Origin of the sequence: Saccharicrinis fermentans DSM 9555 = JCM 21142 (genome assembly GCF_000517085.1) — a bacterium.
Classification (GTDB): Bacteria; Bacteroidota; Bacteroidia; order Bacteroidales; family Marinilabiliaceae; genus Saccharicrinis; species Saccharicrinis fermentans.
The window spans coordinates 988,839-1,046,509 of the sequence record NZ_KI912107.1 but is presented as its reverse complement, the minus strand read 5'-3'; the positions used below and the strand labels follow the sequence as shown (position 1 = coordinate 1,046,509).

Genomic DNA, 57,671 nt, shown 5'->3' with positions numbered 1-57,671 from the left:
CATTCAGTATTAGAGGAACACCTCCATACAAATAAACCAATGTTCTATAGGCCAAGCTCCTAAAAAACAAGGCCTTTGTTTTGTAGACAACCTGATCCTCTTCCGCTAATTCCGAATCAGGAATACGATCTATGACTGTATTCGATTCTGTTATAATTTTATATAATAAGCCCCAATGATCCTTTGCAATTCGTCCGCTTGGATCATATGCGGTTCGCATGGGTGAGTGACGATTTGCACTTTGTTGAGGTTCACCATCAAAAACCAAATCAGTTCCATACAAATAATCAAAAGGATGACTCTCATCACGGTCGAAAAATTCCCTACGTGTTAATCGGTATAAATTATTAATAGAGGCATCAAAATCGGCACTCGTTACAAAAGAGTTTTCAGCACTAAAAAAATCCAAGGGAGTCTCTTCCAGGAAATCCTCCTCACAAGAACTCAAATGCACAAAAAAAAGTAATGCTATAATATATATATAGTTTTTCATATGTTTAAATTTTTTAATGATCAGATGGAGCGCACCACAAAGATATTTTCCAGTATAAAAAATACTATATCCAGGCTCGCCACATCTTTGATTCTGTTTAGAATGTTAAATTAAAGCCCATAGAATATCCTTTCATCACGGGTCTTCCTCCTGTTGCTAAACCAGATCCTGTTTCCGGATCCCATCCCTTCCATGATGTCCAGGTAGCTAAATTTTTACCACTTACATATATACTCAAATCCATCACATTCAACTTACGTAGAAATTTACTGGGGACATTATAAGATAGTATAACATCTTGCAGTCTAACAAAACTACGATCATAATAAACACTGGGAGAAATAGTTGGAGTTGAAAGAGATCTTGGATATTCTCCAACCGGGTTACCTGGTGACCAATAATCAATATCACTTACATAGTTCCATATTAAAGTATTTGTACCCCTTGATATAGAGCGTGTATTATTGCCCCTATATCCATCTTTACCTCCCTGAATAGTATTTAAGAAAATACTCAATGAAAATCTCTTGTATTCAAATTTATTCATTAAGCTGGCACGATACGCCGGCTCCGATCGCCCCAATATTACTTTATCATCTGTTGTAATTTCGTAATCACCTCCATCCTGATCAACAATTCGATAGGTTCCTGGATAATAACCTGGGGGTATTTCATCATCAAGCTGATAAATTCCATCTACTTCATAATTATAAATGCTACCTAAAGATTCTCCAATAAACAGGTTACTAGCAACCAAGTCATCTTCTTTTCCATCACCATCATTATCTGCACCAATCAGCTTACTCACTCTATTTTTGTTGGTTGAAAATGTAAAAGTTGTAGTCCACTTAAAATCTTTCTTACGAAAGTTTCTCGTGTTTATCATACATTCAAAGCCAGTATTCTTCAGTTGTCCTACATTTGTACTAATCTTATCAAAACCAGACATTTTTGGCAATGCAACATTAAATAGTAGGTCATTTGTTTTATTGTTATAATATTCAACATTACCGCTAACACTATTATTATACAAGGTAAAATCTAAACCAAGATTAATTCCTTTGGTTCTTTCCCATCGTAAATTGGAATTGCCCAACGATGAGACTTCCTGACCAATTAATGTTGAAGCCCCATCACCCAAGACATAAGCATCGAAAGTTGATATTTTGGCCAACGAATTATATCTATTTGTAAGATTTCCACTGACACCATAACCCATGCGCAATTTTAAATATTCAACCCATTGGGGGGTATTGAAATCTTCAGTTAAAACCCAACCTAAGGCAACAGAAGGAAAGATAGCATACTTTTCATCCTCCGCAAAACCAGAAAAACCATCTCGACGGACAGTTGATGTCAATAAGTATTTATTTTTGAACTTATAGTTGACACGTGCCATTTGGTAATTAAAGGCCTCATCCCAAGCATCTGAATATACAAATTGATTCGTACCTAATTCAAGACTATTATAACCCAAATTTAACCTACTAAACTCTTCTGATTTCGCATTTGTATACGATGATTCTCTTTTAACAGCGCCATACAGCAACGTTGCCGTAATATTATGGGTATTAAAATTTCGGTTAAAGGTTAAAATATTATCGAAGGTATAGTCATAATATTCATTTATATTTTTATAGGCCTCACCAGTCAAACTAGCACCGTACTCACTTGCCAAATTATGCTTGTCTATTCTGTAATTATTACCATAATTAAAGCGATACGAAAGTCCTTTCACATAAGGAATATCAATCTCACCATATATATTTGCAAAAAAGTAATTATGGCGTTCATAATCATCCACCTCACTACCCATAAAAGGATTTGTATCTTGGGTATTAAATGGGTACGGAATCAATTTACCTTCTTCATCATAGGGAACTAGGAGAGGCGATTGAGTCATCAAGCGCCAAAGATTAGGTTCTGCCCCATCATTATTAACAAACGAACCAAAACTCTGAATGCCTAGCTTAAGCCATGACGTAGCTTGTGTTTCCAGGTTAACTCTAATACTTTTTCTTTTAAAATCATCATTAATTACATAACCACTTTGATCGGTTAAGCCACCTGAAATAAGATAACTAACATATTCTCCGCCCCCAGTAACACTTAGCTGGTATTCTTTTATAAAACCAGGGTTTGTACCCTTATCCCACCAGTCATAATCATTTTCCAAAAGGTTATCATTTTCATCCAGAAAAACAGCTTGAAAATCATCAGTGACATCATATTGAGGGTCTAAAGAGCCATCTTCAAGGTATGCCTTATCCCAATATAGATCTCTAACATGTTCAATATATTCTTCTCGGTTCATAGGGCGTAGACCAACCGTTGGACGCTGAGTGGTATAAGAAGTTGATAAGTTAATTTTAGGTTTTCCTTTCACACCCCCCTTCTTAGTGGTTATAAGTACAACTCCATTACCGGCTTGCGCCCCATAAATAGCTGTTGAGCTAGCATCTTTTAACACATCAACAGATTCTATATCATCAGGATTAATAGAAGACAAAGAACTATTATAAGGTACTCCATCTAAAATAATCAGCACATTTGAATTACCCGATATTGTACTTGCTCCCCTTATGGATATGCTTGGAGTAGCTCCTGCACTTGTAACTTGCCCAATATTTAATCCGGGTACAGAACCTTGCAATGACTGCCCCAAATTTGTATTAGGAGATTTTTTAAAATCTTCCATATTGGCACTCACAACAGCCCCAGTAAGATCTGATTTTTTCATAAAACCATATCCAACGGCAACAACCTCGTCCAGACTAACTAACGAAGACAGCATCCTTACATGAATAACACTATCGTCAACGATTATCTCTTGAGATTCCATACCTATAAAAGAAAATAACAGACTACTACCTTTTTCTGCATTCAGATTAAAGTTACCATTGATATCCGTAATGGTACCAACATTAGTCCCCTTTATTAAAATAGTAACGCCTGGCACAGCTTCCCCTTGCTCATCAACCACTTTACCAGATACAGACATTTTTTGCTGTTGGACTCTTGCTGTTGACGCAGTGTCAAAATTCTCAGTATCAACAATAATTATACAATCGTCCAGCAATTTAAACTCAACATTTTTATCCGAGAGAAGCGATCTCAACAAATTTGCCACCCTTTCATTTTCTACATTTACACTTACAACAGCCTGGTCATTAATGGTATTTTTATTATAGAATAGGCTATACTCTGTTTGAGATTCGATATGATCAAAAACATCCGACAATGTAACATTTGATAAATTCATCGATACTCTCTTTACTTGAGAAAGAGATGATTCGCCATGCATAACGAAGGTTGTTATGAAGAACAATAGAGCAGCAATTTTCATAACCCGAATAGGTTTTTTGTACCATGAAACAATACTATGGTTCCGTGGTAAACATTCATTTTTTTTCATAAATTTGTAACGTTTACTGTGATTAAATGCGCCTGCCATTATAAAGCAAGCTGTTTATTTACATTCGGGAGTCAGTTGCAGCTGACTCCTTTTTTTATTACTTCTGTATTAATAAAATGTGCTTATCATCTATTTCATATTCGATATTTGTTGATAATTGTAATATATCAAGGGTTTTAATAAGTGGATTTTCTATGTCAATGGTCCCCCTATATCTATAATTTTTTATAGAATCAGAGGCAAAATTTATCGTCACATCGTATATTCTTTCAAGTTGATGTGCAATATTAAGTAATGATTCATCTTTAAATTTGATTTCACCAAGATGCCAAGCGGTAAACAATTCAGTATCAACCTCTATCATCTCCATTTTATCATTAGACACAATAACCTGAGTTCCCGGAGTCTGAATCTTCTCATCTGAACCACACACTGTTTTAACACTACCCTCTTCGAGTGTCACAACAACTTTATTGTTCCTGTCATATGATTCAACATTAAAGCTAGTACCTAAGGCAGTTACATCTACCTGATTTGCGCTTACCACAAAAGGATGATCTTTATCTTTTTGAACGCTAAAAAAACCTTCCCCTTCAAGACTAACAGCCCGTGTATGCAAGCCATAATCAGACGGATAGATTAAAGTACTACCTGCATTAAGCCAAACCCTAGAGCTATCCGGCAAAACCACAGAAGTAACATCCCCCCTGCCTGCAAAAACACTGGTAAGTAATATTTCTTTGTTGTGCCCCCTACCAAAATACAACACAGCACCCGCAAGAATCAACAACAAGATAACAGCAGCATATTTATATAATCTTTTCATTTTATTTGTATGCTCCAATAGGTCATTCAATATAAAAAATTTAAAACTCAGTAATCCTTCATTCAAATCACGACCTAACTCTTCTTTTTTTACATTCGCCATCCACGTTTCTTTTATTTTACAAAATTCTGCATAATGAATATCATCCCTCAACCATCCCAGCAATTCTTTACGCTCAGCATCGGAGGCTGTATTTTCTAAATATTTTATTATTAAATCGGTCATTAAAATTGGCTTTTATAATGAGTACAACTAAATAGATAAAACCCTACCCCGGATGATAACTTTTTTTTACATTATTTTATTTTTTTTGCTATAAATTAAAATTAGCATTACTTTGCAATTGATTATTAAACCATCTATTTCTTATAATTTATATGCACAGTATTCAATTCAGAAATAAATTAAAGAATGGTGATTCTAAGACTTTTGCATCTTTTTATATAAAAACTTATCCTAGACTCATTGGTTACTGTAGTCTTTTCATCAAGAACTCAAAACAAGTTGAGGATATTGTTCAAGATTGCTACGAAGACATATGGAGACAAAGAAAAAAAATTGACACATCTAAATCGGTTGAAAGCTTACTATTTGTCATGCTTCGCAATAAATGCTTGAATTTTATAAAAAGTGAAAAAACACATCACGATATATATTTATCAGATGAATTTACTATTCATGAACTTCAATATCTCTATCAGTTAGATTTTACGACAAACGAAGGCTCCAGCATTGAAGAGGAATTAGTTGAATCTCTACAAGAAGCCATATCCATTCTTCCTGAAAAAAGAAAGAATATTTTTATTCAATGTAAAATTAATGGTCGCAAACAAAAAGATGTAGCTGAGGAGCTAGGCATAACAGTAAAAGCCGTGGAGAAACATATCAGGCAAGCTAAATTACAACTTCAAAAACAATTAAAACTACAAAGCACACAAATTGCCATTGTACTTTACATGTTATTAAACTAAGCAAAAGCATCAATTATAGTTATAATTGCCCCTAATAACAACGGTTCTTATAAATTCATTGGGCGGCAAATCAGCAAGCAAGCCCCCTTAACTCTCTTACAAAACGTAGATTTACACATGCCCAACCAAGAACAAATACGATTTCCAGATAGACGCAGATCATCCATATAATTTATAAAAAAAGGCTGTTTCCATTATGGAAAACAACCTTTTATAAAAATTAAATCAGCAATAAAATATTCAACTTAGTAGATTTTAAATTCATGATCTACCGGTTTAATAACAAACTCAAATTCATAATCCTGATACGGTATTCTATATTCTGGTCTTGGTAATGCTCCCCAACTGGTTATACACCCTAATCCCATTTGTTTTTGATCAATACAAATAGTTACAAAATCACTCTTTACAACTTGAGGCATATGCCTTTGATCCTTTTCCTTTCCATCGTCTAAGTCATCAATCGTATAATTTAGCGCAGACATTGAGAAAGTACTATTAGAATTTACACAGATACCAAAGCCTGAAACATCTACCTGTTTCCACCACCTAATATCAGATTTAGTACCAGTTTCCTGTGGTCGAATATAGGAATAAGCTTGCTCATGAACCTGTTGTTGATACAAGCCTACAAATTCAGAATCTTTTCTATCCACATAATTTTCACCAGGACCTCTTCCATAATAGCTAATAAAATCATAACTACCAGGCATTTCCAACTTCATCCCAAAGCGAAACATATCTGAAACACTAGCATTATCATCAGCCAGCAACTGTTGTTTAACCATCAGTTCACCATCATTATTAATGAGGTAGTTCAATACTAACTGAGCCGAAACTTCGGGCATGTCATACATAGCCGTTATTTCAGCCAAACCATCTTTATTCAGTTTGCCATCAAGTGATTTTAAATCCATTTTAGGATTTTTCCACACCGCATATTTATATTGCAGTCTAGCTCCAAAATCATTATCAGTAGGTGCCCTCCAGAAGTTTGGCTTTAAGGTGGCCCCTTCTTTTAACACTTCTTTTCCATCAACAATGTAACGAGATAAAAAACCAGAATGCCGGTTGAAATCCATCTGAAAGCTTTCTCCCAACACCAACAAATAATTAACATCATTTTCCACCAGTTCAGGAGAAGTAAGCTTTTGATTAACATATTTATTATTGGCTATTTGCAAAGCCTCAAACTGATACTCCTTAACAACTAACTGTTGACGAGCTAAGGTTGCGCCTGCATCAAGTCCCTGCTCTTCTGATTTTAGTTTATAAGCTACATTTATAAAAACTTCTTTTGCATTTATTTTATCCGTAAGCCCAAGATCTAAACGGATACTATTTTTTTGTTGGGGCGCCACATTCAATTCATTTACAATACCTGTTTTAAGCACTTTTCCATCACCAACAAGTTCCCATTGCAAATAAAAATCAGACAAATCTCTAAAGAAATATTCATTAAATATTTCTATCATACCATTTTCTACATCGATTATTTTTGTCCATATTGATTGATAATAATAACCTACCTCATAAAAATGTGGATTTGGTTTACGATCAGGACTAATCAATCCGTTATCCAAAAAGTTATTATCAGATGCGTCGTAGGGATTAAAATCACCTCCATAGCCATAAATCAGGTTTCCTGATTTATCTTTCCAATGGATAGATTGATCCACAAAATCCCAGATAAAACCACCTTGATACATAGGATACTTACGAACCAGTTCCCAATATTCTTTAAAACCACCTTCAGAGTTACCCATTGCATGAGCGTACTCACATTGTATTAAAGGTTTTGTTTTATCTGTTGCCTGACCGTACTCTTCACTACGCTTATAATCATAGTACATGGGACAAAAGATATCCGTATAGTCGTTTTGACCTGCTTGTTCATATTGCACTAAGCGAGATGAATCATAATTCTTAATCCATTTATAACACGCTTCAAAGTTTCCACCAAAACCTGCTTCATTACCCATGGACCATATAATGACTGCTGGGTGGTTAAAATTACGGTACACATTACGTTGATTACGCTCCATATGCGCCTTAGCAAACTGTGAGTTTTTTGCCAAGGTAGCATCTCCATAACCCATTCCATGCGATTCTATATTTGCTTCCGCAACGACATAAATCCCATACTCATCGCACAAGTCGTACCACAAATTATTGTTTGGATAATGACAAGTTCTAACTGCATTTACATTAAATTTTTTCATCATCAGGATATCCTGAACCATTCTTTCACGAGAGACTACGTAACCTCCATCTGGATCCAATTCATGTCGATTAACTCCTTTAATCAAGATAGGTTGACCATTCACGCACAGCTGATTATTAATTTTTTCCACCTTACGAAATCCAACTTTTAATGGAATAACCTCCAGTATCTTACTACCTTGCTTAACAACTGCAGTTAATTTATACAAATTAGGCGTCTCTGCAGTCCATTTTAGAGGATTAGCAACCTCCATATCTGTGGTTATCATACCCGAACCGGTCACATTTTTTTCGACCACAGTCTTACCTTGCGCATCCGACAAAATAAGATTTACATTAGCCTTACCTTTCACATCAAGCTTTACCTTTAATAAACCGTTTTTATAATCACGATCTAAATCAGCTATCACTTTAATATCTTCAAGGTGGGTTTTATTACGCGCATATAAATAACAATCTCTTCCGACCCCGCTAAATCTCCAAAAGTCCTGGTCTTCTAAATAAGACCCATCACACCAGCGAAACACTTGAAAAGCAATCAGGTTTTTTCCAGGCTTTAAATACTTGGTCAAATTAAACTCAGCTTCCAACTTACTATCTTCACTATATCCCACATATTTTCCATTCACATACAAAGAGATATTAGATGTAACAGAACCAAAGTGAGCAACAATATCTTTCCCCTTCCAACTAGCAGGAAGTATGATTTCTTGACGGTAGGTACCTACATGATTATTCTCTTCAGGAACAATTGGCGGATTATTTTTATACTGACTTCTCCAAGCATAACCAATGTTTACATATTGAGGATCACCATATCCATTTAGTTCCCAGATTCCCGGAACAGGCATTTTTCCCCAATCCATATCATTATATCCCACTTTATAAAAATCGGTTGGACGTTGCCATGCATTTTCCACCCAATTAAATTTCCATGTTCCATTTAAACTCAAATAATTAGATGATGATTGCTGACTGCTATTATTGGCAGCTTCTAACGATTCATAAGCAAAAAATGAACTGTGCATAGCAGCCCTATTAAATGCATTCACATTTGGATCTTGCCACTTCTGGGCAAAAAGACCAGGACTCAAAATAATTAGAGCCCCCATAAATATCTTCTTTATCATATCAGCTTTATTTAAAAATTTGATTTCTCTTCAAAACAACATTTACAAATATTCTCTTATAAACCACGAACTCAATATATATAAAAGTACCCGATTATAAGGTGAAAAAATCAACTTGTTTCTTTAACAAAACAGCATGCTCCTTTAATTCTTCAGAGCTAGCAGAAAGCTCTTCAGATTGAGTGGCATTAACTTGTGCCAGGTTATTAAGATTTTTCAAGGCTTCAATCATTTGTTCTGACTTATAACGCTGTTCGTTGCTAGCCATTGCAACCCCATCTATTTTCACATCAATTTGACGAAGGTTTGGCAATACTTCATTCACAATCTGTCCACCCTCTTGCGAATACTCAACCCCTTCTTTAGAAAGTAATAAAATACGGTCTGCTGCTTGTTTACTTGTGGATGCCAACTCTTTCACCTGATTGGCAACCACACCAAAAGCTCTCCCTGCCGAACCAGCGACGGCCGCCTCCACAGAAGCATTCAGTGCCAATATATTCGTTTGAATAGCAATACCAGTCACTTTTGTTGACTCACCTTCAATCTCCATCGATTTTTCAATAATTAATTGATTACGGTCAGCCATTTTTTCAATAAACTGCATGGAATGGTTGGATAGTTGTTTTGTTTCATTTGCATTTTTTGCATTGTTATTTATATCACGGGCCATTTCATCAAGCGTTGCGCCAATTTCCTCCACAGATGCAGCCTGTCCATTGGCATTGTTCGACATTTGCTGTGCACTATTATACAATACATTACCTGTATCTTCTAAAATGCTCGACATTTGAAGCAAACTATTTACATTTTTACGTAAAGAATGCAACATGCGTACAAACTCTTCTTTCAACTGACCAAACTCATCTTTGCGCAGACTATTACCCAATAATTTATTCAATGCTAAATCTCCCTTTGCTATTCTTCCTGCAATGGCAATTGTTTCTTTGAGTCCTCCATGAATTGAACGAATAATAAGAAAAGCGATCACAACTGCAAAAACAAGAGAAAGAATAATTGTGCCAACTATCATAAAAATATTTTGACGCAATTCATGACTTAGGTACTCCTTAAATCGTCCGGAGATTATATCCATGCTTGTTACCGCATCAAAAGTTACTCTTTCTATTTTCCAATTGGCCCATCCTGTATGTTCATGAACCGTTTTAAATGTTTGCATTGTTTGTCCAAAATCCTTTACCAACAGCTGCATTCGCGCAGGAAAAACAGAGGATTTCACTAACTTAACAATTTGATTATAGGCATCATCAATGAGTGACATATCCTTTTTAATCCCCTGATGCAAAAGTTGATGATATAACTCCAAATGAATTTGATCAAGTGCCTCATCAAAAAGCATCCTTTGCGAAAACGATAAGGATGCTTTTTTATACAAGATGGTCATTTCGTTCTCCAAATTCAATCCTCTATTAACCAAACTATCATACAGCATCGATGATTCAAAATAATCTTCTGTATATTCAGATAAGCTAGCTATATCTACATAGGCAGAATCAAATCGGGCCATCAAACTGTCAGTCACAAACGGCCTTAAAGCTTCTAAACTTTGTATAGCCAACAACGACTTTTCCCGGATAATATCCGGTCTATAATCATTCCGGTCGAACCGATATGCAATATTATGTTCATTTACTACACGAACATCAGAGATCACATTTTCTATATACCCTTGTATTACAGATCCTTCCTGCGTACTTCTTATGGCTAATAATCCAAAAACACCTACAATTAGCATCAACACAATTAATATGGAATAACTAATGATTAAACGCTTACTTACTTTAATATTATTCAAGCTAAACTTAATGTTTGGCATTTGTAGTCTCATATATGCTATTAATTGAGTAAAAAATTAAAACCGGTGGCAAATAAACATCATCATTGTATGTGGCAATTATTTGCTCCGGCCGTATTGATCTCACATGACTAAATATTCTTTTTAAAGGTCATCTAAGCTGAGCTATTCATAAATTATCATAGCTTATTTCAGATGATGTTATACAAAAATTAAGGGCTTGGCACAACCGGAATAATATTTCCTCCTTCATCAAATTGTAGTCTATCCACACATACTTCCCTATGAAAACCTGCGGCATCACCCATTTTTATTCCGTCCGGACGTTGAAAACGATGGTAAACAATATACCATTCATCCTTACCAGGAACTTGTATTACAGAATTATGGCCTGTACCATATATTCCTTTCAAATCATCTCTTTTTAAAATCAAATTTTGATCAGGGATAGAGATAGGACCCGTTGGAGACTTTGCTATCCCATAGCGAACCCGGTAATTGGGACTACGCGTATCATCTTCAGACCATAGGAAATAATATAGTCCATTACGATAAAATACAGATGTTCCCTCTCTAAATGTATTATCAGGAGTTATTACTTTAGTTGTTTGAGCTTTAATAGATACCATATCTTCATTTAATTCAGCAACGGCCATATACCCATTTCCCCAGTATAAATATGTTTTTTTAGATATAGGATCTTCAAATACATCCGGATCTATTTCTTGTCCTCCGCTGACACCATCCGGATGCTCATACACCAATGGTTTTCCGGTATCCTTAAATGGCCCATCCGGATTCGAAGACACTGCAACTCCTATTTTTTGTGCTGCAGTGTAATAGAAATAGTACCTATATTTTTTGCCTATCTTTTTTTCAATAATACAAGGAGCCCAAGCATTTCTATCAGCCCATTTTACGTGTTTTTTTAAATCCAGAATGATTCCTTCATCTTTCCAGTCCACCATATTTGTAGATGAAAAAGTTTTAAAATAAGTACCCGACCAACCTTCAAAACCGTCCGATGTTGGGTATAAATAATATTTATTTGTTTTGTTGGAAAATATCATATCCGGATCGGCATAGAATCCTGCTAAAACAGGATTACTACCCAACTTAATTTCTGCATCAAAACCCTGCCCCCATTTATCCAATAAGGCATCCATTTCACTTGAAGTTACAGGAATCACTGATCCATGCCGAGGGTGAAAGTCCATTTTAATCTCTTTATCAACCAAAGAAAAGGTCTTTAAGTCCTTACTTTTAGCAAATTGATATTTACCTACTGTATACATATCATACATTAAAATATAGGAATCATCATTTATCAATTTAAAAATTCCTGAACCCTCAACTGGATTTGATGTTTGTTGCAGGTAGTCATCTTCCTCTATCCATTTACCAGATGTAAGAGAAGTACTGGTAGCTTTTTTGATACCATTACCATGGCCTTCTGTTTTATAAAACAGATGGTACTTCCCATCTTTATAAACAATATCACCATCAATACATGACTTTTTATTAGCAGGGAAGAACAGTTGTTGAGGTCGTCCTTCAATATCTGTAAAGTCCTCATTGGCGTAAGCATAGTAAATAACATCCGCCCCTCCTTCGTACATCATCGACCAATAGATCAAATATTTCCCTGCTTCTTTATCATAAATTGTTTGAGGAGCCCATACTCTTTTTAGTCGGTCTTGTGCGGAGTATTTCTTTTGTATATTCACCACCGCAGATGACCAATGAATTAAATCTGAAGATTTTAAAAGAACCATTGCTCTATTCGAACTCCAACCATTGGCCGATACCATATCAGTAGCCACCATATAAAAGGTTTTACCATCTTCACACCGTAGAATATGTGGATCACGAACACCACCTGTAGAACTTATTTCTCTGGAATTAATAACCGGAGCGTCATAATTCAGTGCCGTAAAATGATAACCATCGTTACTCACTGCAAAATGAATTTGCTCCTGATCCATATTATTGCCGCTAAAATATGCGAATAAGTAACCCACATACGAATTGGATTTATCACTTTGTTGTCCATTAACAATTGCCAAGCTTAGCACAAATAGACAAACAGCTATAAATAATAATCGTTTCATATACTCTAATTAATTACAAATTTTTAAGCCACTATTTCAGTGGAGCTATTAATATTTTTCTCTCTCGGGTCAAGACATATGTAATCTTGACTGTAAGGCGTTTTATTTTTTACAACGCTATAAATTGTTCTCAACATTTTATTTGACACATTATTCATAATTAAATAATGAGGTTTGCCCTCTAACTTTTTCTTTTCGTAATACAGCCTATATTCTTTATTGTGCTTGACAGCAGACTTAGCACCCATATAAAGGAGAGCCTTTAGTTTTCGATCTCCAAACGGGCTTATTTTTGCTTTGCCGACCATCTTTCCTGACGCATTGGGGAAAGGGCAAATCCCCACATATGAAGATGCCTTTCGAGCGGTGTCAATCACAAGAAAGTTCCCTGTTTTAATAATCAAATCCGTGGCTATAACAGGCCCTATTCCTTTTACGCTGACAACTAGTTCATAATTGTCGTTCAGTTCATTGTTTGCCGTTATTATAGCTTCTATTTCACTTTCTACTTCTTCTATCTCTTTGTTTAAATTGAATATAGCTTTATCTGCATATTTATGTGCACTTACGCTTTGTATGGGCACATTGGAACGACCGTGCTCTCCTGTTCTTAAAACCTTTCTTGCCTTCACTAATTGAGAACGCAGTGTATACAAACTTTTCAATTCAACTATCTCCTCTGAATCGTACTGCTTGTATTTTAACTTATCAAAGAATCGCTCTCCATATTCTCGTATTCTAGCGGCATCTATATCATCAGACTTTCCCTTTATCATACCTAGGCTATGCTTTATGGTATAACCCGGTATCAAGGCTATATCTATTCCTAACTGGTTGCATAAATAAACCAATAAGTCTCCATAGGAACCTGTATGCTCAACACACAATACGGCATCTTCTGATACGTTCTCTAAGAACTTTGATATGGCACTTAGTCTGTTCTTCACTTGTTTCTTCTTTTCTTTTCCATTCTTGTCAATAAAGTTTACATCAAACTTTTCCATTGATAAATCAATTCCATATACTTGCATAAACATTTTGTTTTATGCTCCGTATTGAGTGGCTAACATCGTGATAGTGGGTTCTGCCCTAAATACTCTCTGGCTTTTACTCAATAATCTGCTGTTCTTAATATGAAACTTAGATTCAATCTATCTGTTTAATAAAGTTAACGCAGCAGATGGAGCTTTTTAACCAATATAAGGGTATTATTTCTTATTCATTTCTAATAATATTTTACGTACCACAAACTAACGATCTGTTAATAATTTAAATTTTTAATCCATACCCCAACCATATTGTATCCACCACAAGCCAGATACATTGGTTGTACTCATTTTAAATGTAGTATGATCGAGTGTTTGAATACTATACCAATCACCTTCGCGCAAACCAGGCCAATAAACACTCTGTACCCCCCTATCTCTAAACAACTTAGTAGAAACCTGTATATAATCCACCTCATTATCAGTATTGGCTGCACCGTTATAATCTTTACCTTGTGTCATTGTGCTACCAAACTCTGTAACCACAGTCCGGCTCGCATAATCACCAATACGATTCAACCAGTCGTTTTGCCATTCCTCTGCCGATCTTTCTGCCCAAAAGGCGTAGTTATGCAGTGATAACAAACAGTTAGAAAAGCGACTATCCGCTCCCAGTGCTGTTACATTTTCAGAATACCCTTTTCCTCCCAACAGAATACGTTCGTGGGGTATATCAGAAAATTCATTTAACCACGACTCATACAAGTCTGTTAATTCCGATAGAGAGTATCCGTATGGTTCATTCATAACTTCAAAATACACCCCTGCATTTTCACCATAGTCCTTAATAACAGTAGACCACATGACCCAAAATTCAGAGATATTATCCACCTTGCCATCTCTACTGCTTTCACCTTCCCAATAAGCTAAAATTACGCGCATTCCTTTAGCTATTGCTTTATCTATAGCACCTTTATAACCATTCCACCATGTACTGCTTACCGTTGCGTAATTAATGGGTAATCGAACCGTATTGGCCCCCATATTATCCAGGAAACCCTTCATAACATATTGTGCATCCGTCTGCACCATATAATATGAATCCCCACTGGTAAGTCCACTGGGAACCAATAAATCATCCACAAAGTTATCACGTTTATCCGCCCAATTCACACCTCTAATGGCTTGCGTAAAATCGATATTAGCAGCAGGATTTTCATTTTCCGTATTGTCTTTATCATCAGGTGCAATATTATCACCATCCGAGTCACCACTACATCCATATAATAGAAATGACAATGCCAAAAGACTAATTATTAAATTCTTCATCATCCATTTATTCTTTTTAAAGCGATATGAGACCCATCTTAACCCTAAAAATGAATTAGAAAATCTATTACGGAGTTCTAATGCACCATCCGGACTTCATCCATCAATATAGCGTAGTATAAAATCTCACATCTGCATTTCACAATAATTTATTCCATTACGATACTAACAACAGAACGAGCTGGTACATTCACATTCGCACCATTCACATTCGTCTTTTCCAGATTTTTATCCTTTGAAGTAACATAGCTAGTTATGGTTACATTCTTTTTATCCTTTAAAAAATAATTAAATGATAGCGTGTTATTCTCGTTTCCATAATTAACGACAACAAAAGTATATTTGCGATCATCCGCAGATTTATATCCACTTATCATTAACTGATTCATTTGCTCCTTCAATGACAATTTATTGGATAAGTTTGTTAAAATACGAATCATTCCGGGCTGCACAAAACGCGAATAGTTACCTAATACCCAAAGGGTTTTAGAATCCCGAAAATATCCATCTTCACGTAGATTTTCATATTTCGTCTCCCCTTTTTGCTCAGCACCCAAATCAATATAAACCAAACCATCTTTATAATCCATGGGTGAAACCGCCGTCCACCAACTCCATAAGGAAGCATCAGCCAGAGCCAGATCCGCATGAATAACTCTTGCCACATACAATGCGGTTGCCATACCTAGGTCTCTTTTGTTACCTCCACCAATATCTTTGTGTTTTTCAAGAATACAAAATTCGCTTTGCCAATAAGCTAAATCCTTATGATATGTATTTAGATAGTTTTTTAACTTACGCCTCACTTCTATTAAAGTATCCAACTTACTCGTAGTAAAGTAGCTATGTCCCATTACCGCATTTTTAACATTCGGAAGGTTCATTATATAACTATCTGAAGAACTGTCAAATAGTTCTTTCAGTTGATTATCTCGGTTTTCATATCCTCTCTTTTCATATAGAAACTGGAGCTGTGCAGCCTCAGGGACTGCAATTTTAATAGCTGGAAATTGCTGTGCCAACAAAGGACTCAGCTCATTCACCAGTTGAGCAATTTCTTTATTCCTGGCAGGGGTACCTTCCTGGGTTGCGGGTGCTTTCCAATCCCATTGCGGCTCATTAAAAGGGCTAACATAATCAAAATTAACCCCAATACTCTCAAAATACTTACAAACTTCCACTAAAAAATGAGCATAATCATCATATTTATCGGCTTGTAAATTATATCTATCTCCTCCAGGAGACCATCCCTTGCCATTTTTTGTATACTGAACAGGAGGTGTATTGTTAAAAGCAAGCAATGATTCAACACCTCTTTTTTGAGCAGCATGTAAAAACCATTGTTGTCCTAATTGCCTATTCCAGTCGTAAGTGCCATCAGAATTTAAGAAACACTCAGCTCTTCTCCAAACATTAGGGATCCCACTTTGGTCTCCTTGTTCAGCTGTTCCTCCTCCGATATTAAAACGCCATTGAGAAAGACCAATACCTTTCGGGTTTCCATTTTGATCAATCTCTTTACTAAAAAGTAAGTCTGCAATGCCTTCTCTCTTTGCCTCAGGCCAATTTGCTCCTACAAACTGAATGGTCCAGCAATCTGACGCCCCAAAACCTTCCATGGTTTGATAGGTTTGATTTTCATTAACCAATACCTCTTGTGCCGCACCACCGGAATTATTATTGGTAGAACAGGAGCAGACGATAACAAAAATTAGAGCCAGTAATGTTATTGTTTGTTTTATATACATGGTAGAAAGAATTGATCCAATGGATTTACAAAAAAAGAGCACACCCAAACCTAATATGATAAACCTGAAATCTCGCTGAACACCTACCCTTAAACATAAAGAATGTTGTATAATTCTTTCTTACTCAGGTTTCTCATACGAAGAACCTGCCAAAGAAACGCAAAGTTAACAAGCTTACAGACTAAATTTAAGACACTTACTTACACTAAAATTTCCAATGGATATAATGATGAATAAGGTTGGGTCTGCATACAGACCCAACCGTTAATGCAATATGTTAATAATTTGGATTTTGAGATATCACTCCATTACTACGATCAATTTCTGACTGTGGGATAGGCCACAACTCATGCCTACCTTCTATAAAATAGCTTCCCTTGTCCTGGCTCTCTTTAGGATGAATGGTTTCATATTCATCCGTACTTTCCTCTGTATTATACTTTACAAAGTAACCTTCAGGTCCCATCGCTAAGTCAATCATAGGCTTATTCGTTACAGGATCTACTTGACGACGCAAATCGAACAAACGCTGACCTTCACATGCCATTTCCAATCTTCTTTCCTTCCAGATAGCATATAATAAATCATTCCCTGTAAGATCATCTTTATTACCCAAGCCAACACGACTACGTATAGTATTTATATCACTATGTGCCTGGTTCATCTCTCCGTTAAAATAAGCGGCTTCTGCTCTTGTTAAATACATCTCTCCCAAGCGAAGCAAGACAAATGGCAAAGGAATATGTCCATCCTTTTTAGCGAGCGACTGGCGCATAGCAATAGGTACATAGAACTTCCTCCAGGTTCTGCCCGATTTATTGATATCTATATTATACTGATAATTAGGATTTAATTCCTCATCACCATAAACAGGTTCACCGTAACGTATAATGGTACTTTTTCTTCTCACATCATCACCTTCAGAAATAAAGGCATTTTCGAGATGAGAAGAAGGAACACACCAACCCCAACCATCCATAATCTTATCTTCTTCATCACTGGACCAAATTTCGGAACGTGCATTCATCACAACAGAAAACATATTTCCAACCGAATAATCCTGATTACCACTTGTTTGCACTTCAAATATAGACTCTTGACCATTGTGATTATACACACTCCATATATCCACAAAATTTGGTTCCAAAGCATAACCTCCAAAACGGATCACAGTATCGGCATGGGCATAAGCTTTATCATACTCTTTCATATACAAAAAAGTACGCGCCAATAAAGCATGACAAGCATATTTTGTCACTCGTCCAACATCTGATCCGGCAAACCTAGATGGAAGAACATTTGCTGCCTCCTGAAGATCTAGTACAACTTGCGCATACACATCAGCCTTTGGAGAACGTGTTTTATTTAAACTCGAAGTACCCAACGGCTCTGTCATCAAAACCACATCCCCAAAATTTTGTATGAGCTCCCAGTAGGTAAAGGCCCTTAAAAACTTTACTTCAGCGATATATCTTTCTTTATCCTCATCTTCAATAGGTGAAGAGGGTATACTTTTCAGCGCTATATTACAATTGTTTATATGGTAATATTCATGCACATAATGGTCGGCTAATTTTGCAGGTGCATTAGAAGCTTCAATGGTATAGTGAGCAAAAGGATATGCATCACCAGGATCTTGACTTAGGTTTCCCATCCATGCATCATCACTAGCCATATTATTGGCTAAGAACAAATATTGTTTCCACCAGTCGCTATAAAAAGTTAAGCTTTGGTATAAGCCATTTACATAGGCCTCACATTCGTCATTTGTTTGAAAATAGTTGTCAACAGTTTGTTTTCCTCTGCTGTCTATATCTATAAAATCTTCGCAAGATGTAAACACTCCCAAAAGAACTGCTATAAGATATATATATTTATTTCTCTTCATTATTTCTCAGTTTAATCAATAATTGAATGTTCGATTAAAAGTTAATATTTAATCCTACCAAATAAGTTGGCAACACAGGGTAGGTCCATCCACCAAATCCGGTATTCAGTGCGTTACCACCCACCTCAGGCTCTACACCTTGATAATTTGTTACTGTTAACAGATTTTGTCCTGACACATACACTCTACACCTGCTTAAACCTGCTTTTTCCGATAAACTTTGAGGTATGGTGTAACCCAGCTGAAGATTTTTTAAACGTAAAAAAGAACCATCTTCCACATAAAAATCACTAAATCGGGTATAATTTTGATTATTATCCACATGCGACACGCGCGGTATACTATTACTGGTACCCTCGCCATGCCATGCAGTATTAAGTAAACCTGACTTCACATTACTTTCTGAAGCTGTAGTACTATACAAGTCATCTTTTAGTTCATTCACCAGATCATTACCAATACTGGCATATACATTGGCCAAAAAGTCAAAACCCTTGTATGACAAACTAACATTTAGTCCTGTTGTAAAGTCGGGCCATGGACTACCAATTTTAGTACGATCCTCACCGGTCAATTCTCCATCTCCATTTACATCTATAAAACGTATATCACCAGGTTGGGCATAAGGCTGTAACAAAACACCCTGATCGCTACTATGCGAATTCACCTCATACTGATTCTGAAACAAGCCATCGGTTTTATAGCCAAAATAATAACCTGGCTCATCTCCCACAACAGTTTTCGTTTTTTCATCTGTGCCATAAACTACAGGAGCTGTGTTTGACAATTTGGTCATCTCTACCTGTCCGGTCATCGCTGTTAAGGTCACATCAAAATTCAATTCACCAATATGATCCCGATACGACAGAGCCAATTCCCATCCTGAAGACTTCATTGATCCAATATTAGACATAATGGAAGAATAATTAGGATAACCACTATAGTATGGATATGGCATTTCGAATAACATATCAATGGTCTTCTTTTGAAAATACTCTACCGAGGCCGTTGCTTTACTATTAAACAAGGTAACATCAGTACCAATATTAATATCTTCTACAGTTTCCCACTTTAAATCTTCATTAGCCAACAAACTGGGAGCAGTAGTATTCACTACAGACGCATCATCACCCATCACATAATAGCCAGTGCTCAGCGTTGATAGAAATAGACCGCTTTCCAGGCCTTGGTTACCCAAACGTCCCCATCCCATACGTATTTTCATATCATCCAAAAAATTGAAACCACGCATAAAAGTTTCATCGGAAATACGCCATGCCGCAGAAAGAGAAGGGAAGGCTCCCCATTTATTATCTCCCAAAAATTTTGAGGCACCATCAATTCGGTAAGTTCCTGTTAAATAATATCTATTTAAAAAATTATAAGAAACACGCCCTAAGAATGATTCTATAGAGTTTCCCCATTCATTACCATAAATTTTATCATTACTTGTCGCAGCATCTAGCTCTCTCAACAACTCTGAATTGTTGGGTATATTTTCCTTACTACCTTCAATATTGCTATAGTTCCACTTTTCAAGGGTAGCCCCCACCATGGTAGTTAAGCTGTGGGCATCTTTCTTCAATGTATAGGTGGCTGTATTTGTCCAGTTCCAATATTTATCAAACTGATAATCTCTGGAAACAGAATTCACTGCATTCCATTCATGTGCACCATCAATCACAAAATCAGGTATAAAATCATCTGCATGATTAAATTTAAAATCACCATTAATTTGCGACTTAATTTCTAAATTTTCAATAGGTTCATATGTCACATATAAATTAGAGGCCGCTGCATAATAACCCCCATTTCCAAAATTTCGGGCATCTCGGGCAATCGGATTCCAGGTATACGTATAGTAAGAACGTTGAAAAATACTATACTCATTCAAACCAGCCTGCTCTGCTTCAGGTCGATAAATAGGTGTAATCGGATCAATAAGTAAATAATCCTGATACCAGCTTGGCGTGTTATCCCATTTTTCTCGACGAGGATTCATCATTATACCAGCCTTTACTTTATCTGAAAAAGTCCAGTCTAATGAAATTCTTCCGGTAAATCTTTCCCATTCTCCCGAATTATAAAATGATTCCTGATCAAAATAACTTAAAGAAACGGCATATCTAAATTTTTCACTACCCCCATTCGCTTGAAATGAGAAGTTTGTTTGCGGCGAAAGCTTATTAACACCTTCCCCCCACCAATCGGTTCCTTTACCCAAAGAGCTCGGATCATCAAAACGTGCATCCAGGTTCACATTTAATAAAGACTGATTCATAATTTGGGCATACTCAGTAGCATCGGCCATTTCATACGGCTTTTCAAACACTTGTACGCCATAGCTCAAATCAGCAGAAAAATTCGTTTTACCATCCTTACCTTTTTTGGTGGTAATTAAAATAACACCATTGGAACCCCTACTACCATAAATAGCAGATGCCGATGCATCTTTTAACACATCCATTCTTTCAATCTCATTCGCATTCAAAAAATTGATATTAGTACCCATGGGTACTCCATCCACCACATACAAAGGTTCCGCACCTAAAGTTACAGATGTAAAACCTCTAATCAGCACTTTAGGAGCACTACCCGGAGCACCACTACCTGAGACCACTTGTATTCCAGCAGCTTTTCCTTGCAAAGCCGACACCGGATTACCCACGCTCATTGTTTTGAGGGCATCACCATCTACAGACGAAATAGCACTGGTTAGATCCTTCTTCTGGGCTTTACCATAACCAATAGCCACCACCTCATTCAATGAAATAAATTCTTCTTCTAAAACAAAATCATAAACCGAACCAGATGCACTCACAACTACCGTTTGTGATTTATACCCAATAAAGCTGACATGCAATGTTTCACCAGCTATGGCGTTTAAAACATACTCTCCCTCTATGTTAGTAATAGTACCATTGGTCGTTCCTTGTATAACAACAGAAACCCCAGGGACTCCATAGCCTGTTTCGTCCGTAATTTTACCCTTAATGGTTTTCTCTTGAGCGAAGCCAAAAACAGGGATCAATAGAAGTAAGGTCAACAAACCTATCTTATTATATATTAATCGTTTCATTCTTATAAATTGAATATTATTTAATGTATCAAGCTAATTTCCGGTGAATTGTGCACCGGAAATTTTGTTTTTTCTCAATCTACTTTAACAGCTTTAGCTCTGTTAAGATAACTGTCAAAAGTAATGGTATATCTAATGCGCGAAGGCACTTCCATAGTCACATTATTACCGCCTTTTAATACGGTCATTTCTGGATCTACCGACCTGTCAAACCTCCAAAATGGATCAGGCCACCAGCCCCAAGGATGTTGTGGTTGGAATATCATTTCTACTGTACCTTCCATATCTAAAGTTTTTGTAAATCGATAAAGGTTATCTGGATCACGATCAAAGGTAACAGGATTACCTGTTGACCAATTTTGATCAGGATATTCTGGAAACCCTTTACCTACGATTCCAAGTTCTCCTACCCACGTACTATTAATATAATCATCATCATCAGGGAACTCCGTTTTTGATTCAAAGAACCAGTAATCTGGCACAAATTTTTCTACACTAAAAGTTAGCTCATTAACATCAATGTTAATGCGATAATATCCCACTTCAGGTAAAATGATTGGCAGCGCTTCTCTTGAATCAATAAGTTTTTCACTATTTGAAGGATCTATTCCAAAACAATGCGGATCAAAACTAGAAGTTTGAGGAATAAACTTCACTTCGGTATTGGCAGCTGCGGAATAATACTCGGCAACAAAAGTATTAGACCCAGTAGTTTCAATCAACATTGGAACACCAAACAGGTCAGACACTAGTTCTGCATCCGTCTCAACATCGGCCAAATACATTTTTTGATATACAAAAGAAGCCTCCACTGTACGCATTGTGGTAACCAACAAACCTGCACTATCGGCTACTGTGAAATTAAAGTGATAACTTTGTTTTTCTGCGGGCAACATCACTGTTTGGGCATAATCATACAAACTTACGCCCATACCTACAAAAGAAATACTATCATAGAAGTTCAAGTTTTCTTCTTCTACAATCAGGTATCCCAATTGACGATCATCACTTATCGTACATAATAGATCAAGAGGAGTTTCTTCAGTAGGTTCAATGGTCAAACCATCTACCGGACTACTTACTTGAAGCACCGGATCTACGAAGTCGCCATCCATAAAAACTTTTAAAGTTTTGGATGTTATAAGTCCTCCTAAGTTTGTAACTGCCACATCAATCTCAAACTCTTTGTCTTCTGCACTCTCTGGAATCAAAAAACTATAATTTAGATCATATGCCTTAATAATAGCATCATCCTTATTTAGTTCTATTACTTTATCAAGATACCACTCATCAATTTTCAATGATATGGATTTAATACCAACTTCATCTTCAATACGGCCTTCAATAGTAAATGTCCTTCCTGGTTTACTATGAATTTTATCTGCTGATAAAGTCAGAACAGGATCAACGGTAGCTGTCCATTTTTTATCGTCATCACTATCACAAGATGACATAAAGAATAGAGCGGCCATTAATAAAACTCCTACCTTCCCTAATTTTAGTTTTCTCTTCATAACTTAAAAAATGTATTTATTTTCATATGATTAAATTTATCTTTCAGTGGTCATTTAGAACTCACCAACATTAATCATTCCCCTGTGTGAGAAACAATTCCCATGGCTCGTTTCATCATTTCCAAATCAAAGCGCTTATATTCACAAATAAACCTTATATTTCAGTCGAATTTTTGTGATTTAGATTCATTTATTATCACTTTTAATTCAAATAGAATAAAAAGCACCTAGGTTCAAAACATACTTTAAATACTATATATCAATGCATTATCATATATTTAAGATTGTTTTTTAAGATATTCTTTCATAAATGATCTATAATTAAGAATCATGCAGATACTATTTTTAATAATTTTTGATTTTTTTATAAAAAAAGTCTTAAAAACTTAAACAATGGCAAGTATAAATAACTCATCATATAGTCATCAAATAGTTATAATGTTCCTTATTGCATGGAATATTTCAATTCCAGTTTGGTCTAACAATGAATTACCCTCAGAAACATATTCAGTTTCTATGATATCAGGCAATGAAGGGTTACCTACAGAAGAAATAAGAAAAGTATTTAAAGGATCTAATGGCTATATGTGGTTTGCCACACCAGAAGGTCTGATTCGTTATGATGGTTATGAATTAAAATTATATTCAACTTCAAAATATCTAACCCAAGGATTGATCACAAATAATTTTTCGGACATTGTTCAAACCACCGATGGAACACTATGGTTTGCGACGGATCATGGAGTGGCAAGGCTAGATGAGAACAATGAAACCTTTTCATTTTTTAACACCAATAAAAAAAACTGGAAATCACAATCCTATAATAAAATTAACACCCTAGCTACCGACGCTGAGGATAACATTTGGATAGGAACAGGTGGTGGTGGAGTTTTAAAATTAAACACAAAAAACAATCATTTTGAAGAATTCAATAAGAACGACTCCAGAATAGACATGTCCTCAGAATGGATCGTTAAAATATATTGCGATAGTCAAGGAAATACCTGGATTACAACATGGGAAGGTAACCTGATTATTATTAATGAAAAAAAAAGGATCTACAAAACAATTCAAGGCATTACTAAGGATCTGCTATTCTCCGAACACACTCCCTATTCCATACATGAAACGAGCAACAACAAATATTGGCTTGGCTTATGGGGAAAAGGACTTGTTTGTGTTTCACTTGCACAAGATTACCAGTTAAACCTAGAACACAAATTAAATAACTTAAACAACAACAATATTATATACGACATAGATATAGATAAAAAAGGTAATTTATGGTTAGGCACAACCAATGGAGTCATTCAAGTACAAAAGCCCCAAAGTGCATCTCCAGAGGTAGTATTAATCAAAAACATCGATTCAGAGCCCTCATACAACCTTCAATATGAGGTATTTTCTATATTATGTGACAACAATAACTTTATTTGGGCCGGAACCCTCACAGGCGTATATCTTACCAATCCTTTTTCTCAAAACTTTTATACATATATTATCCCTCTTGAAACCAATAAACTTTTAAGTCAAGCTGCAACAGCTATTACAATCGACCCCCAAGGCCATTTTTTAATTGGACTCAGAGGTTATGGTTTTGGAGAATATTCGTTCACTGACAATTGCTTTATTCCCTATACCTCGCATCCAACCTACAACAAACTCAATCCAGCACTAAATACTATTAATTGTTTTTTATGGGACAGTGATGGTTACCTATGGCTTGGAACCAGATACCTAGGCCTCATTAAATATGACCCCAAAACTGGTCATTCCATAGAAATCAACCAAGACAATCATGTTTTTAACTTCAATGCCGAGACTGTTGTTGATCTGCTTCAGGATCATTTGGGTAATATATGGGCAGGGACAGAAAAAGGAATTTATAAAATCATCAAACACTACCCCATTAAACTTGAAAACTTTAGCATCGTACGTTACACACACGAAGAAGATAACCCCCACTCCATTAGTAGTAACCTGATTTCAAAAATAATTGAGGATGATAACAAACAACTTTGGATCGCAACATTTGACAAAGGAATTAACAAGTTAAAAACGAGACTCGAAACCCATTATCCTGTACAATTTGAAAATTTAAATTCCAGCACTTCCAAACTATTCAAAACCTCATCTCAAATAAGCACCATGTACAAAGGCTCTGATGGGACAATATGGATAGGAACCACAGGAGGCAAGCTCTTAAGGAAAAAAATGAACAACAATAATTTCAAGCTTGTAAAAGAGGTGGATAATATTATTGGAGAAACCATATTCAGCATCATTGAAGATAATGACCATTTTCTTTGGGTAGCATCAAGTCAAGGACTTGTAAGGATTGATCTAAATAAAGAATCCATATCCTACTCCATATTCCCCAAATCAACGGAACTTTTGAATAATAATTTCATCAGAAATGCCATATACAAAGACACAAATGGCAAGCTCTACCTCGGGGGTAATAAAGGATTTAACGCATTCTTCCCCCACTCTATCGTTCCCAATCCGTCCATACCTCATGTGGCCATCACGAATATCAAACAGGGTAACCAAACTATTAAAATGCCCACTAACAACAACCCTCTCATATTAAACCACACCAACAATACACTCTCGTTTGCTTTTTCCGCATTATCCTATGCTTCTCCTGAAAACAACCGATATGCCATCATGCTGGAAGGAGTTGACGATGATTGGCGATACATTAAAGCATCCATCAGAGAGATTACATATGCTAATTTAAAACCAGGAGAGTACACACTAAAATATAACGCTTCCAATAACAATGGCCTTTGGAGAGCAGAAGCGCGTCAGTTAAGGATCCGTGTAAATCCAGCCTATTATGAGACCTGGTGGGCCATTACGCTATACTTTATCATCATACTCTCCTCCCTACTATACATTATTTTAAAAGAACGAAAAACAAATAAAATAATGAGAGCTCTGGAGATTGAACATATTGAACATGAAAAATCAGAGAACCTGCTTAGTTTTAAAAAACAGCTCTTTGCAAATATATCCAACGAATTTATTACCCCACTCAATGTACTCAATGTTTATATTGAAAATTGGAGAAATATTCATACTTCCCCCCCCCCAACAGGACTTACTATTGGCACAACGTAACATCAACAGACTCATCCGATTTAACAAACAATTTTTATATTATAGTGCCGCCGATACTGAAAAAATAGAATTGAACATTAAAATGGAAAAACTAGACCTCTTCACTTCCAATGTATGCGAAAACTTTAGTCTCTTGATGAACAAAAAAAAGATTCAATTCTCTAAAGATATTCAGCTAAATCAAAATGAAACCTGGTTCGATACTGACAAACTTGACATCATTTTATACAATTTGTTATCACTGGCATTAAAGGACACTGCTCAAAAAGGATCTATAAATATACAGGCCTATTCTACCATCAGAGACCATGAGGACTATGCTACATTCAAAATAACACACACATATCTGGCATTAAGTGATTTAACCCACGAGTTGACCCATGATAAAATAGAGCATCTATCGGGAAATATTAACATTGGTTTGGCCATTACCAAACAGATGATTGAATTACACAGAGGACAATTAGAATTTTCCACAAGCAAAAACGAAAGAAGCATCTCCTTTAAAATACCAACCTCCTATAAGGCTTACCAGGACTTAAATCCGGTTATCAGCAACAATACCCAAGAAAATATCAATTATCTAAAAAATAAACTTGAAATTGAAGAAGAAGTATTAGTAAACCTGAAAAACCTAACAAAAGAAACAGATAAAAAAAGCACTATTATCATCATTGATCCAGATCATGATTTGCGCCGAATATTAAAACAGCAACTATCCACATTTTTTAGCATCAAAGAATTTAGCAATGCACAAACAGGCTTAAAAAACATTTTTAAACTATCTCCTGATCTGATTATTTGCGACACCTTTACATCACAACCTTTTACCGGAATGGATCTTTGTAAGGAAATAAAAAAATCACTCAGTCACTCTTTAACCCCAGTGATTATATTGTCTGGCCAGCCTTCTGAAAGTGAAAGAGCCCTATGTTACAAAGCAGGAACAGATAGCTACATTGCCAAACCAATTGATATTAATACACTGCTCATTAGAGTACAAAACCTCATAAAGCAGAAAATAGCTACGCTTGAGTCCGTTCCTACACCGATCAATCGTTTTACTAAAACGATTAACAAAGGGAAAGATATTTTTTTAAATGAGATAAAAACGACTGTAGAAAAAAATATCTCTGATCCACACTTTGGAGTAAATGAACTGGCAAAGGGGCTCAATATTAGCAAATCAATGCTATACCGAAAACTAACCAACAGCATTAATCTCTCACCCAATCTCTTTATAAAAAAAATAAGACTTTTGAGAGCCATTCAGCTACTTGAAGAAACGACACTAAATATTTCAGAAATTGCAGAACAATGTGGTTTTAATGACATCAGCTATTTTGGTCACACTTTTAAAAAAGAATATGGTATTTCTCCTTCATCATACAGACAAAACTTCCATAAATATAGTAACAGAAATGGGTAAACGACTTATTTCAAATCACCATAGTATCTGCTATGCCTGATCTCCACGAGTTCTTGATTGATTGCACTTTTAATTCTCATAACGAAGTTCTAATACATCATCCGGGTGCAATAATTTCAGAAGGCAATTCAGCGGTGTTGTTGATGTAAAGTTCTTCTTGTTCAGATTAACAAAAATATTTGCACGACAACTATAAGCAACATTTATACCCAATTTTTGGCACTGAGCCAAATATCCTGCTAGCTTACCAGTCTCCCTTTCTTATGTACCAACAAATCACACGGGAGAGCCTCGCTATTTTTTTGAATTAGCTCTTCGCTTTATCGCCAACTCCCTGGTTGTCAAAGGGAATTGAGAATGTTCCGTTCTTGCATTTTTCAGAATATTGAGCATTACATTTAATTGCGCAGGTTCTTTTTGCGCCAAATTATTTGTTTCTCCCAAATCCGTTGCAAGATTATATAATTCAGGTTCACCTTCCAACCTATAAACCAATTTCCAATCATCTTTTCTAATGGCTTGAATGGGCCCTTGACGCTCATTAAACTCCCAATACAAATAATGATGTTTTTTTTGTTCAGTGCTTTGTCCAAACAGCTCAGGCACAAAAGAAATACCATTAATATCCTTACGACTTGGTTCAACACCAGCCAACTGACAAGCTGTTGGCAAAAAATCCCAAAAAGCAGATATATGCTCACTGACTGCTCCCGGCTTAATTTTTGATGGATATCGAACTATTAAAGGTACCCGAATTCCACCTTCGTACAATTCTCGTTTACCCCCACGCAACGCACCGTTACTGTTAAAAAAACGATCTTTCTTTTCAAATTCAGGACCATTATCACTGGTAAAAAACACGATTGTATGATCATCAATCCCAAACTCTTTTAATTTTTCAAAAAGAACTCCCAGATCCCTGTCCATTCTAGAAATCATACCAGCATAGGTGGTATTTCCTTCCTCATCATTTTTATAATGTCCCTTTGTATTCATCTTACGTTTGGGCCAACCAAGATTCATGTATGGCTCCTTTGATTCTTGGGGCACTGTTAATTCTAGATGAGGAATGGTTAATGCCAAATACAAATAAAAAGGATTATCTTTTTCTTTTTCGATATAATGTAAGGCTTCATTTACAAATATATCATGCGTATACTTCCCTTTTTTAGTTTTGAAGTCATTCCCCTCTAGTACATAAGGTTCATTATTTCTATACAAGGTATCCCAATAATAATGATGCGCATCACCATGAGTTTTGTAACCTAAAAAATAATCAAAACCATGTTCAGCTGGCATATTTAATTTACTATTACCTTCCGAAAGCCCCCATTTACCAATCACGGCCGTTTTATACCCTGCCCTTTTCAGTTCGCTGGCTACTGTCAATTCCCCTGGCTTTAAGTTCACGGGTTGACCACTTTCGGTCCACAGCGGATTTCCACGCACAGAAGCATGTCCTTGATCATAGCCAGTCAATAAACTAGCACGAGATGGCATACAAACAGTAGAGCCAGCATAGTGATTCGTAAAACGAATACCTTCAGCAGCCATCTTATCCAGATTGGGTGTTTTGATTTTTGTTTGACCATAACAACCTAAATCAGCATAACCCATATCGTCCGTCATTATAAAAATAATGTTGGGTTTAGCACTCATTTTAGACACCTCCTTCGATTTGCAACCTGCAAAAATTAGAAATGACATACATATTGACAACAATGATATTTTGAGCATAGTTTAAAACAATTATTATTTCAGGTAGGCTAAGTCACTAAGAAAAACAATAAGAATATTATTTTAATCTTCCACCACCATACTTCCCCACCACTCATTACCAGGGTTAAAATCTTTTGATAGAAACTTCATTCTTTGTTTTTCAAGTCGTGGCAACAACTTTTTCTTCACTTGTTCTAGTTTTTTTCTTTCTCGTTCTGCCGTCCATGTGGGATCTTTTTCTGGGAAACGAGCTCCCATTTCGTGAAGCATTTCAAAAAGCTTGGTACTCATCTCTTTTACACGAGCATTGTGTTCCTGTGCCAGGTCATTAGATTCGCCCATATCATCTTTAAGATTATAAAGTTCTTCACGGCCATCTTCATAGTAGTGAATAAGTTTCCAGTCTCCTATACGAATGATGGATGAAGGTTCACCTCCTTGGTTTCCATAGTGAGGGTAATGCCAAATAAGCGGACGTTCAGCAATCGACTCTCCTTTTAAAAGAGGAACCAAGCTCACACCATCAACATGCTCCTCTGGTTTTAAATCGGCACCGGCTAATTCAAGGAGCGTTGGATAAAAGTCAGTTCCTACAACCGGAGTACTGCATCGTTTTCCATTACCCATTCCCGGCACTTTAATAAAAAAAGGCTCTCGGATACCACCTTCATACTGATAACCTTTACCTCCACGTAAAGGTAAATTAGAAGTAGCATAAGCATCTCCAGCCACAACACCTCCATTATCGCCTGTAAAGCAAACAATGGTATTATCATCCAATCCTAAATCATCCAGCGCCTTAAGAACGACTCCAACAGCATCATCCATTGTTTCCACTAAACCACCATAAATAGGGTTATCTTGTGTTTGTCGCATGGGTAAAAAATGCCCCATTTTAAAGGCCTTAGGAGCAATACCCATAGCCTCTGCTTTATCACGATATTTAGCCCACTTTCCTTGACTCGTCTGGATAGGTCCATGCACTGCATAAAAAGACAGATAAGCAAAAAATGCAGTATCCTTATTATTTTTTATAAAGTTTGCTGTTTCTCTGGCCAGACGCATTGAAAGATTTTCTCCATCCGGACCGCTTTTTAGATTTGGATTCTTATAAGGAGCAAAATATCCTCCAGAAGGACTACCTGCATCCCATCCACCTATATTAATATCAAAACCATGATCTTCAGGCCATGAACCTTTTTCTCCAATATGCCATTTCCCAGCAAAGAAAGTCTTATAACCAGCTTCTTTCAAAGCTTCTGGTAAGGTGGTATATTCCAATGCCAAACTATGTTTGTATTCCGGGGGCAATAGTTGCGTTGCCCTTCCTCTTTTACTCCATGCCTCTCCTGTTTTAGCCCCAATCCAATCCGTAATCCCATGGCGCGCAGTAAATTTACCACTCATGATACTTGCTCGTGAAGGACTACATACCGAACAAGCGGCATATCCATCGGTAAAAAGGGTTCCTTCATTGGCAATACGGTCAACATTAGGGGTCTCATAATACTGACTACCCATAACACCACAGTCTGTATAACCATAGTCATCCACCAATATAAAAAGAATATTGGGTTTCTTCTGTTGTGAATTACTTTGCTCAGATTCTTTTTGTTGCTTATTTTGACAGGAAAATAAAATAAGAACAATGACGGGCAAAAAAAAGATTACTTTTTTCATGTTTATAATTTTTCTTTTAATAATCACATGAAACTCGCCCCGAAGACATTTCTCCCTGTGAGAAATAGCCTATCATGGCTCACTTCATGTTAATTTTTATTTTTAATGGTCATTTAAAACTTCCCACAATAAATCATCTACTCCATGAGAGAGTGCATTCTTTAGCTTATTTCATACAATTTCTAATTATTAATAGATATCAAAAATGCATGACATATTGTAAACTACACATGATTCAAAATACAATCCTAACACGTTTTCCGGTAGTTCACACAAGTTGATAAAATTACCTATAATATTTGACATCTCTTCATACAAAAAATATTATCAGCATATATAACAGCACACATCCACTAACTATTTTATATGCAAATTCTTATGAGGAGGCAGACTAAAAATAGACTTACCATTGGTATTTACAAAACCTTTGAATGCATAAGTTCTCCCTTTTTTAAACTTATCCTTAGGTATATGTACCGTAAACATTCCATCTTGCAAATCGGATGACTCATACAAATCTTCTTCAACATTCAAATATGAGATATCACTGACAGAAACACCATAACGAACATTTCCATCCCGCTTAATATTTTTAAATTGAACAGTGACACTAAAAACATCCTCTCCTTCAACAATGTCTTTTACTTCAATAAGAATTTGGTGATCACGTTTAATCACTGTAGCAATATTCGGGTAAAAGTTACACTCCCCATCCTCATTATAAGACTTCACAGTATAATAATAGTTATCCTCATGTTTGGCTGTTCTATCCAAATAATTATTCATATCTATATCTTCAGCCAACACTTCAAATTGGTGAAGTTTTTTACCTCTATACAATCGATATTTAACATGGGGGTGAATCGTATCCTGGGCTACCCATTCCAGATATACATGACCGTCTGCCGTTTCTTTGGCAGAAATATTTCTCGGAGGATAAGGCAAGTTCTTTTTACAAGACACCGTTTCCGCAAGTGAGTTCTTTCCCGATCCTAAGCCGTTATACGCAGCCACTGTAATATGATACGGGACATCATATTGAAGTCCTTCAATACGATAACCAAACACATTTTTCGCATCATATTGAACTATATTTTTTCCGTCATTGACAGCCACCGTATAGCCTGTGGCATTTTCAACACTCTTCCACATAACTGTAATCGTGGTATCTCGTTTGGCTGTTTTAAATATCATCGGTTGTTCAGGAAGTGCATACCTTAGGTGAACCAAAGGAGACAATGCACTCTCACCTTCCCTGTTAAATGCTTTCACTGCCAAATAGTACTGCTGACCTTTCACAAGGCCCGATACCTTAGCACTCACCTTGTCTGCTCCGTTTAACACAATTTCCTTATTCAGATTATTGACATCAGTTCCGTATATGATCTTATACCCTTTAGCAATATCCCTTTTCCACCACGTCAACTCAATTCCGTCATCAACTACTTTTGTTTTATATATACGTGGTGCTGATGGTGCATATTTTTCGTTGGACTTCCATTTAAACAGAGTCACGGAATAAGGTCTAATGATTAAATCGTTACCTTTCAATGTTTGTTGATATGTTGGGATGTTTTTGTTTTCGGCAAGCTCTGAAAACATATATTTGGTCATTACTTTACCTTTAAGTACTTGGTGATCCATCCATACCTCCGTGGGCAAATATTGATCTGAACGATTCGTTACAAGCAAGTAATCATAACCATTAATACCCTTAAAAGCCCTGGCATACATTCCATCCACCTTTTTTTGATTCAGACCCAACACTTGAACATTATTTTCGATGCTTGTATTCCAGGTATAAACACTGTTATTGGTGGCTTCATGAATCATTTCAATGGCCTTACCCTCATCATCTTTTTTGATTCCGGTGAGCAGTTCAGCAGTATTTATTTTTTCTCCATTTGCATAAGCGTCCTTGATGACCTTGTTAAAGTTTTTAGCGGGTCGATACTTATTACTAATCTCATGACTTCCGATGTAAAAAGCATTCGGGTGCTGTAATTGGCGTAGTGTATATTCTGCATTATAAACAGCAGAAACAATACCATTTAAAGGGGCATTCCAAACACCAAACTCTGTAATCATTAGAGGTGCTCCTTTCCATGTATAATCTTCAATCTGTTTCATTGCTTTAGGAGAAGTAGCTTCAATCACTTTGGTATTTACCCTTTTCAGTCCTTTGGAAAAAGCTTCTTTACCGCCTACATGTGGAGCATAAGAATGTTTCGAAAACACATTCCAGTAGGCACCATTCTCTTCCTGGTATTTATGGATCTCCTTCATAAAACCCCAGATACCATCCCAAGTACAGTTTAATGCTAATTTTGCATCTGGAAATACTTCCTGAATAGCCTCTGCGTAAGGCTTCATCTTAGTTGCATAATCGTATCCATCATTCCACCAATAACGGTCACGGTGAGGCACATAGAAATAAGGCTCATTACAAAACTGCCACGCTTCTACTTGTATATGATTGTTCTTGCAAAACCGAGCTAACTCTTTAACCACTTCAGGAGTCTCGGTAAATCCATTGACTGTAATAATTAACTTACCACCCACTTCTCCCAGTAGTTCATATAAATCGATTAAACGATGCGGACCTTTCACCTGAGTAAATTCATATCCCGTAAAAAATGGTTTGGGATGGTCAAACATCATAATATAATCTTTATCATACAAACCGGTAGCACTGTTAAATGCATCACCCATGGTACCTGAAAAATAACGTAACCAGCCCGGTTTTAAGCCATGCACTGCTTTTCGAAAGTCTGGATGTGAATAGCTCCATACCTTATCGGCTATTCGAACATTGAAACCACTGCATCCTTCTTGCAACGAATGGCCATTTGTAGTGTCGATGGTAATCTTTAGTTTATTACGCTGTCCATACAAACTGGAGACACCTAATAATAGTGCAAATACAATCACTCCAACAACTCTCTTGGAGGCTTCTACATTTTTATCCATATTAATATCTTTTATGATTCAAATTTAATACGGATAATACCATTCCATTATAATGCATTTCTCAAAACATAAGAGAAATACGTAAGTTATTCTTGCTTATTATTCATTCCATATGTATCATCATTCACGCAAATATAAGTCATTCATTTTCTGCAACGAAGCATTTAGCACATACACAACAATTCGTAAAAAAGTAACCAGAGGCAGTGTTCAGAGACTGCACAAAACAATATGCACAACCGCTACCCCTGGTATTTTAGTCACCTTTCAAAGAAACACTATTGGGTATATTCCATTTCAATGTCATTATTGCGTACCTCTTCCAACTTCACTTTTATATCACTCCCCTCACCTTTAAAATTCAAAATACGAAAGATTGCTACGATGTTTTTATGGTCAGTTTCCGAAAGCTCATCATAAATAATATCACATGCGGCAGCCAAATGCAAAAAGAAATTACCTTCGTGAACCATTACTCCGGTAGTCGCAGCCCCTACTGAAAGATATCCTTCCTGTTGATCCGTTCAGTTTTGTATAAAATCAATTAGTTTATCATAACATTTCCTTTCCCCAGTAAGCTTATATGCAAGTGCTAACTTAAAAGCCATTTCGCCATCACTGGCAACACCCAAATGAAAATATGCAGCTTCCGATAACAAATTGGTAACTTGCAAATGATACCATACCGTATCATTTGCTCTTCCAGGTTTAGATAGGGATTCTGCTTTCAAATAAGACTTACACAAACCTCAGAATACATCGCTCGCTTTGGTCTAAAATGTTTTTTGACACAATACTCATAATGTACTTGCACATCTAGCCCATTATATCTATTGCACTACAATAATTTTTTTATCCATAATTTGGGCAGACGACTTTCCTATCTGCACTTCGTACCGACCAGGATTAACAACATACTTTTGCTTTTCCACACTCCACCAAGCCATATCATCCATTGAGAAACTCAATTCAACTTGTTTAGATTGACCTTGAGCAAGAGATATACGCTGAAAAGCTTTCAATTGACGAACTGGTTGATAGACCTTTGAGTCGAGGTTTGTAACATAAAGCTGAACCACTTCGTCAGCATCCATCGTTCCGGTATTGGTCACCTTCAATACGGCGGTTACCTGCTTGTTCTGTCGTTTGACACTCAAGTCTGAATAATCAAAAGAAGAATAACTTAGTCCAAATCCGAAAGGATAAGTTACATTATCCTTCATATACATATACGTTCTACCTTTACTGATCTCATAATCTTCAAAATCAGGCAATTTCTCAGGGTCGGTATAAAATGTAAGCGGAAGGCGTCCGGAGGGACTTACCTTTCCGGTAATCAGTTCTGCCAAAGCATAGCCACCCTCTTGACCAGGGAACCATTGAAGAAGAATACCAGGCACCACCTCATTGAGTTCCGCTAGCTGCATTACGGTTCCTCCGTTCAAAACCACCACCATATTGGGATAAATAGCTGCCAAAGACTTGATTTCCTTCATCTGCTCCTCTGGTAAAATAGAATTCATCCGGTCATGCGATTCTTTTGACATTCTCCATGTAAGTCCACCCACATAAATAAGCAAGTGATCTTCCGGATTCTTCATATTTTGTTTTTGTTGAGGCTGAATCCATTTTAACTGCGCTTTTGCAGGTTCTGCTTCCCTATTATAGTATTCGACCTTTAGATCTACCGCCTTTCCTGCCTCCAAGAAAACGCCCTTTGACTCCAGTGAGTTGGGGGCTTTGGCGCTCCATACATCAATGATTTTCTCCCCGTTCACCCAGACTCTTGCACCACTAATTGCATCCAATGAAAAATAATGAGTGCCTGTTCGATTAGGCGTCAACTGTGCAGTCCAACGTGCCGAAAAAGTAGGTTGGGGGATTTCTGGATCAATATGTGCCAAAGGTTTGGGCAAATCCAAGTCAATAGTACGATCGATGCGCACAGAAACAGGTTTATCTTCCAATTTTATACCAGAAAAATATTCCCCCAACACACCTTTAGCGTTGGATTTTCCTGGCACATTCAAGTTCCCTTCGGGAATAAACAGCCAGTTTTCGCCCAATTGACCTTTTATTTCGTATGTATCCCCTGCAATGGCTTTCATACCCAACAACGGAGTCGCAGCTACACCTGCGGCATTACCACTATAAGCACCGAAAGGCGCATCATTTACATAAGGTCCTGCAAAAAGAATGGTTTTATATTTTTCGGGAGTAGCCGGAAGAACACCATCCTTGTTTTGTAATAAAACAGCGCCCTCACGGGCAATTTGTCTTGCAATAGCTAAATGAGCATGAGAACCCACCACATCTGTTGATATTTTCGTATATGGGTTATCATCATCGCTACGCAACAGCCCCAGCTTGATACGTGTTGCCAGATTACGGATAATAGCCTGATCCAAGACCGACTCTTTAAGTATGCCTTGCTCAACAGCTTGGCGTGCCCATTCCCGCTCATTCACATGGCTACCTCTATCAGACCCGGAGTACATATCTACTCCTGCGGTGATCATCATCATTGCAGCTTCCGGACCATTTTTGGCGTAGTGATGTTTTTCGACCAAATGTCCTGGCACCCCCACATCTGTTACTACAGTTCCAATAAATCCCCACTCTTTACGTAATACATCACTTAACAACCATTTATTAGAAGAACAAGGAACCCCATTTAATCCATTATAGGATGACATAATGGATTCCACATCTTCACGCGCTATCACATCCCGATAAGCAGGAAAGTAATATTCACGCAATGCCCTTTCCGAAATATCAGGTCGCACATATAAACGATTATGCTCTGTATTATTGGCCACAAAATGCTTTATAGTGGCCACAGTCTTTAAAAAATCCGGATGATCCCCTTGCAAGCCACGCACAAAAGAACAGGCCAATTCGGTAGTTAAATAGGGGTCTTCTCCATAGGTTTCTTCCGTACGTCCCCAACGTGGATCTCTAGCCATATTAATCACTGGACTCCAAAGTGTTAATCCATGATAACGTTTCACCTGATCCGTTGGAGAATCAGCATGATGCAAAGCCCGTGCTTCATCACTAATGGCATTCGCCATATCTTTTATTAACTGTGGATGCCAGGTGGATGCCATAGAAAGGGGTACTGGAAATTGGGTGGCCTCACCACGACGGGCAACTCCATGTAGGGCTTCATTCCACCAATGATGCCCAGGAATATGTAAACGTTCAATAGGCAGATTGGTCATTTCTATTAAGCGGACTTTTTCTTCTAAAGTCATTTGCTTAACTAATTTACTAGCTTGCTTGGTTGCTTTTTTATGCAAAGCTGTCCTGTCCTGTGATTTTAAATGCGTTCCCAATAAAATGGTCACACTGTAAATCACTAAAGTAAATAATTTCCTCATGGTATATTAATAGATCAAAAATTGTTTTTAAGCATCCTAAAAGTCGTTCCATTCATTATATCCCGATAAAACAACTATCTTTTAATTGACTAAAAATCATAAAGATTCCATCACTAACTTCACCACACTTGCCATTTTATTGGGGGCTTGCAGTGGAAGCTCTATGGAAATACCGGAATTTATTTTTCTTATTTTTAATTTTTTATGGGGATTATTTAATAGACTTGCTCTTTTAACATTCACCGCCTCATTTAGCAGAAGTTTTCCATCCGAAGGCCAATCAAATACAGCGAGATAAACAATAACACCCTCTTTGCTTACTTTTTTAGTACAACGTCCCCAAGGCAGTTTCCCGAAGGGGCTGGAGGAAGTCCCATAAATTGACTCTCCATAAATATCTAACCAACGTCCCACTTCCTTCAGTCGTTCTACTGAGCGAGCGGGAATAATCCCCTTTCCTGTGGGGCCCACGTTCAGCAAAAAATTCCCTCCTTTGCTTGCAATATCAACCAAGCTATGCACCAAAGAGTCGGCCGATTTCCAATTATCATCCGTTTTATGATATCCCCAAGCACCATTCAATGTCATACATGTCTCCCAAGGTTGAGGCTCTCCTCCTGCCGGTATTTTTTGTTCCCTAACTGCATAATCACCAAGTTTATTCCCTACCCTCTGATTGACAATACATGTAGGATCCAGTCCATGAATTAAAGCCAATAACTCTTCACTCTGTTGCTTGGATATGAGTTCAGGAGTATCAAACCAAATAATAGCAGGATGATATTGATTTATGAGTTCAATCATTTGAGGCTTTACCTTTCTTTCAAAATACTTAGAGAAATCTTTTTCTGCTTCATTGGGGTAATCCCAAATATTACTTCGCCAACCGTCTACGGAATTACAATCCGGATCATGCCAATCTCTTCCCAAAGAATAATAGACCCCAAACCTTAAACCCTCTTTTGCACATGCTTCACTTAGTTCTTTCACAGGATCCCGTTTAAAAGGAGTCCTTTTTACAATATTGTAATTACTACTCGGACTATTAAACATAGCAAAACCATCATGATGTTTAGAAGTTAAAATCATATATTTCATTCCCGCATCCTTTGCAATCCTTACCCATTCATCCGCATCAAAATCAACTGGATCAAACTCGTTTGCAATTTTTTCATAGTCAGCAATAGGTATTTGAAGATTACGCATCATATGCTCAGAACGACCATCTTTTCCATTCCAAAAACAACCGTCCTGTGCGTACAAACCCCAATGAATAAACATTCCAAATCGAGCCTCCTTCCACCACTCCAGTCGTTTTGAAATGATTTCGCTGGATTCCCGCTGTTCCAGCTTTGCATTGGCAAATTTATCTCCCGTATCAATGGTTCCATCAGCATTCACCTGCGCTTGCATCATTAATGGAATTAAAATCAGTAAAACAATAACATACTTCATATTTACATTTTTTTGAATGATTATATGATACTCGCCAAAATTAATCATACGCCTCTGTGTGAAGTAATTCCCATGGCTCGTTTCATAATAAATAATCTAAGTTTAAGAACCCAAATAAGCCCCCTGTTCCAACAAATTATTTTTCAACTCATCATATCTCACCTCACAGGGCTTTATATGATGAATCGAAGCCAATCCTGCTAAAACACCAGCTCCCTGTCCAATGGCCATTGCGATGGGAGTTACTCTGATAGCAGCACTAGCATAATGATCAGCACCTATGGCACGTCCGGCTAAAATGAGATTATCTATCTCATTCACCAACAATGAATCAACAGGAATATAATATATACCCTCGTCTCTTAAATGAACAGAATCAGTAGTCTCCCCATCCGGAGAATGGATATCAATCGGGTAACCACCTACCGCAATCGTATTTTGAAATTTTCTTTCATTTACCAGATCCTCAGAAGTCAATACGTATTTAGCATGCGGATGACGCGACTCTCTAATACCAATATGTGGAGCCGTACCCACCAATGTGGCCTTTTCAAACCCAGGTGCATACTTACGCAAAAACTGAAATATTTCAACACACTGTTTGCGTCCTGCCGTTTCTGCTTTGCTAATATCGAAAGGATTGGTAGGATCCATTCCTAAAATACGAGAAGTATTAAAAATAAATTCGCCTTCAGTATTGGTTTCAAAAAACAAAACATTATCTCGTGGTATAGTCACCTCTCCTTTCTTCTTAGCTTTCTCCCATAAATCATAAAAGCCCCAAAGCGATATTCTTCTCGTTCTATTTAAGACCTCTTTCTTATCTTGTGTACGTATTGCATCATCAAATTGATCCCAATTTTCATACATATACTTTCGTAAAGCATCCGTATTTACATTTCCTATCTTCACATTCATGGTCAAAGGTTGTGATTTATTATCTTCATCTCTTCCCAAGGTAAAAGGAACACCAGCTAACTTGACTAATTCGCTATCACCACTGGCGTCAATAAACTGTTGAGCTTCTACCTCCTGAATACCACCTCTGTTATGAATAGAAAGCGAAACAATCTCTCGATTCTCTGTACGCACTCCCACTAATCGTGTATGATATAAAATCTCAACGCCTGATTCTAATACCATATCTTCCAATACCACTTTAAGCATCTCAGCATCGAAAGGAGTTACTGTAGAACAATATCCTGTTCCATCTAAAATATGTCCAGGACTAGCACCTAGTTTCACTAAACGCTCAATCATTTCGTTGGGTGACCCAAAAACCAACTGTTTCCCGGCACGATTATGAAAAGTCATCATGGGGCCTACTCCCATAGCTGTCAAGGATCCCCCTAAAAAGCCAAACTGCTCAATTAGAAGCACCTTAGCTCCAGCACGGCCAGCTGCCATGGCTGCATGACTCCCTGATACTCCGCCCCCAACAACCACAACCTCATAGGTTCCTATATTTTTTATTTGTAGAACTTTCATATGTTTATTATTTTTTAGGAACTATCATATCATAAAATATAGCCATCATAATAACCACGAATGCTCCAACAGGGAACCACCAAAAAAAACTGATACCCTCCATATGCATCCAGCCTATACAAGCAATAGCTAATAAAGACCCCATAAGAATACCCATAAAAGAACCACGGCGCATTAAGGCTAGAAAAGCAATTCCGATCAATGTTCCGTAAGCATACCCGGGCACTTTAAATCCTAAAGCCAACAAACCACCATCCTGAAAGAAACTAAATCCATAAGCCAATAATGCCAATATCCCCCCCCAAACAATAATAGCCATCTTAGAAATTTTAACCACTTTATCTTCGTTCATGAACTTTAATCTCGGAAATAAAATACTTCCAACCCCCATTACACTTGTCTGTGAAAGAGCAGTTAATGCAGAATCGAGGGTAGATATACCTGCAGCAAACATTGCAGCAATAATAAGTCCTGAAATACCATTGGGCAAGGAGTTAACAACATAATAAGGAAAAATACGATCTGGTTCTTGCACCATAGAAGCATTTATTTCTGGAGAAAGAGGATTGATATGATAGTAAGCCACTAAACCAATACCTACAAATGCCATTATCCAAGTGGTAGCGACGCCTATTACAGAAAAGCCCACCGCTTTACGCGCTTCTTTGAGATTCCTGCAACACAGAGCCCGTTGGGTAACAACCTGATCAACAGCATTGGAACCAAACTCAAAAAAAGTACATCCCAAAATACCTACCCAAAGCGTATATGTTTTATGTGGATCCAACGAAAGATCCAGTAATGTTAGCTTAGCTTTTTGATCTGCTATGACTATCATCTCACTTAAGCCACCAGGAATATCGCCTATGGCATAAAACAGTGCGAACAGGGCACCAAATATAAATATTACAAACTGTAAGGCATCGGTCCACACGACGGTTGTGATACCTCCAATATATGACCACACTACAGCAAAAGCAGCAATAATACCAATACACAAGATAGTACTTTGTCCGGTAATTACACTCAAAACCAGAGCAGTACCCAGCAAACGAACACCCTGACTCATGGTTGCCCCCACCATAAAGAAAGTACGAGAAAGCTGACTAACTCTAATACCTAATCTATTTTGAATAAAATCATAGGGACTGTATATATGATCCTCATAATACTCTTTCAGCAATACAAAAACCATCAATATATTTCCCAAGGCAAAACCAAAAGTCATCTGTAAATAGCTTAAATCACCATGGAGCGAAAATACAAATGCGGGCACCGCAATAAAAGTAGCTACACTAGTTTTGGTCGCTATAAGGGACAAAGATACTGTCCACCATGGCAAATTATTACCACCACGAAAGAAACCATTCAAACCCTTATCTTTATTTTTCACTAACTCCCCAAACACAGTAGTTCCCACTAAAAACACCACTAAAACAATCCAATTCAGTGAACTAAAATGCCCCGAAGCAATTGTCGGCCGCTGAGCAAACAACACAGGAAGACACAAAACAATCAACCCTATGCTTGTAATTACTTTTTTCATTTTTCAACATATTACAGATCCAACATCCTCTTTTACAAACAATTATTCCACTATTTTATCTTGTTCTATTTTTTTCAGGCGCAGCAATGCTTCCATATAATAATAATCCGCATAAATAATAGGCACATCAATTTCTGAATTTTTAGGCATGTGCCCCACCGAGTGTGTAAGGATAGCTTGATTCTCATCACCGCAGGTATATTTATCTGTAGACAGTATGCTTAACAACTTAAGGGCTGCATTATAATACCTTTGTTGATCCGTTTTCTCCATTACCAATCCTGAAAGCTCAAGCATACCGCAAGCAGCCACAGCGGCCGCAGAGACATCTTTAGGCGTATTGGGAATAGCGGGGTCATCGAAATCCCAAAACGGAATTCCATCTTCAGGTAGGCGTTCCAGGAATCTATCACACATCTTCATGGATGTTACCAGAAAGTCCTTGCGTTTTGTTTCTCTATATGCGATGGCAAAACCATAAATACCCCATGTCTGTCCACGTGCCCACATCGACTCATCGGCATAGCCCTGATGTGCTTTCCCTTCGATGAAGGCACCTGACTTATCGTCGAGAGAAACCAGATGATAAGCGGAATAATCAGGACGAACAATATACTTCATTGTCACCTCTGCGTGACTCTCTGCTATATCATATAAGCGTTGCTCTCCTCCATTTTTCGCTGCCCAAAATAGGAGTTCCAAATTCATCATATTATCAATAATAGTATTGTGAGGATATTGAGGTTTAAAAGGCCAGGAATGAATACTCCCCACATTAGGATTAAAAAGAGTAGCTAAGGTATCAGCTGCAGCCAGTAATATTTTTTTATATTCCACATTACCAGTTAAACGATAACCATTACCATAACTTGGCAACATTTGAAAGCCAATATCATGATCCATAGCTGGGGTATAAGCAATTTCTTTTAATGAAGCAGTAAATCGTTCCGCTTCCTTCTTCAACGCCGCATCACCTGATGCTTCATAGGCATACCACAACACTCCCGGCCAAAAACCACTGCACCAATCTCTAACACCCACACACTCCCATTCTTTATTTCCCGGGGAAATGGTTCTGGGAAAGGTATCTGAAGAAACTACGGTACGCACCACTTCTTTAATTTTAATAATATTAGATTCAAGTATTTTTTTCGAATCCACTTTTACTTCATTATTAGAGCTTGTATGGCAACGGACAACCCCCATTAAAACCACCAAAAACACACAAAAAACTACTGTTCCTTTCATAATTAAATATAAATTCATTCCTCAAACACATCATCTAAGCTATCCATAAACACCTCATACATAACATAAATAGCTTTGATAAAAAGCAAATATTTGTTTTTTAAACCCGGGAAATGCATTAGAAAATCTATTTCAAATTAAAATTACTGTCAATCAAAAAAACTACTCACGCGTGTTATACCTATTCAAAGCAAGTTATTTTCCTAATTTTTGTAAATTATTTACAAGGTTAATTTGAACCAATTCATAGTTTCATACGAATTTATATTCATGAGAAAGGTGCCATTTCAATCAAGGCCTCGCAGTTTTTATAGAAACAGTTTATTTTTTAGACAAAAAACAAAAAATTAAATTTCAATTACTTACACCACAATAAAAGTAGCATTTTATAAAATGAGACGTTCCAACAGGATAGAAAAAAGGAAGCATTGGCTTTCTTCAGCCCAAAGAGAATTTCGTTTGGACAAGAACAATAAAAAACAAATATTTTTACACATCAAGTCCTAATAATATCATTTATTAACTTTACTTAACTGTAAAATCCAAAAGAAAGAAGCTATTCGAAAAGATACTTTTATTGCCACCGGCAATATCATACCATAAAGTAGTCAAAAATAAAAAAAGCCAGGAACCAACCAATATAAAAAATATAATACCCCATATAAACCCAAGTCACTTTCGCAGGAGATGTTCCTCCAAGGATTTACATTCAGTTAACCATTCGGTATCGAATAAAACTATTGGGGCTTCTGAATGGAAGAAGCGTACTCAGAGGGTGTTAAACCGGTCACTTTTTTAAACGCTCGATTAAACGAAGACTTAGAATTAAACCCACACTTTTCGGCAATTGTGAGTAAAGTAAACTTTTCATATTCCGGTTTTTGCAAGCACCTTTTATATTCTTCTATACGATAAGTATTTATAAAATCAGTAAATCCTTGATTTAGGTTTTGGTTGATCGATTGAGAAATATCGTGTAACGAAACATCCAGCGCTTTAGAAATATGAATAATTTTTAAATCACTATTTATATATACCCTAGACTCTTCTAGATACTCTTGAATTCTCTTTAACAATGCTTTACTATCCTTAGTAGTAAGATGAGATGATTCATACCTTCTAAGATCATTATTTTTATCTGAGATCATATGCGCTAATTTCTTTCTATAGCCCATTATAATAAAGCCCAAATTAAAAACCAGCATTAACAAAACAATAAACACCAATACTAAAGCAAAAATACTACTATGCCATTGATGTTTAATAAGTATAGGCAAGCGCAGAACCGAACCAACGATAACACCCGACTCATTACTAATAGCCACATTAAAGATATATGAACCAGGATTAAGTGCATTATAAGACACAGTATTCTTATTATTTACTTGAACCCAATCGTCGTCCTTACCAACCAGTTTGACCACATAATTCTGATGGTGTTCAAACTTATTATTTACATTTACAAAACGAAATCCTACACTATTGTAATCACCCGGAAGTATAAGTGAGGTTAAATCTTCAACAGGTCGATGAACGATACCTGCCAACTCCTCATTTAAAATCTTACCTTCAACCATAATTTCAGTAATAAGAATACTATCGAGCTCCTTTCTAGGAATGGTTTTATTTGCATCAATAATCACCAATCCCTCTTCATTACCCAACCATACATCTCCATCCTTATCTTTCACTGAAGCCCCCCTACAATATATAGTACCTGGTAACCCTGCTGAGGTATAAAAATTATTACAAGAGTCTTGTTTGTGATGGTATAGGCTAAGACCTTTTAAAGTACTAATCCAATATGAATCCACACCTGCTTCAACAATAGAAGCAATAGCATCGTTACACAATCCATTACCTGTTGAAATATGGTTTAAACGATTAAAATCCTTATCAAAAACAAAAACTCCACTTTTCAATGTTCCAACCCACATTGTACCATGAGAATCAAGATACAAACATACCACTCGTACATCTTTACCAAAATCCAGTTTACAAACTAATTTTAATTTATTTTCCTTATACTCATAAACATGCACACCATTATCACCTCCAACCCATATCCTGTTATATCTATCCACTTTAATATCAAACACCAAGTCATCATTAAAAACAGAGTTAACCATAGTAAAAGAGTTAAGCTCACCCTCAGCACTATACATTTGAACTCCATTGAATCCACCTATCCACAAGTTACCTAAAGAATCTTGATCTAAAGCATAGACCGTTTGTTTATGAAATAGATGATCCTGCCAGAGTGATAATTTTTTTGTTTGCAATGAATAACTACTAATTCCACCTTCGTAAGTCCCTAAAAGTATCTCATCCTTATATCTTAAAAACTTTAATATAATTTTTGAATTCAACGTTGTATGATCCTGTTCAAAAAACGTAAGTTCTTCGTTGGGTGAAACAACATACAATCCGTTTCGTGTACCTAAAAATACCTCATCATTTTCAGCAAGATAAATTGAACGAACACTTTTATTTATTAGCTTATCATTTATTGTATTGTTCGCATTAAAGATCCGTTCCGATAACAAAGTATAGTTCACCCCTCCCATGTAGGTTCCTATCCACAAAACACCTTTATCATCGACTTCCATAGTAGTAATGGTATTGGAAGATATGGAAGAGCTAATATGTTCCTTCTGTTCAAAAACTTGCAATTCATTTACTTTGGAATCATATACCATGAGTCCATCTGAATCTGTACCAATAAAAAGCTTATCATTGGCACTTAACAAAGATAAAACCAACACATGATCCAGTTCATTTAAAACGCCAAACTGCTGACTGCTCAAGGAAAAAAAATTCACACCATCTCCCTTTCCTAGATAAATACGATCATTCATTTTAGCCACACAATTATAGCTCTGTGCAAATTCTGCATCATGATAAATTAGTATCCTATCCAAACTGATATCATATTGCACAAAACCGCCTTTGGTGGACAAATACACCTGATCATCATCCACTACTAAGCCTGTAACAAAATTTAGCAAATGATACGGTTCCGGATGAAACAATATGGGCGTTACTGCAAGGGTGTGGGTGTTAACAGCATAAAAGCCAACATCCGAAGTAAAATAGAGAAACCCTTCCTTATAATATTGTATCTCAGTAATATTAATTTGTGGTTGATCGGGAATAGAAAGTCGAGAAAACTGTGATGCAATGCGATTCCAATAATACAAGCCTTCCTCTGTCCCTATCCAAAGCACTTTATTTTCATCTTCACTAAAACAGGTGATACTTTTATGCGCATTGTTAAAATAGCTACTAAAATCCTTCACCTCATAACCATCAAAGCGATTCACCCCTCCAAATGTTCCAATCCACACATATCCATAACTATCAATATAGGTAGACTTTATAGCATTCGTAACTAAGCCATCATCCATGGTTAGGTGTTCAAAAAACAACTTTTCGGAACATACATTGGTGAAAAAATGAAGAAAAGAAATAATTAACAAATACCTGTTTAACATGAAAATATCATTCATAGAGGTAAAAAATGATTCTAGCGACAAACTACAAGATTAATAACATTCAAAATTATTTCCAATAAAATTGAATGATAATTTTACGCCAAAATACCTATAAGAAACCCTCATTATTTCATTATTTACAACCATCAATCATACAAAGCTGGCTGCTGTTCTAATTTTCACGTTTGAGAAAGACTCACTGATTGCACATTTTGCCAGATTGTATCCCCTCACAACCTTCATAAGTAACCTTGTTCTACCATAACACTATTATGAGGTTATCGTCAGCTATAAATACTCCGAAATAACACGCGCTACTTCTTTACCTTGCGCTGTAAATCCGGCTTGATTATAGTGTACATTTCCCGGAGCCTGCGCCCATTGCTTTTGATGAGGTAAAGTAAATGAATAAAGATCATTGATGATAATATCAGGATAGCTTACCAACACTTCTTTAGCGGCACGATTATATTTGGCACTGTCGCCTTTAAATCGTCCTTTTGAATTTTCAGGAACTGATGTTGTGGTAGCAAATATTATAATGGCCTTAGGAAATTGAGTCTTCAAATAATGGCAAATCTGATTTAAGTTTCTTTTGTACTCCTCTAATGACGAAACTTGTTTTCCATTTTTATCCAAATGCCTTCCCTTAAGATATTTCAAATCATGCAAGCCCACATTAAAATGAATTATATCCCATTTAAAATTCCATCCATTTTTTAAGCCGGGCTGAAACATGGTGGAATGCAATTTTTCCATGTTTGGAATAAAATCACGACTAGAACCTCCATTTTTAAATAATCGATAAACATTGGCCTTACCTTTTAAACATTGTTGCACCATGGATGTGTACATAATGGAAATGGAATCTCCATAGATAAACACATAAGGCTTTTTTTTGATGGGACTTACATAATCAAAGGCATCCGTTTTATATACTTTCGCCATATTACCACATAAGTTATCCCAAGTAATTTGACAAATGCTATGATCTATTTTTCTTCTTTTGGCACAGAATGCATTAGGTGCAACCGCCAAACTCAATGCGCCTGCTCCTAATAATTGAACAAATTCCTTTCTATTCATGTTTTTTTGTAGTTTTCCTTCTCTAGCAAGATTAATAAAGCAAGATTCCGCGTAATACTGCAACAGCAGCACGGTATCACTCATCTGTTTTGAGCGTAAAATAAAAACATTTTCGTTTCCGCCCCAATTTTTGAACATATTATTTATCAACTTGAACCAAGTCAATTTATTTTCGTCCCTACTATCACATAGCTATACCAAAAAACTACCTTACAGAAAGCAGCCCCACAGAAAAAAGAAGCTCAAAAATATTATTAATACAAACTTCTCTTCTATTTCTATTGTTTTATTCCACTATAATAATATCCCTCAGCTCCTCATCTAGATAAACATCTCTCCCACCATCTAAGGATAATGTAAATACAGGAATAAGTCAACAATTCATATTTACGAATATCAGACTATAAGATATATATAAAATGTGCACTACTAATACTAACAACTACCTCTTTAAGTATTTCACAAAGAGGTAGTCTTCATAAGCTAAGGACGAAGACCAGCCTCCACCTTCACCATTTCCATATCATCAAGATAAAATGTCTGCGTGCCAGTTACTCCAGGATTATATTCTGGTTCAACATAAAACGAATATCGGCTTGCCGCAGGTTTACCTGCTCCTGGCCACGGAATCACATCAACCGATATTTCAACAATTTGTGATATAGTCACCCACTCCCCCCTTCTTACGTCTTCTAAATTCCATAAAATATTAGGTGTAGATGCCCAACCATTGCTACTATTAGCAATATCGGTACGTAATATTTTTATATTAGATCCGTCCTCTATAAAAATTTTATGAGAAATTCTATAAGACCCCGCCGATATAAGTCCATTATCAGCCAAGCCTACTCCATATAAGTTTTTTGAAGTATTGATGGTGCCATTAAATTTCATACTTGCCTCACCCGAAAAATACATAGACACATCTCTACTCCAATCAGGGTTATTAACATCTTGAGCTCCTACCCAATATCTCAAAGCCCCTCCTGCATTTAGCCCTCCTACACCTTCAAAACCTGACCATTCTTTCCATTCAGCTAGTATATCTTCACCACCCATAGGTATTTCGACCATTTTATCAGAAAAAGATTTTAACAAGCGATCGTCTACAGAACGAATAGTTGCTTTTGTTTCGTCAAAACCAATAGTAATGATATCATCCCCATAAACAGGTTCAGCCAACGTTAATTCAATACGTGTAGCATTAGCCGATGAAATAGTAATCGCCGTAACCGGAATATCTTCATCCATCCCTTTTCCCTCATTTTTCACATGCACTTTAAAAGCATCCTGAGAATTGTCACCCAAGTCTTTAACTTCCCCTGCAACATTAAAAACCAAAGAATTCTGGCCAGTCCATACAGCACCATCTGCATAGGTAAAAGGTTGAGTAGACTGCACTACATTAATCTTCATCGGGATCAATTTCTGTGCTGAAGCTGCAGGAGCCCCAGAAGCTGTCCTCTCAGACTTTAAACTCCCCAATCCTACAGTTGAATAACCATAAACATTAAAAAACACCAATGCTACAGAATCGGTATAAGTAGAGGATACTGCCTGATTTTTAATGAGCCATGTACGTCTATCAGGCTGTACTAGGTGCGCATCTTCCTCTTTTGTTAAATCAATCAACATCAACCGATCACCCACCTCTACATCCACCGATGTCCAACTTTCAGACGCATTCACATCCACATTATCCTCTGGTCCAACCTCAATAAGCACTTCACCTTCTGAGATCAAACCTTCTTCGTTTTCAATTACCCTACAAACTTTAAATGATGGTTTAATATCACCATAAACATCAACAACAAAAGATGTATCAATCACCCAGTTTCCATCTTGTTCTTTTGCTTCCAATGACCTAACACCACGATAAGTCACTTTTTCATCAAAAGTATTGACCAGTTGTATTGTTGTTCTTCCGGGCTTAGTAAATAACACACTAACCGCCTCTTCTTCAGAAGTAAGCCCCAAAGATTCATCAATAAAACTAATCAAAGAATCACCTTGAACAAATCCATCCTTTAAAAAATAGCTTCCTTGCTGAATGATCCATTTATGACTCAACTCACCTTGAGAAGCATCAATAAAAGCCATCATTTCACCTTCCGACAAATAATATTCTGTCATGGTTGGCATGCTGGTATACCAAGTCACTGCCGTAACCGGACATGGAGCTTCATAATTTTTTTCACAGGCAGTTAGGCCTAATAGAATCAAAAGTAAAGTGTATATCTTTATATTATTCATTATTCACAATTTTAATAATTATCATTCGTATTACTAAAGATCGCTATTTGAGAGTGTTTCAGTTGAAGGGATTGGATACCAGGCATGCTTCTCATAAATAAAATTTAGCGCAGCCTGTTGGTAATCTCTTATTTCCATTCTATCATCATCGCTCACATCCTCAACATTTGTTACTGATGACCACTTTTTCCATTTATTGGCATTATCACCATTTCTCACATATACATTTGCAGTCCACCATTTTTGCGCAGCACGTTCTTTAAAAATAGCACCATCCTCTAACAATCCCCAGCGACGTAGATCGAACCAACGAATACAATGCCCTTCCACAGATGTTTCCAAAGGTTTTTCGAAATATCGAAAATGTTTCAGTAAAGATTCTTTTGTATAAGCAACCTCATCATATGTATGTGAAGCATCTCCATTGCTCTTTCCTAATAACACAAGGGCCCAACGTTTACGCACCATATTAATGGTATTGATGGCCTCTTGAATCTTATTTTGGTAGATATAACACTCGGCCAAATTCATGTATACCTCACCAAGGCGGTTCAATGTTATATTTTTCCCGGAATGCTGTTTACCTCCTGGCAAATCAGATTCATCATCAACTATATCATGATTAATATAGATCTTGTATCTTGAAAAACCATTTTGTGTACGCTTTTCGTTTTGTGGAAATCCAATTTGATTATGTGCTAAACCGCCATAATAACCTGTATATTCATCTTGGGTCAATGCAATTATTGCAGAAGCTCGCAAACTCACTGGTCTATCAACATAATTACCCGGACTATCAGGATCTTCGATCCTATTTCTAGGATCCAGCATATCCAATTCTTCACTCAAATAAGCATGCGTGATCCAAATAGAAGGAAATACATTATTGGCATTTGAACCCTTTCCATCAAATATATAAGCTAAACGATTACTCAACCGATCTTCCACCCAGGTATTATACTCTGCATTAATCGTATTTGAAAAAGCAATTTCAAAGATAGACTCTTCATTCATTTCTCCCGCCGTTGTAAAAAGCAGAGACATATCATCAACCAACTTATATACACCACTATTTATGACAGACTCAAACATTACAGTAGCAGAATCCACAAGAGAATCAATCACATTATTGGGATTTTTCAAGGTAGCTTCATATAGATAGCTATTACCTAAAATGGTTGCAGCAGCACCTTTGGTTGCCCTACCCTGATCCGAACTATCATCATACTTCTCAGGCAAATTTTTGTAAGCAAACCTTAAATCGTCCCTAAAAAATCGAATAACCTCCTGTGATGAAGAAAGAGATTCATTCATCTCTTCATACGTTCCTGGCACTTTATTTTTTATAATAATTTTACCATTATTATAAGTACAGTGCAGATAAAAGTGATACAGACCACGCAGAAATCTCGCTTGAGCCATTTGAACAATCCAACGGTCATTATCACTTACACTTTCCATATTCTCTAAGCCCTCAATCACTTGATTTGCCCTCAGTATTCCCATATAAAGAATTTCCCACTTTTGTTGCACTCCCTTGGTTGTGTTAGTATAAGCATGATTATGCCAAATGGCTCCCTCTCCAGAATAAGTCGGACGTCCAAAACCGGGGGTAGCTAAATCACTTCTAGGTGCTTCTTCTCTTATGTTTAATGCATAATCACTAACCAGTGCTGCGTATGCTGCTGTTAAAGTAGCACTAGTTTGATCTAAAGTAGCCCAATACGAATCTTTATCTGTCATATTTGGATTTCTTTCTTGTAACCAGTCTGTACAAGAAGAAAAAGCAAATACCATGCATATAGCAAAATAATTGTATATTCTAATTTTCATTTTAGCCTTATTTAAAATTTTAGATTTAATCCTACTGAATAAAGAGAAGTAACTGGATAATTTCCTTTATCCAAACCTCTATTGGTCACACTACCTCCTACCTCTGGGTCATATCCTTCGTAATGAGTTATCGTTAAAGGATTTTTTGCAGATACGTATAAACGACATTTGGAGATATTCATCTTTTGGATCCATCGTTGTGGCAATGAATAACCCAAAGTCACATTTTTTAATCTAACATAACTACCATCCTCCAGCCACAAATCAGTATAACCATTGTAATTAGAATGGGTACCTGGTTCACCTCTATAGGCAGGAATATCAGAATTAAGATTGATAGGACTCCATTGCGAAGTCATATCTCGGTGTCTGCTCCAAGCATAAGCTGTAGCTTTAGCTCCATTCATTATCTCATGCCCCACAGCCGAATACCACTGCATTGAAAAATCAAAACCTTTGTAAATAGCTGTTATATTCAATCCTGCTTCATACTCAGGTAATCCACTGCCTCCATATTGTCGGTCATTATCAGTTATCGCATGGTCTCCATCCATATCCATATATATAAGATCTCCCATTTCTGCAGTAGGATCAATTTGCTGATATTCCGCCAACTGCTCAACTGTCTTAATGACACCTCCTGTCCTAAACAAAAAGAAAGCACCTGCTTCATATCCTTCAGCAATGGCTGTCACCTGCGATTGAGTTTTCTTACCTGCAATTAAACCACTATCATCCAACAAAGTAAATCTCTTCAGTCCGTTTATTTTGGTAACTTCATTGTTGTTCGTCGAGAAGGTGCCACTCACAGTCCAATTTACTTTTCCCGTTTTTGCTTTGTAACGCAAGGCCAATTCAATCCCTTGGTTGGTCATGTCACCCACATTCAGTATCACCTCTGGATCAGTAAAATTTTCCATTTGGACATTGGGTAATGAGCCGTTTGAACCTGCCACTTCAATGGGCATCAACATATCTTCTTTACTGGTCTTGTAGTATTCAACAGTTAAAGTGATTTTATTATTCAATAGAGCCATATCAAAACCCACATTGGATTGAATAGAAGTTTCCCATTTTACATTTGCATTCGCAAAACTAGTTTGGGCTAATCCATAGCTTTGTTCCCCCCCAAAAACATAATCGGTACCACTTACAATCCCTGCCGAATAAGAATATGGTTCAAAACTTTGATTCCCCACTTCTCCATAACTTAACCTAAGTTTTAAAGAGTTAATGGTACCCTTTAAACCATTAAAAAAATGTTCATCAGAAAGGTTCCATGCTACAGATGCTGAAGGAAAAGTTCCCCAAGTATTTTCCTCCGCAAACTTAGACGATCCATCATGCCGAACACTAGCACTCAATAAATATTTTTGTTTATAATTATACTGAACCCGTCCTATAAATCCTATCAACTTATTCGTATAATCATTACTCAATGAACTGGCATATGGATTCGCTACTGCACCATCTAAAACCTGGATATCATTATTCTGAACCCCATCCTGAGACGCACGGAAACTTTCGTAGGTATATTTCTCCAGCGAACTTCCTCCGTACATAGTAAGGTTATGATGATGAAATGATGTACGATAAGTAGCTCCTATATTTGCATTATAAGAACGATTTTTACCTGCGTCATTCTGAACATAACTATCTCTAATTTGATCACTTGTTAATTCTCCTTCGGCATTATACACTTCGGAAAAAGGACTAAAACGCTTTTGATAGTCATTCATTGCATTTACTGCAACTCTTGCATTTAACTCCAGACTATTAAACAGTTTGTATTTAACATTAATATTTCCAAATGACTTATTTCGCGATTTTTTGTTGATATCTTTAAAAGTATCAAGCACCCAATTGACATTTAAGGACTCATGATCTCCAGGTGCATAAATAGGATCATCGCTAGAAAAATCCAGACTTTGATTTGTAGGATGATATTTAATCGCTTGAGTGATGATACCTCCCGGCGAATAACCCGTTTCTTCCAGTGAAATGCCAACAGCCGCATTTATCTGCCATTTATTATGCTTGTAGATCGTATTAATTCGTGTATTGAGACGTTCAAATCCTGAGTTGATGACCACTCCTTCTTGATTAAAATAGCCAACAGTAACATTATAAGACATATCCTTAGTTCCGCCAGATAAATTCAGATTATAATCTTCAACGACAGCATTATCAATAAATACAGCATCTGAGATATCAGTATTGTACTGAAAATAATATGGACTTCGCAGCATAGCAAGTCTGATATTATCATCCATTCCAGATACACCATCATAAATATTATTCATTTCAAGTATATCGGCATATACCTGTTCAGAAGAATTCATCAACGGTGTACCTGAACGAATATCCTGAATACCATAGCTAGCATCTATGCCTATCTTCATTGACCCTGCTCTACCTTGTTTTGTGGTGATGAGTATAACACCTGCTGCACCACGAGTCCCATAAATAGCACAAGATGCTGCATCTTTTAAAATATCAATAGTCTCTATTTCGTTTGTACTCAAACGGGGATCACTCTCTTGAGGAACTCCATCCACGACAAACAGAGGCGTATTACCGCCTTCTATTGAGGTTATCCCTCGAATTAATATTCCAGAACTCTCCCCAGGTTGTCCAGATGATGCGCTAACATTAACACCAGCTACCAAACCTTGAATGGCATTCCCTAAATCAGAAGTCACAATTTTTTCAATTGATTCTGATGGTATCTGAGCTACTGCCCCAGTTAACTCCTTCTTTTTAACACTTCCATATCCGATAGCTACTACCTCATCAAGACCAATTAACTCGGGAGCTAATTGAATATTTTGTACTGGTTTGGACACTATAATCTCCTGGCTTTTCATCCCAATAAAACTATATAACAATACATCTCCTTTACTTACCGAAATGCTGTATTTGCCTTCAATGTCAGATATGGTACCTATAGCAGTACCCTTTTTTACAACAGTGACACCGGGAATAGCTTCCCCATTGGAGGAGTCAGTAATTACTCCACCGACCTTCATATCTTGAGCCAACAAAACAGAGCTGAAGAACAACAAAATACCTATAGTAAAAACCACACATCGTTTTGTCACCTGCTTTACAACATTCATAACTCTACTTTTCATAAATTGATTTATTTTTCACATTACACTTCTTAGAAATATTAAACTATCACACTAATTTTAAGTCTATCAAAAAATACATTCCACAAAAATGAAGACGCTCTAATAGGCGCATATACACCCCACTACCATCCACTAACAACCTAAACATCATACAAATACAACCTTCATCAACCTAACAAAGATGCATCTATATTGCTATAATTAGTTTACTAATCTTACCTTCTTATAACATCATTTTATCCTATACAACAAGCACTTTCTATGAACTGTCATTTAACATACGTCAATGACATCTCTTTTACTGCCTAGAACTTACACATAGGCATGGTCCCAATATTAAATCTGGTTTGAGAAACACATTTAATAAATCGTATGCCTAAGTTCTAATACATCAAAACAAAAGGGAGGGGAAGCACAATACGGTTATCGCACATGTGCAAATAAAACAAGTCAATACTTTAATAGAAATTCAAAAAAATAAAGACACAGAAATATCAAGAATAAAAAAGGAGTTCCCCTTAGGCAACTCCTTTTTTATTTATTTTCTACTCTCTAACACTTTTTCCTTTTTATTTACATAATCAAGAGGAGCCTGTTCTAGAATCTCTGTCTCAAAAGTCTGTTTATAACCGGGCAATATACCGTCATTCCATAGTTGTTCATCTTTAGCCGAATAATACCACAATGGTTTAACATGACTTTCACTCCATTTTTTGGTTTCGGCTATCATCTGTTCAAAAATTTCAGGATATCGTCTTATTGAATTGCTTTGTTCCTTCATATCTTTTTTGATATTAATTAATAACCAAGGCTCATTGGCCATACGAACAATTTTCCAATCCCCTTTGCGAGCGCCCACATCACAATATCCTTCACGGTAACGCAACGAAAATATCATTCTTTGTTTAAATGAGTCTTCATTCTTATCAAATAAGACTGGTGCCAGGTTTAAACCATCCAATTTCTTTGATTTTGGTAATTTCGCACCTGCCAGATGGGCGAAAGTAGGGAATAAATCCAATGCTGAAACAGGTGTATCCACTTTTTTTCCAGCCAAAATACGATTTGGCCAATGAAAGAACATAGGTGTTCTAAAACCACCCTCCCAGGTATCTCCTTTTGTCCCTTTCAATGGTGCATTGCTGGCTCCATGATCTACACTACCTCCATTATCGCTAAAAAACACAATCAAGGTATTATCAAATTGATTCGTTTCTTTTAAAGCAGCTACAATATTTTTCACACCTCTATCAACCGCATAAACCATTGCAGCATAGGTTTGACGTTTCTTATCCTTTATATGAGAAAATTTCTGAAGATCCTCATCTTTAGCTTGCAATGGAGTATGAGGAGCATTGTAAGCCAAATATAGAAAAAAGGGATTTTCTTGCTTTTCAGATTTCTTAATGACACTAATCGCTTCCCTAGTAAATGCATCTGTCAGATATTCCTTTTCAGCCACCTCTTTATCATTATGCAAAAGAGGCTTAATATACTCTCTAATGGGATATACACCAGCAGCACGTTGTTTTTCATAGGCAGGTATAAATCGTTGCGGAAAATATTCATGGCCTCCAGCCAAAAAGCCGTAAAACTCATCAAACCCTCTTTCATTCGGCCGAAAACCAGATGCCCAACCCATGTGCCACTTACCTATTGCTGCTGTATAATATCCAGCTTTTTGCAACATTTCGCTCATAAAAAGCTCCTCTTTAGGAACTCCTTTATCTATCCTTACGCCCACGTCTCTTAAATTGTATGGAGTACCAATATGATGCGGGTAGCGCCCTGTCATAATAGATGCACGGCTAGGACCACAAAAGGGATGGGTAACATAGGCTGCATTTAATATTGTTCCATTCTTAGCCAACTTATCCAGCGAAGGTGTATTAATATCAACAGAACCGTTAAAGCCCACATCTCCATAACCCAGATCATCGCATAGTATAACCAGAATATTTGGTTGAGACTTTCTTATTTTCGTAGTTTGTGCTCTTAAAGATTGAAAACACAAACATAAAAAAAACAATAAAATTGATAAGAGAAACTTATTCTTTTTCATAATATATTCTTTAAAATATTCAATAACATAAACTATCTTTCTTTCCTTAAATTACTACTTTATCTCAGCCATATTACCCTTCCATCCCTCATTAAATTGCTGTAATAAAGTACGTACAACCTGAGGATTTTCTTCCGCAATATTTTTTGTTTCAGATGGATCGTTCATATGATCAAACAACTCGATAAAGATAGGTTCAGCACTTGCGTCCGTGTAATCCTTCCATACGATAAGCC

31 protein-coding genes (2 of these 31 cut by a window edge) are annotated in these 57,671 nt (G+C 36.7%); 3 read left to right on the top strand and 28 right to left on the bottom strand.

Annotated features, from left to right (window positions below):
* The 3 genes from CYTFE_RS0104290 to CYTFE_RS28345 form a co-directional block, all read right to left on the bottom strand.
* On the bottom strand, positions 1-493 hold the beginning of the coding sequence (locus CYTFE_RS0104290; RefSeq protein ID WP_027470810.1) for a RagB/SusD family nutrient uptake outer membrane protein. It extends 1,184 nt beyond the left edge of the window; the window shows 493 of its 1,677 coding nt (coding positions 1-493); the start codon lies at positions 491-493; its stop codon lies beyond the left edge, outside the window.
* Between the two features lie 97 nt (positions 494-590).
* Positions 591-3,755 carry a SusC/RagA family TonB-linked outer membrane protein gene (locus CYTFE_RS0104285; RefSeq protein ID WP_081736096.1) on the bottom strand — a complete coding sequence of 1,055 codons (3,165 nt, stop codon included), beginning with the start codon at positions 3,753-3,755 and terminating at the stop codon, positions 591-593.
* A gap of 250 nt (positions 3,756-4,005) precedes the next feature.
* The gene (locus CYTFE_RS28345) at positions 4,006-4,959 is read right to left on the bottom strand and encodes a FecR family protein (RefSeq protein WP_052342984.1); all 954 of its coding nucleotides are present in this window, start codon (positions 4,957-4,959) and stop codon (positions 4,006-4,008) included.
* Positions 4,960-5,111: 152 nt separating this feature from the next.
* Here CYTFE_RS28345 and CYTFE_RS0104275 point away from each other — a divergent pair, with 152 nt between their 5' ends.
* Entirely contained in the window at positions 5,112-5,705 is a 594-nt protein-coding gene (locus tag CYTFE_RS0104275) for an RNA polymerase sigma-70 factor (RefSeq protein ID WP_027470808.1), read from the top strand.
* Positions 5,706-5,950: 245 nt separating this feature from the next.
* Here CYTFE_RS0104275 and CYTFE_RS0104270 read toward each other — a convergent pair whose 3' ends face one another.
* The 9 genes from CYTFE_RS0104270 to CYTFE_RS0104225 all read right to left on the bottom strand — a co-directional run bounded on the left by CYTFE_RS0104270 (position 5,951) and on the right by CYTFE_RS0104225 (position 23,529).
* Complete coding sequence (locus CYTFE_RS0104270) at positions 5,951-9,058, bottom strand: glycoside hydrolase family 2 TIM barrel-domain containing protein (RefSeq protein ID WP_027470807.1); 3,108 nt, start codon at positions 9,056-9,058, stop codon at positions 5,951-5,953.
* 94 nt (positions 9,059-9,152) lie between these two features.
* On the bottom strand, positions 9,153-10,907 hold the full coding sequence (locus CYTFE_RS0104265) for a HAMP domain-containing methyl-accepting chemotaxis protein (protein ID WP_044262559.1): 1,755 nt from the start codon (positions 10,905-10,907) through the stop codon (positions 9,153-9,155).
* A 179-nt stretch (positions 10,908-11,086) separates the two neighbouring features.
* On the bottom strand, positions 11,087-12,985 hold the full coding sequence (locus CYTFE_RS0104260; RefSeq protein WP_027470805.1) for a family 43 glycosylhydrolase: 1,899 nt from the start codon (positions 12,983-12,985) through the stop codon (positions 11,087-11,089).
* A 23-nt stretch (positions 12,986-13,008) separates the two neighbouring features.
* A complete protein-coding gene (locus CYTFE_RS0104255; protein WP_044262557.1) occupies positions 13,009-14,016 on the bottom strand; it encodes an IS110 family RNA-guided transposase in 1,008 nt (335 codons plus the stop codon).
* A gap of 246 nt (positions 14,017-14,262) precedes the next feature.
* Positions 14,263-15,303 (bottom strand): cellulase family glycosylhydrolase, encoded by a 1,041-nt coding sequence (locus tag CYTFE_RS0104250; RefSeq protein ID WP_052342983.1) that lies wholly within the window; start codon positions 15,301-15,303, stop codon positions 14,263-14,265.
* A 146-nt stretch (positions 15,304-15,449) separates the two neighbouring features.
* Positions 15,450-17,048, bottom strand: coding sequence for a glycoside hydrolase (locus tag CYTFE_RS0104245; RefSeq protein ID WP_027470802.1), 1,599 nt, complete (start codon positions 17,046-17,048; stop codon positions 15,450-15,452).
* Between the two features lie 277 nt (positions 17,049-17,325).
* Positions 17,326-18,936 carry a RagB/SusD family nutrient uptake outer membrane protein gene (locus tag CYTFE_RS0104235; RefSeq protein WP_027470801.1) on the bottom strand — a complete coding sequence of 537 codons (1,611 nt, stop codon included), beginning with the start codon at positions 18,934-18,936 and terminating at the stop codon, positions 17,326-17,328.
* Between the two features lie 34 nt (positions 18,937-18,970).
* Positions 18,971-22,015, bottom strand: a complete 3,045-nt coding sequence (locus CYTFE_RS0104230) for a SusC/RagA family TonB-linked outer membrane protein (protein WP_027470800.1) — start codon at positions 22,013-22,015, stop codon at positions 18,971-18,973.
* 74 nt (positions 22,016-22,089) lie between these two features.
* The gene (locus CYTFE_RS0104225) at positions 22,090-23,529 is read right to left on the bottom strand and encodes a hypothetical protein (protein WP_052342982.1); all 1,440 of its coding nucleotides are present in this window, start codon (positions 23,527-23,529) and stop codon (positions 22,090-22,092) included.
* 393 nt (positions 23,530-23,922) lie between these two features.
* Between CYTFE_RS0104225 and CYTFE_RS0104220 the strand changes: the two genes are divergently transcribed.
* Both CYTFE_RS0104220 and CYTFE_RS0104215 read left to right on the top strand, forming a co-directional pair.
* On the top strand, positions 23,923-26,655 hold the full coding sequence (locus CYTFE_RS0104220; protein ID WP_027470798.1) for a ligand-binding sensor domain-containing protein: 2,733 nt from the start codon (positions 23,923-23,925) through the stop codon (positions 26,653-26,655).
* Positions 26,582-28,084, top strand: coding sequence for a hybrid sensor histidine kinase/response regulator transcription factor (locus tag CYTFE_RS0104215; RefSeq protein ID WP_027470797.1), 1,503 nt, complete (start codon positions 26,582-26,584; stop codon positions 28,082-28,084). The genes CYTFE_RS0104220 and CYTFE_RS0104215 overlap by 74 nt, the downstream gene beginning before the upstream one ends.
* A 294-nt stretch (positions 28,085-28,378) precedes the next feature.
* Here CYTFE_RS0104215 and CYTFE_RS24920 read toward each other — a convergent pair whose 3' ends face one another.
* The 16 genes from CYTFE_RS24920 to CYTFE_RS0104125 all read right to left on the bottom strand — a co-directional run.
* Positions 28,379-29,791 (bottom strand): arylsulfatase, encoded by a 1,413-nt coding sequence (locus tag CYTFE_RS24920; protein ID WP_044212236.1) that lies wholly within the window; start codon positions 29,789-29,791, stop codon positions 28,379-28,381.
* Between the two features lie 93 nt (positions 29,792-29,884).
* Positions 29,885-31,483: a sulfatase gene (locus CYTFE_RS0104205; protein ID WP_052342981.1), complete on the bottom strand. Its 1,599-nt coding sequence runs from the start codon at positions 31,481-31,483 to the stop codon at positions 29,885-29,887.
* Positions 31,484-31,840: 357 nt separating this feature from the next.
* A complete protein-coding gene (locus CYTFE_RS0104200; RefSeq protein ID WP_027470795.1) occupies positions 31,841-34,453 on the bottom strand; it encodes a fibronectin type III domain-containing protein in 2,613 nt (870 codons plus the stop codon).
* 278 nt (positions 34,454-34,731) lie between these two features.
* Positions 34,732-34,926 carry a hypothetical protein gene (locus CYTFE_RS0104195; protein ID WP_027470794.1) on the bottom strand — a complete coding sequence of 65 codons (195 nt, stop codon included), beginning with the start codon at positions 34,924-34,926 and terminating at the stop codon, positions 34,732-34,734.
* Positions 34,927-35,283: 357 nt separating this feature from the next.
* Positions 35,284-37,836 carry a beta-glucosidase gene (locus CYTFE_RS0104185; RefSeq protein ID WP_052342980.1) on the bottom strand — a complete coding sequence of 851 codons (2,553 nt, stop codon included), beginning with the start codon at positions 37,834-37,836 and terminating at the stop codon, positions 35,284-35,286.
* Between the two features lie 96 nt (positions 37,837-37,932).
* A complete protein-coding gene (locus CYTFE_RS0104180) occupies positions 37,933-39,291 on the bottom strand; it encodes an alpha-L-fucosidase (RefSeq protein WP_081736094.1) in 1,359 nt (452 codons plus the stop codon).
* 102 nt (positions 39,292-39,393) lie between these two features.
* Positions 39,394-40,779, bottom strand: coding sequence for an FAD-dependent oxidoreductase (locus CYTFE_RS0104175; protein WP_044212234.1), 1,386 nt, complete (start codon positions 40,777-40,779; stop codon positions 39,394-39,396).
* Between the two features lie 7 nt (positions 40,780-40,786).
* Positions 40,787-42,325 (bottom strand): sodium:solute symporter family transporter, encoded by a 1,539-nt coding sequence (locus CYTFE_RS0104170; protein WP_027470789.1) that lies wholly within the window; start codon positions 42,323-42,325, stop codon positions 40,787-40,789.
* A gap of 42 nt (positions 42,326-42,367) precedes the next feature.
* The gene (locus CYTFE_RS0104165; protein ID WP_044212249.1) at positions 42,368-43,573 is read right to left on the bottom strand and encodes a glycoside hydrolase family 88 protein; all 1,206 of its coding nucleotides are present in this window, start codon (positions 43,571-43,573) and stop codon (positions 42,368-42,370) included.
* A gap of 737 nt (positions 43,574-44,310) precedes the next feature.
* The gene (locus CYTFE_RS0104155; RefSeq protein ID WP_027470787.1) at positions 44,311-47,082 is read right to left on the bottom strand and encodes a ligand-binding sensor domain-containing protein; all 2,772 of its coding nucleotides are present in this window, start codon (positions 47,080-47,082) and stop codon (positions 44,311-44,313) included.
* A gap of 273 nt (positions 47,083-47,355) precedes the next feature.
* Positions 47,356-48,153, bottom strand: a complete 798-nt coding sequence (locus CYTFE_RS28340) for an SGNH/GDSL hydrolase family protein (RefSeq protein ID WP_161636222.1) — start codon at positions 48,151-48,153, stop codon at positions 47,356-47,358.
* Between the two features lie 483 nt (positions 48,154-48,636).
* Entirely contained in the window at positions 48,637-50,406 is a 1,770-nt protein-coding gene (locus CYTFE_RS0104145; RefSeq protein WP_027470785.1) for a hypothetical protein, read from the bottom strand.
* 33 nt (positions 50,407-50,439) lie between these two features.
* Positions 50,440-52,239 carry a RagB/SusD family nutrient uptake outer membrane protein gene (locus CYTFE_RS0104140; RefSeq protein ID WP_027470784.1) on the bottom strand — a complete coding sequence of 600 codons (1,800 nt, stop codon included), beginning with the start codon at positions 52,237-52,239 and terminating at the stop codon, positions 50,440-50,442.
* An 11-nt stretch (positions 52,240-52,250) separates the two neighbouring features.
* A complete protein-coding gene (locus CYTFE_RS0104135; protein ID WP_044212232.1) occupies positions 52,251-55,373 on the bottom strand; it encodes a SusC/RagA family TonB-linked outer membrane protein in 3,123 nt (1,040 codons plus the stop codon).
* 538 nt (positions 55,374-55,911) lie between these two features.
* Positions 55,912-57,435, bottom strand: a complete 1,524-nt coding sequence (locus CYTFE_RS24910; protein ID WP_044212231.1) for a sulfatase-like hydrolase/transferase — start codon at positions 57,433-57,435, stop codon at positions 55,912-55,914.
* Between the two features lie 54 nt (positions 57,436-57,489).
* Positions 57,490-57,671: the end of a sulfatase gene (locus CYTFE_RS0104125; RefSeq protein ID WP_027470782.1), read on the bottom strand. Its footprint extends 1,468 nt past the window's final position; 182 of the gene's 1,650 nt are visible here — the last part of the coding sequence; its start codon lies off the right edge, out of view; its stop codon occupies positions 57,490-57,492.

Excerpts from the sequence above, each read along its gene's own strand:
- CYTFE_RS0104285 (WP_081736096.1), bottom strand. The coding sequence starts at position 3,755 with ATGAATTTATCAAATGTTACATTGTCGGATGTTTTTGATCATATCGAA.
- CYTFE_RS28345 (WP_052342984.1), bottom strand. The coding sequence starts at position 4,959 with ATGACCGATTTAATAATAAAATATTTAGAAAATACAGCCTCCGATGCT.
- CYTFE_RS0104275 (WP_027470808.1), top strand. The coding sequence starts at position 5,112 with ATGCACAGTATTCAATTCAGAAATAAATTAAAGAATGGTGATTCTAAG.
- CYTFE_RS0104270 (WP_027470807.1), bottom strand. The coding sequence starts at position 9,058 with ATGATAAAGAAGATATTTATGGGGGCTCTAATTATTTTGAGTCCTGGT.
- CYTFE_RS0104265 (WP_044262559.1), bottom strand. The coding sequence starts at position 10,907 with ATGAGACTACAAATGCCAAACATTAAGTTTAGCTTGAATAATATTAAA.
- CYTFE_RS0104260 (WP_027470805.1), bottom strand. The coding sequence starts at position 12,985 with ATGAAACGATTATTATTTATAGCTGTTTGTCTATTTGTGCTAAGCTTG.
- CYTFE_RS0104255 (WP_044262557.1), bottom strand. The coding sequence starts at position 14,016 with ATGCAAGTATATGGAATTGATTTATCAATGGAAAAGTTTGATGTAAAC.
- CYTFE_RS0104250 (WP_052342983.1), bottom strand. The coding sequence starts at position 15,303 with ATGATGAAGAATTTAATAATTAGTCTTTTGGCATTGTCATTTCTATTA.
- CYTFE_RS0104245 (WP_027470802.1), bottom strand. The coding sequence starts at position 17,048 with ATGTATATAAAACAAACAATAACATTACTGGCTCTAATTTTTGTTATC.
- CYTFE_RS0104235 (WP_027470801.1), bottom strand. The coding sequence starts at position 18,936 with ATGAAGAGAAATAAATATATATATCTTATAGCAGTTCTTTTGGGAGTG.
- CYTFE_RS0104230 (WP_027470800.1), bottom strand. The coding sequence starts at position 22,015 with ATGAAACGATTAATATATAATAAGATAGGTTTGTTGACCTTACTTCTA.
- CYTFE_RS0104225 (WP_052342982.1), bottom strand. The coding sequence starts at position 23,529 with ATGAAGAGAAAACTAAAATTAGGGAAGGTAGGAGTTTTATTAATGGCC.
- CYTFE_RS0104220 (WP_027470798.1), top strand. The coding sequence starts at position 23,923 with ATGGCAAGTATAAATAACTCATCATATAGTCATCAAATAGTTATAATG.
- CYTFE_RS0104215 (WP_027470797.1), top strand. The coding sequence starts at position 26,582 with ATGTTTATATTGAAAATTGGAGAAATATTCATACTTCCCCCCCCCCAA.
- CYTFE_RS24920 (WP_044212236.1), bottom strand. The coding sequence starts at position 29,791 with ATGTCATTTCTAATTTTTGCAGGTTGCAAATCGAAGGAGGTGTCTAAA.
- CYTFE_RS0104205 (WP_052342981.1), bottom strand. The coding sequence starts at position 31,483 with ATGAAAAAAGTAATCTTTTTTTTGCCCGTCATTGTTCTTATTTTATTT.
- CYTFE_RS0104200 (WP_027470795.1), bottom strand. The coding sequence starts at position 34,453 with ATGGATAAAAATGTAGAAGCCTCCAAGAGAGTTGTTGGAGTGATTGTA.
- CYTFE_RS0104195 (WP_027470794.1), bottom strand. The coding sequence starts at position 34,926 with ATGGTTCACGAAGGTAATTTCTTTTTGCATTTGGCTGCCGCATGTGAT.
- CYTFE_RS0104185 (WP_052342980.1), bottom strand. The coding sequence starts at position 37,836 with ATGAGGAAATTATTTACTTTAGTGATTTACAGTGTGACCATTTTATTG.
- CYTFE_RS0104180 (WP_081736094.1), bottom strand. The coding sequence starts at position 39,291 with ATGAAGTATGTTATTGTTTTACTGATTTTAATTCCATTAATGATGCAA.
- CYTFE_RS0104175 (WP_044212234.1), bottom strand. The coding sequence starts at position 40,779 with ATGAAAGTTCTACAAATAAAAAATATAGGAACCTATGAGGTTGTGGTT.
- CYTFE_RS0104170 (WP_027470789.1), bottom strand. The coding sequence starts at position 42,325 with ATGAAAAAAGTAATTACAAGCATAGGGTTGATTGTTTTGTGTCTTCCT.
- CYTFE_RS0104165 (WP_044212249.1), bottom strand. The coding sequence starts at position 43,573 with ATGAAAGGAACAGTAGTTTTTTGTGTGTTTTTGGTGGTTTTAATGGGG.
- CYTFE_RS0104155 (WP_027470787.1), bottom strand. The coding sequence starts at position 47,082 with ATGAATGATATTTTCATGTTAAACAGGTATTTGTTAATTATTTCTTTT.
- CYTFE_RS28340 (WP_161636222.1), bottom strand. The coding sequence starts at position 48,153 with ATGAATAGAAAGGAATTTGTTCAATTATTAGGAGCAGGCGCATTGAGT.
- CYTFE_RS0104145 (WP_027470785.1), bottom strand. The coding sequence starts at position 50,406 with ATGAATAATATAAAGATATACACTTTACTTTTGATTCTATTAGGCCTA.
- CYTFE_RS0104140 (WP_027470784.1), bottom strand. The coding sequence starts at position 52,239 with ATGAAAATTAGAATATACAATTATTTTGCTATATGCATGGTATTTGCT.
- CYTFE_RS0104135 (WP_044212232.1), bottom strand. The coding sequence starts at position 55,373 with ATGAAAAGTAGAGTTATGAATGTTGTAAAGCAGGTGACAAAACGATGT.
- CYTFE_RS24910 (WP_044212231.1), bottom strand. The coding sequence starts at position 57,435 with ATGAAAAAGAATAAGTTTCTCTTATCAATTTTATTGTTTTTTTTATGT.